Genomic DNA, 57,671 nt, shown 5'->3' with positions numbered 1-57,671 from the left:
GTGATCGTCCTGCGCAGCCTGGGCAAGAGCCTCGGCCTGCCCGGCGTCCGCCTCGGCTCCCTCGCCGCCGACCCCGCGCTGGCGGGCAGGATCCGCTCCGTGCTGCCGAGGCGGAACCTCGGCTCCCTCGCGGAGCACGTGGTGTCCCTGCTGCGCGACCACGGGCCCGCGTACGCGCGCAGCCGGGACCGGCTCCGCGAGGACCGCCGGGACATGACCGCCCGCCTGACCACGCTCCCCGGCCTCACCGTCTACCCCTCCCAGGCCGACTTCGTCCTCGTCCGCCTGCCGGTCGGCGCGGAGGGCACGGTCGTCCGGGACCGGCTGCTGACCGGACACCGGCTCCTGGTCCGCGACTGCGGCGACAAGATCGGCTCCTCCAGCCGCTTCCTGCGCCTCGCGGTACGCCCGCAGGCCGACGTACGCCGCCTGGTGCCGGCGCTGGAACAGGTGCTCTACGACTCCGTGCCCACGGCCGGCTCGGGCTACAGCTCGGGCACGCCGACGGTGGACCGCCTGATCGGGGAGACGAGCGGGGCGGGACTGCGGCTGACCGGGCCCGGGTCCGACGTGGCGGCCCCGCGCCCGGCTGTGCCCGCCCCGGCCGTCGGCACGGGCGTCCCGCTCCCCGCCGCCGTCCCTCCGATGCCGGTCCCGCCCCCGGCGCCTGTGACACCCTGGGCGCCCGCCGCGTCGACCCCGCCCGGGGTTCCGGCGCGGGGCGGGCTCACCGCGGCCCAGGTGCGCGGTACCGTCCGTCCGGTAGAGACCCGCCCCCGGAAGGAAGACCGGCCATGGCAGAACACCGGCACCTGACCGTACTGACGACCACGGACAGCGAGGAGAAGGCGAAGACACTCGCCGCCGGCGCGGTGGAGGCGCGGGTCGCCGCGTGCGCACAGATCAGCGCCCCCGTCACCAGCGTCTACCGCTGGGAGGGGGCGACACAGACCGAGCAGGAGTGGCAGATCCTGTTCAAGACCACCACGGCGCGTTACGAGGACCTGGAGGCCTACATCAAGGGAGCGCACGACTACGACACCCCCGAGATCATCGCGACCCCGATCGTGGCGGGCAGCGGGGCCTACCTGGCGTGGCTGGAGGAGGAGACCCGGCCTGCCGGGTAGGGGCCGAGAGCGGGGGTCAGTGGCGTGATTCCCGGGGCTTGAAGAGGCGGGACGGATCCCATTCGTCGGTCAGCCGGCCGACCAGCGCCTGAGCAGCCACCTGGGGCGGGTCGATGTACTGCCACTCGCACCGTCCGGGGTGGCCTCGGTAGATCGTGCATCCGGTACCGAGGGGGGTCGGCTTCTTCAGGCATACGTCGATGTCCGCGAGCCACTGCACGGGGGATCCGTCGCGCCGGCACAGGTACACGTCGGACTCGGGGGCGGCGCGGGCGCCCGTGCGGAGGAAGGCCGCGTGGAAGTCGTGGGGCACGTCTTCGACCAGGCACTGGAACACGTCGTACGGTGACCACTCGATGTCGGGACGCGGGGAGCCGATGGTCTCCGCCGCCGTCCGAACCTTGCCGTCCAGCCCGGTCCTTGCCGGGCAACGGAAGGTCATCACCGGCCTCCCGTCGCCGTCACAGCGAGCACCCACCGCAACAGCCGGGGCAGGGTAGCCGTTTTTTGTACCCACTTCTCCAACAACCCCCGAGACCCGCCGGCACCGTGCCCGCACTGCCGGATGTTCCGGGCCGCCTCGAAACGAGCGGAGGCGTTGCCGGCCTTTATCGCCTGGGCGAGCCGGGCCTTCTCGGCGGCACAGTGGGGGCAGCCCGGCTTGGGGGAGTTACACCGAACGATTTACAGTCCCGGTTACTGCAGGGCGGCGCCGGTTTTCCAGAGCCGGATCATCCCGTCATCGTCCGCGGAGACCAGGAGCAGGCCGTCGTGGCTGAAATCGAGGGAGCGTACGGGTGCGATGTGGCCGAGCAGGGGCGGGCCTGCCTCGGTGAGGCCGGTTTTCGAGTAGCGGTAGAGACGGATGTCGCTTCCGTTGGTGTCGGGGGCCGCGAGCAGCGCCTCTTTCGTCGGGTGGAAGGCTACCGCTTGTTTACCGGGGAAGGCGCAGTAAACGCGATGATGGTCGTGCTCCGGCAGCCACAACTCCGACGTCCCCGAGCCGAGTACGACGAGTTCGTCGCGGGGGGACGCGATGAGGGCATTGTCGAAGGCGTAAAGCGGATCGCTCGTTGCCTTTGTCTTTTCTCCTTTCAGTAGAGGCCGAGCGGTCGAGTCGGGCAGTCGGAATCGGCGTGGGCTGTCCGAGAAGAGTACCGCCAGGCTGCCGTCGGAAAGGAAGGTCATTCCCGAGACGGGCCCGAAGCGGTTGGCGAGACGGACCCAGTGCCCGGCGGTGGGTGCCGAGTCACCGTGGCCGTTCGCGACCTCCGACAGGAAAATTTCATAGTCCGGATCGGAATGGACGGCCAGGCGCCCCCTGCGGGAGTCGAAGGCGACCAAGTCGGGGGTTCCGGTGGGGGCATCGAGCAATTTCAGCCCGCTGCTCGTCAACTGATTCAGGTTCTGGACCGCTACACCGCCCGGAACTGGCAGAATAAGGATGTTGCCGTCCGCGGAGAATGCGAGTGACCGCGACCCCCCCTGGTCGGCAGCTCCTCGGGGAAGGCCCTGCACCCAACGCGCTTCCTGGTCGCTCGACCAGCCGCTCCACAACGCCACCTCGCCGCCGTCGAGCCGGAAGGCCACCTCCCTGTCCCCCCGGCTATCCCTTTCAGGCCTGAAGCGGACCACCTGTACGGGCTGTCGGTGGGGGACGGCGAAGTCGGCGATGCTCGCGGCGCGGGAGCGCCATGCCGCCACTCCGACCCCCGTGGCGGCGGCCCCGGCGGCCACGGCCAGAACGGTTCTGCGGCGGACTGCCGTACGTGCGCTCTCGGTCCCGTCCCTGTACAGGGGTTCTCCGGCCAGCGTCTCCTGGAGGCGGATATGGCGGAACTGGTAGGCGCCGCCGGCTTGGCGCAGGATCTCACGGCGTCGTGCGTCCGCGAGGAACGCCATCAGCCTCCAGGGGAGCTTGCCGCGGAGCGCGAGCCAGGACCTCACGATGACGAAGCGTGGCCAGGCCCGGCTCATGAGCAGGAGCAGGGCGAGGAGGACGCCGGGCAGCAGGAAGGCGACACCCAGTTTGATGCGCCAGTTGCCGAACGCACCGTTCACCAAATGCCAGTGGAAGGCGGCGAGTGTTCCCGTCATGTTCGCATGTCCCGGCCATCCCGATTCGCGGGTCAGGAGGCGAATGGACAGGTCTCCGGACAGGAGTCCGGCCCACACGGCGGGCAACCCGGCCACAGCGATAAGTGTCCCGGCCACCGTGGCACTGACGATCGACGACCGCCGGTCCTGGACGAGCGTACGGATGGGGCTCACCTGGGCCGCGCGTGACGGCGGCGCGTCGAGCCAGTCATGGGTCGCCAGGGCCAGACCGACCGCCACGCTGAGAGAGAGGCAGATGCCGATCCCCTCCAGGCACAGTTCCGTCTTCCGTGTTCCCCAGCCCGGTGTCTCCAGGTTGAGAATCTGTGCGATGGTCACCACGGTCATGATCGGTGTCACGAGGAGAGACGCCAGGCCCGTCCCGGTCGTGAATCCCCGGAACAGGCGCTCCGCCGACCCCTGCAGCGCCCAGGTGAGGCGGCCCGGCGGCCTGGAGGACGAAGCGTTCCAGACAAGGGCGTTGAGGAGCGCGAAGGCCACCCCGAGGACGAGGGGCATCATGACGGTGTTGTAGGTATCGCTCCGGTCGGCCGCCGCTGTCACCCGGACCCACGCCATGGCGGCGGACGCGACCACCGCTCCCAGACACAGACCGACCCCCAGACCCGCCCAGGACGGCAGCAGCCGTGTGCTCAACTGCCACCACGACAGGTCACGTTCGCGATGGTCGTGCAGGTGCCGGGCAAGGAATGTCAGCCAACGGCGGGCCTGTTCGGGAGTCCAGCGCTCCCGGGGCGCCGCTTCCGGGGACAGGGCCGGGTCCGGCGCGTAGGCGGCGTCGAGCATGCCGTGCAGGAGATGGTCCTCGACGGCGTACTCGCTGCCGAAGCGGGACTCGTCCAGCAGTTCGATGGGGTCGCCACCGCCCTTCTGGTAGACGAGGCGTGCCGAGGTGACCATCAGGGGGGTGGAGAGCGCCTTGGCCAGCGGGCTCTGCGGCTCGGTCCGCAGGCGGGCGAACACGGGGGACCAGTCCACTCCCGGGGGCCAGTTCACGTCCCGCAGGTACGTGATGGCGTCTTGCGGGGTGACCGGGAGGACTTCGACGACCGCCGCCTGCCGCAGGGCGGTCGCGCCCGCGCGGATCAGTTCCTCGTACTCGACCGCCCGGCAGGTCACGACGAGGGGGCGGTTCGGTTGCTCGTTGATCTTGCGGATGGCGCCGCGGCGGGCGGACTCGGGGATCTCGTCGAGGCCGTCGAGGACGGGGATCACCAGCCCGTGGGCCAGGAGCATGCGGGGGATCTCGGGGCGGCCGTTGTAGTACGGCCGGGCCATGGTGCGGACGATCCAGTCGTCGAGCGGCTCCAGGACGGGGTCCCAGGAGGAGACGGGGAGCAGGACCGGTACGGCACCGCCCGCCTCACGAGCGGCGAGGAGACCCAGGGTGATGAGTATGGCCAGGACCGTCTTGCCCGAGCCGGGCTCGCCCACGACCACCAGGCGGCGGTTCGGTACGCGCGCGAAGCCTTCGGCGAGGCGGTCGGTCACGTCCTCGAACCGTCCCTCGAGGCGGCCGTCCAGGCGCAGACGCAGCACAGGCGAGCCGGTGGGGCCTGTCCGCAGCTCGGTGTCGGTGAGGTTACCCGCCGTCGTTCTCCAGGCGAGGGGCAGCACCCGGGGGGCTTGCAGCCGGCGGGCGCGGGCCTCGTCCAGCCACTGTTCGCGGAGTTGGCGCGTGAGGTCGTCGGCGAGGGCGGCGGGGTCCGGTGGTGTCTCCGTGCCGCGGAACACGTCGACGACGGCGACCAGCAGCGAGGCCAGCGAGGCGAACAGCCCGGCGATGGTGGCCACGCTATTGGGGTCCTGCCCGGACTTCCACATCCACAGGGTGAGTCCGAGGGTCACGGTCCCCAGAGCCGTCAGGCAGAGATTACGGACGGTCCGCGTATTTAAGCGGACCGGAGTTCTCTGTAACATGCGCAGATTCTGTCGGTTGGCCGTGGCGTCCGTCGAGACGGCTTGAAGCCTTGCCTCCCGCCTCACCGTGAAAGGGGTCTTTCACAGGGGGCCGGTCGGCGCGGGTCGCCGTGTGCGCGCAGATCAGCGCCCCCGCCCAGCGTGTACCGCTGGGCGGGGGCGACACGGACCGAGCAGGACCCCGGGCGTCGCTCTTACTGGCCGTCCCAGTCGCCGGCGACGGGGATCATGCCGGTGGCGCCGTAGACGAAGCGGGTGGAGGGGTCGTTGTTGGTGTTGGAGTTGTTGATGTCGAAGTAGTGGGTCGTCGGGTTCCAGACGCTGACGGTGTCCTTGCCGTCGCCGTTGAAGTCGCCCGCCACCGCGATGTCACCCGGGGTGCCGTAGCTGATGGTGTAGTCGTTGCCGCCCGCGCTGGTGCTGTTGCGCAGGTACACCATGTGCGTGCTGTCGTCGTACATGCCGATGCCGTCCGCACCCACACCGTCCCAGTCACCCGCCAGGGGCTGCATGCCGTCACCGCCGTAGACGAACGTCTTGTCCGCCGGACCGGCCGTGTTGGAGTTGCGCAGGTAGAACGTGTGGTTCGACGGCCGCCACACACCGATGGTGTCCGTGCCATTGCCGTCCCAGTCACCCACCACCGGGATGTCACCGGCGCTGCCGAACGAGACCGTGTAGTCATTCCCGCCCGCACTCGGCGAGTTCCGCAGGTAGAACGTGTGGTTCGCCGAGTCGTACATGCCCACACCGTCACTGCCGATGCCGTCCCAGTCACCGGCGACCGGCGTCATCCCCGTCGCACCGAACACGAAGTCCTTGTCGTTCGGCCCCGCGCTCAACGAGTTCCGCAGGTGGAAGTAGTGGTCCGACGGGTTCCACACACCGATACCGGCCGCGGTGTAGGCCGGGTACGGCACGGCGTGGTCGTCGCCCAGGCCGGCCTGCGGGCCACACGTCGGCCAGGCACCCTCGCCCTGGCTGGCCAGGACCTTCTCGCCGATCAGGATCTGCTGCTTCTTGGTCGCGAGGTCGGCCCGGGAGGCGTAGGCGGTGCCGCCGTAGGCGTTCCACGTCGACTGGTTGAACTGGAGGCCGCCGTAGAAGCCGTTGCCGGTGTTGATGCTCCAGTTGCCGCCGCTCTCGCACTGGGCCACCTTGTCCCACGTCTCGACGGAGGCGGCCTGGGCCGGGGCGGACCCGAGGGTCAGGACGGCTGCGGTCAGGGCGGTGGCGAGCGCCAGCGTGCGGGAGGAACGGCGGACGGACGAGCGGAGGCGGCGGGCGGGCATGACGAGGCTCCAGAGGGCGTGGGCGGGCGGGGCACGCAGGTCCGTGCCCTGAGGGAGAAGGGGGTGGGGCGGTGGCGCCGGGCGGTGGCGGGGGCCCGGCGCCGTACCTGGGTTTCTTACTGGCCGTCCCAGTCGCCGGCGACGGGGATCATGCCGGTGGCGCCGTAGACGAAGCGGGTGGAGGGGTCGTTGTTGGTGTTGGAGTTGTTGATGTCGAAGTAGTGCGTGGTCGGGTTCCAGACGCTGACGGTGTCCTTGCCGTCGCCGTTGAAGTCGCCCGCCACCGCGATGTCACCCGGGGTGCCGTAGCTGATCGTGTAGTCGTTGCCGCCCGCGCTCGTGCTGTTGCGCAGGTACACCATGTGCGTGCTGTCGTCGTACATACCGATGCCGTCCGCACCCACACCGTCCCAGTCACCCGCCAGAGGCTGCATGCCGCCACCGCCGTAGACGAACGTCTTGTCCGCCGGACCGGCCGTGTTGGAGTTGCGCAGGTAGAACGTGTGGTTCGACGGCCGCCACACACCAATCGTGTCCGTGCCATTGCCGTCCCAGTCACCCACCACCGGGATGTCACCGGCGCTGCCGAACGAGACCGTGTAGTCGTTCCCGCCCGCACTCGGCGAGTTCCGCAGGTAGAACGTGTGATTCGCCGAGTCGTACATGCCCACACCGTCGCTGCCGACGCCGTCCCAGTCACCCGTGACCGGCGTCATCCCCGTCGCACCGAACACGAAGTCCTTGTCGTTCGGGCCCGCGCTCAACGAGTTCCGCAGGTGGAAGTAGTGGTCCGACGGGTTCCACATGCCTATGCCGGCGGTGGTGTCGTTGACGATGTGGTTGTAGCGGTACGCGCCGTAGTAACTGGTGGGCCAGCCCTCGATGCTGGCGTTGTTGATGTTGGCGGCGGTGGGCCCGTGGGTGGGGTTGTTCGGGTTGGACTCGGCGTAGTAGGTGAAGTCGCCGTTGGCCTTGTTCGTCCACTTGTTGAAGATGAAGGTGTGGGCGTCGGTGTAGTCCAGGATGTCGCCGCCCTGGAGCTGGCTGAAGCCGATCTTCGTGGAGACGTTGGGCAGGGTCCAGGTGGTGAGGCTGTCCGTCAGGTGCCAGGCCATGGAGACGTAGCCGGAACAGTCCTCGCGGTAGGTGCCGTTGGCGTCGGTCTTGTAACCGGACTGGTTGTAGGGGACCTTCTCGTCCACCCAGCTCTGGGCGCGGGCGAGGACCTCGCCACGGGTGATCGGTCCGCCGGCGGTCGACGCGGCGTGGGCGGCCGGGGCGTTGAGGAGCGGGAAGGCCAGTCCGGCGGCGACGGTGGCGATGGCGGTCAGGCGCAGGGACGTGCGGGAGCGGCTGGACATGCCGGAATCCTTTGCTGGGGGTGGGAAGAGGGCTGGAATGCTGTGGGTGGGCCCGGACGGCCGGTCGCCGGTCAGCGGGCCAGGGTCGCGAGCGTGGCGCGGTCGTCGCGGATGTCGTACGAGTGCCGGGGGCCGGACGCGGTGCGCATCTCGGTGAACTGCAGGACGGTCACCGTGGCTCCGCGGCGTACCAGGTAGACGTGGTTGGTCTGCGCGCCGGGGGCGGACATGCCGGCCACTCCGGTCCACTCCCGGCGGTAGGCGTTGCCGTCGGCGGTGGCCGCGGTGCGCTCCACGCGGGCGTCGACGGTCAGTCCGGCCTCGCGCTGGACCTCGCGTGAGGTGTCCTGGCAGCCGGCCAGGTCCGTCACGAGGTTCTGGTAGGCGCCGGTGGCGGCGGCCTCGGTGGCGAAAGTGAAGGAGTCCTCGATCGCCGGGGTCTTGAAGGCGCTGACGTAGCCCTGCTGCTGCCAGGAGGCGGCGCCGCGCACGGTGGCGCACTCGTTGAGCCGCGTCTCGGGGCCCACGGGACGGGTGTTCGTCGGTCCCATCGGCTTCCACCGGGCCGCCTCGCTGTCGGGCAGGCTCTTCGCGGGCAGCGGCTCGGGCGGCTTCGGCGCGGCCGCGTGCCGGGTGGGCCCGGTCGTACGGGGCTCGGCGGCGGGACTCGGCCGGTTGCCGGTGCGGGGCGGGGTGGTGTCGTGCGGGGTGGCGGTGGGCGCCGGGTCGGTGTGGGTGGCGCTCGGGGTGGGCGCCGGGGTGGCGGGGGTGGTGCCGGGGTTGGCCCCGGAGGGGGCGTGGGCGGAGGCCGTGGCCGGGGCGGGTGCCGCCGCGGGGGTGGCGGCCTCGGCACCGGTGGACAGGGCCACGGCCGCGCCGGCCGCCGCCACGGCGGACAGGGCGAGCGTCGTACGGACGATCAGTGCGTTCCTGCTGGGCACGGCGGGTCTCCGGGAAGTTCGGGAAGGACGGGAAGACAGGGGGCGGGGGCACCCGTAGGCATCAGAGGGCGTGTGCGGGCAGGGCGGAGCGCGCCGGCGCACAGGGGGAACGGACGAGGGTGGTGTCCGGGAAGGTCGCGCCGACGCATACGGGGGCGCGGAAAGGGGGGTGTGTCAGGCGCCGAAGTCGGCGCGGAGGTGCGCCGGTCGGGGCATGAGCACCGCGTAACCGTGGGCGGCGACCGGTTCGCGCACCCGGGCGAGCAGGTGCCGTACGCCGGTCACGGCCTCGGCGTCGGACGCGGCGCGGACGAAGAACACCGCCTCCAGGCCGGCCCGGACCGGGCGGACCCTGACGTGCTCCAGTCGGGCGGCGGGCACCGCGTGCGCCCACAGCAGATCGTGCAGGAGCGGCGCGACGCCCGTGGGCCGGGGCGATCCGTCGTCGTGCGCCCGGAAGGTGACGCTGACGATCCGCACGGGCTCAGTCCCAGCCGATGACGCCCGCGCCCGTCGCGAGCGTCGTGTGCGCCGGCTCGGTGTCCCAGCCGATGACCCCGGCCAGCGGCGTGCCGGCGGACTCGCTGTCCCAGCCGATGACGATCCCGGCGCCGGTGACGGCGGTGGCGGACAGGACGAGGGCGGCGGCGCCGGTGGCGATCAGACGGCGAACGGTGCGGAACATGGCGGATCCCCCTGGACGGCGATGGCGGAGAACAGTTGCTGTGGTGAGGGGGTCGCGGTCCGGCTGTCCGGCCCGTGTCCCTCTCGGTGAACACCATCCTGCGGGCCGTGCCACCAGCGCGGAAGCGTCTTCGACCGGCACCAAGGTGGCTGGCACGAAGGTGCCAGGGAATGTGGCCGTGCCGCGCAGGTTGCGTGGCGAAAACGCGTCCGTAGGATGATCAAATCGCGCCACTGAGGCGTCCGTACTGGGGATTTACGCACTTCCGGGGGGTTGTCGCGTGCTGGAGGCACTGGGGCTCGATCGGTCCTTGGAGTCCGTCTACCGGGCTCTGCTGATCCACGAGGACGACGGGGTGGCCGAGTTGGCCGCACGGCTGGCGCTCACCGAGACCGAGGTGCGCGAGTGCCTGGACCGGCTGGTGGACCTGGAGCTGCTCCAGCCGTCCCGGGACGCTCCCGGGATGCTGCGCGCGGTCAGCCCCGACGTGGGACTGGAGATCATCCTGCGCCGGCAGGAGGCGGAGCTGGTGCGCCGCCAGGAGGAGCTGGCCCGCAGCCGGGAGGCCGTGGCCCGTACGGTGGCCGAGTTCGCCACGCTGCGGCCGGGCACCCGGGAGGACGGCGCCGAACGGCTCGTCGGACTGGACGCCATCCAGCGGCGCCTGGAGTGCCTGGCGAAGGACCTGCGCGAGGAGTGCCGGGCCATCGAACCGGGCGGCGCCCAGTCGCAGGCCAGCCTGGACGCCTCCCGGCCGCTGGACGAACAGGCGCTGGCCCGGGGCGTGCAGCTGCTGACCGTGTACCAGGACAGCGCCCGCAACGACCCGGCCACGTTCGCCTACGCCCGCTGGCTGAGCGAGCAGGGCGGGCAGGTGCGCACCAGCCCGGTGCTGCCGCCCCGCATGCTGATCTTCGACCGGCGCACGGCGGTCGTCCCCATCGACCCGGCCAACACCCGCCTCGGCGCCCTGTGCACCAGCGCGCCCGGCATCGTGGCGTCGCTGCTGGCCCTGTTCGACCAGACCTGGGAGTCGGCGGTGCCGCTCGGCGCGGACCGGCGAAGACCGGCGGGCGAGGAGGAGGTCACCCCGGCGGAGCGGGAGCTGCTGAAGCTGCTCGCCTCCGGGATGACGGACGAGGCCGCCGGCAAGCGCCTGGGGGTCTCCCTGCGGACGGTACGGCGCCAGATGGCCGCGCTGATGGAGCGCCTGCACGCCTCGAGCCGTTTCGAGGCGGGCCTGAAGGCGGCGCAGCGCGGCTGGCTGTGAGGGTCACTGGCCGAGAGGGCGGCTGGCTGTGAGGCTCAGTAGGCCACCGGCCAGCCCGACGACCAGTTCAGCAGGTTGATGCCGAGCTTCGGGGTGCCGCCGTCGTTGCCGTCGTAGTAGTGGTAGACGATCAGGTCGCCGTCGGTGTCGTGCATGATGGACTGCCCGCCGGGTCCGATGACGTTGCCGTGGGACTCCAGGACCGGGGTGCCGCCGTTGTTCGTCATCGCCACGCCGTTCTTGTCGTAGTACGGCCCGGTGACCGAGGTCGCCCGGCCGACCTTCACCTTGTACGTCGAGCTGGTGCCCTGGCAGCAGACGTCGTAGGAGGCGAAGAGGTAGTAGTAGCCGTTGCGCTTGACGATGTACGGCGCCTCGACCGCCTTGCTGCCGGTGGGCCGGGCGGCGAGGGAGTAACGCTTGGTGTCGCCCGCGTACTGCTTCCCGGTCGCGGGGTCGATGCGGATCATCTTGATGCCGGTCCACCAACTGCCGAAGGACAGCCACCACTTGCCGTCGTCGTCCACGAAGAGGTTGGGGTCGATGGCGTTGTAGTCGCTACCGGAGGTGGAGGTGAGGACGACGCCGTAGTCGGTCCAGGAGCCGGGCAGCCCGGTCGCGGAGCCGGCCAGGCCGATCGCCGAGGTGTTCTCGCCGAACTTGGAGACGGCGTAGTACATCAGGTACTTCCCGCCGGCGTACGAGATGTCCGGCGCCCATGCCTCGCCGGCGTACGACGACCACCAGGACGGCTTGGTGGTGAACGCGTCGGCGCCGGCGGTGAAGGAGATCCGGTCCGTGGAGGTCCGGTAGCCCAGGCCGCCGCCGGTGGCGTAGAGCAGGTAACGGCCGCCGGAGGTACGGATCATCGTCGGGTCGTGCACGACGGTGCTGCCGGTGACCGTGCCGGGGTTGGGGTACGCGGAGGCCGTGCCCGGCACGAGCGCGAGCAGCAGGGCGGCGGGGACGGCGAGGAGTGCGGTGCGCTTCATTGCGGGCTCCCTCTTCCTGGCGTGTTCGTGATACCGAACAGCGATCGCCGGTTCGAACGGGACCGTAGAAGCGATTGGTTAACGAGTCAACGGTTCCGACAGCAACTCACAGGGGGCGACGCCAACTCGGCCTTCACCTCACGCCTGGCCCGGCCTGACCCAAGCCACCCGCCTCCCCTCTCGGGCGCAGGGGACCTACTTGGAAAGGCCGGACTTCTCGGCCATTTTCAACAGCTTCGGCCGAGCTCTCTGATGGAGAACGAAAAGCACCCGGATCACCTCTCTGGCCATGGGGTGCACTTCTGTCATCTGGGGAGCGATTCCGAACGCTTTCTCAAGAGCCTCTTCCGCCCCGGCGTAATCTTTGACGTCCAGCCTGGCCCTGGCTATGTCGATGAACATACGCCCCAAACGATTGGGCGTAAGGCCGGTCGGCGGCTCATTGAGCAGCGGGGTGCTCATGTCCACAGCCTTGTCCGGCTTCCCCAGCTCGATGTGGGCGGCCAGCTCGTACAGGGCAGTGTTCTCCTGCCCGAACGTGAGGTTGTGCCGCAGAATGTCCCGGGGAATACGCTCGGCGTGCCTTTTCGCCTTCTGCAGGTGATCGGCGGTGGCGGTGGCGTCCTTCGCCCGGGACGCCAGGACGACACCTCGAAGGTGAAGCGATCCCAGAGAAAGGGCGCGCTCCAGAGAATCTCCTGGGGAAACCGCCTCGTACTTCCCGATGGCCCGCTCGATGATGGCCAAGCCGTCATCGTAATGACCAGCCGACTGATAGGTGCCGGCTTCGTTCCATGCCGCCGCCACCTCGGCCTCGGGATTCCACGTCTGTTGTGCGGCCCAGGATTGCCGGGACACGATCATGTCGGCGAGATCTGGTTGCGCCAGGCGGTGAGCGACCGCGTAGGCACATCCGTATACGTCGGAGACCTGGGTCCACGCGCCCGCCTCCCCGGAGGCGGCGGTCAAGGCGGTCGCGGTGACCTGGCCCAGGAGTTTGGGGAGCATCCCGAGCAGCTCCAAATAGTTGGTTTCCGCGCGGAGTTGCATGGCCCTGCCGACGGCGTCCCGCAAAGCTGAGGGCTCGGGCACGTCTTCCTTCGGGAGCGTGTACCGCCTGACCGCGGCCCGGAGGTCGTTGAGGAGGTCGGCCTGTTCGGAGGGGCCGAGGTAGGGCTGGCCGTAGATGCGCTGGACCTGGACCCTCAAGACTTTGGCGATCGCTGCGACCACGGGAGGTGTCGCCGGTCGGAGCCCGACCTCGATCTTGCTGAGATAAGACAGCGAGATACCGGCCTCACGAGCCAGCTTGGCCTGCCCCATCCCTCGCGCCTTGCGCAGTACGGCGACGTTCTCGCCGGGTGCGGGGGTGCTCTCCATGCAACTACTGTTCCACGCCGAGGCGGCGATGTTGTGTCAGTTGCTGTTGCCGAGATGCTCGTTGTGCAAGTCCTGGGTCAACTGATCTTGATCTCTCGCAGTTGTCTAGTTACAGACAGCGAAGGGAGAACGGGATGGCGAAGGTGGCCGTCAGCCGTGGACCGGACGCCTCGGTGACCGCATCTCAGAAGTACTCAGGCGCATCATTCGCCCAGGCGATGAAGGCCGGCAACGCCTCCGCTCGTTTCGAGGCGGCCCGTACTCCGGCAGTGCGGGCATGGGGATGGCGGGTTCCGGCGGTTGCTCGAGAAGTCGCTCCGACTGCGTGGGCGGCATGGTTTTGGAATGCGGATGTCGAAACACACCTCGCGCAGGCGTTTCCCCGCCCGGATCGCGCTCACCGTCGCGGTCTGCGCCCTGCTGGGGTGGGTGCTCGCTGTGGCGGCGGGAGGCCGGTGATGACCTTCCGGTGCCCGGCAAGGACGACATCGAGTGGTCACCGTACGACGTGTTCCAGTGCCTGGTCGAAGACGTACCCCACGACTTCCACGCGGCCTTCCTCCGCACGGGCGCCCGCGCCGCCCCCGAGTCCGACGTCTACCTGTGCCGGCGCGACGGGTCCGCCGTCCAGTGGCTCGCGGACATCGACGTATGCCTGAAGAAGCCGACGCCCCTCGGTACCGGATGCACGATCCACCGAGGCCACCCCGGACGGTGCGAGTGGCAGTACATCGACCCGCCCTACGTCGCCGCCCAGGCCCTGGTCGGCCAGCCGGCCAACGCATGGGACCCGTACCGCCTGTTCAAGTCCCGCAAGTGACACTCCTGAGCCCCCGCTGCCGGCCCCCGGTGATTTGGACGGCAGTGCCCAAAACCGCACCGCGTACCCCGCACGCGCTCAGCTTGTCTTTGGACCAGTTCGACCCGGGACGGTTTCGGTGCGTCGGCCGGAGAGCCGGGCTTCGCATGCGGGTTCCTGAACCCTCTACAGAACAGCGCGGAACGGCCCGCGGAACAACTGCACTTCCGGCTCGCCGAGTTGGTCGGCAAGCTCGCACACAATGCTGCCGGACCGTATCCGCACTTCGACCACCACGCCGGTTGGCAGATCGGACCCATCGCCTACCGCCTTGCCGCCGAGGCACAGGACCCGGCACTCCGGAACCGGCTCGTTTCCGTGCTGGGAAGCTGGCCGACGATCGGGTCCGGCACCGCATCGGAGCCGGCCCGCGACGTTGAATGACAAGCTCAGCGCCTGACCGGTGGTTCAGTGTCCAGGGGCGTCAGGCCGGGGAGAACCGGGCCACGTACTCGTCGAAGGGCTCGATGCCGACTTCCGCGCGGAGTTCGTCCACGCGCTCGGGCTCTTCGCAGGGCCACGGGAGCGGCGCTCCGTCCTTCACGCCTGCGATCTGGGTGCCGTAGATCTGCTTGCGGCCCTCGTTGACCAGCGTACGGTCGCGTAGGAAGGCCAGTTCGCGCGGGCCGGCCGAGCCTGCCGACACCGCCTGCCGCATCAGCCGCAGGGCGCGGCGCTGGACGTCCAGCTGCCGGTCGGCATGCTGGGCGATGAGCCAGGCCGCGCGTGCGGCCTCCTCGCCGACCAGTTCCGCCGTCGGCCAGCCGTACTCGTCCATGATCTCGCCCAGCCGGTCACCGTGCCGGGCGGTCAGGCGCCGCCAGGCCAGCTGCTCGGCGGGGTCGTCACTGTTGGCGTGGACCGCCGACCGGTGATCGGCCGCAGCCATATCGGTGAGCTCCGCTGCCAGTGCGGCAAGATCGTGCGCCACTCTCGAACTCCCGGGTCGGAACCGTGTGTTGTATCCGCCCGCAAGCCTAGAGGCACACATCGGATATAAAGATCATTCCGAAGAACGGTGACAGGCGCCTCGCCGCACCGGGATAATGGATTCACCCCCCAGAGAGCGTTGATCGTGCGCTCGGGAAATCACGGCACCCGCCAGGTCGGCCGGACCACCCGCTTGACGGCTCCCCGCTTTGCCGAACTGACAGCTCGCCGACAGGAAGCGTCTCTACGGTGCCGTGTCCATGACAGACACCTCTGATGCCCGGAAGATCGGGCGCCGTACCGTGCTGGCCGCCGCCGGTGGTGCCGCCGCGGCCCTGACCGTGGGAGCCGCGGCTCCGCCGAGGGACGCGGACGGCACACGGAACACCGCCGCAGCGGTCTGCACGCTCACCACCGAGATGACCCAAGGCCCCTACTACCTCGACGGCGCGCTCGTCCGCGCCGACATCACCGAGGGCAAGCCCGGCATCCCCCTGAAGCTCGCCCTGACCGTCGTGGACGCCGGCTGCGCCCCGCTCCCCGGCGCCCTCGTGGAGCTGTGGCACGCCGACGCGCTCGGCGAGTACTCCGGCTTCGTGGGCGCCAACGGGCACCAGGAGCCCGACGACCGCACCTTCCTGCGCGGCGGCGTCCTCACGGACTCCGGCGGGGTCGCCAGGTTCACGACCGTCTACCCGGGGTGGTACCGGGGGCGGTGCGCGCACATCCACGTCAAGGTGCACACCGGTGTCACCGTGACAGCGGACGGCCACTTCACCGGCGGCTCGACCGTCCACACCGGCCAGCTCTTCTTCACCGAGACGGTCACGGCGGCCGTCGCCAAGGTCTCGCCGTACTCCGCCAACACGGTCCCGCGCACCACCCTCGCGCAGGACTCCATTTACGACGACCGGGGCGCCGTCTCCGGCCTGCTCGGCCTCACCGCCCTCGGCGGCTCCGCCTCGTCCGGCTACACCGGCACGCTCACGCTCGGAGTGCCGGGCTGACGGCCGGCCGGGGCGGGAGGGGGCACCTCGCCTCCACCCGCCCCGGCCGGGGGTACTCGTTCAGCGGCCCTGGATGCCCATCGGGAGCAGGGTGTTCAGGGAGGTGACCGGGTTGCCCGTCTCCAGGGAGCCGAGGAGGCCCGACAGGAGGGCGACGCCGGGGGCGCCGGCGGCGGGGAGGGGGGACCGGACGGCGTCGGCGGCCCCGGCGGCGGGGGCGGCGGTGGCCAGCAGCGCGGTGGCCAGGGCGGAGGCACAGGTGAGCTTCTTGATCATGTCCGCCCTAACGAACGGCACGGGCGCGGGGAAACGCGCCGGTCCCCCGGTCGGCCGAGTCCCGCCCGGCGGAGCCGCCCCTCACGGGTTCTCCCACGCCGCCGGTTCCGCCGCCAGTGCCCGGACGGGCTCGGGCAGGGCGTCCGCCGCGAGGTCGGCCACGGTGACGCCCTCCAGGATGCGGCGGACGTTGGCGCGCAGGGCGATCCACAGCGGCAGCAGCGGCCGGGCCGTGCCCGAGTAGGCGAGGCCCGTCGGGCGTTCGCCGCGTACCGACACGATCGGGCCGTCCACCGCCCGGATGACGTCGGCCACGGTGATCGCCGGTGCCGCCCGCGCCAGCCGGTAACCGCCGCCCCCGCCACGCCGACTGTCCACGATCCCGGACCGCCTGAGGTCGCCGAGGATACCCTCCAGGAACTTGTGCGGGATGTCCTGCACGGCGGCGATTTCCTCTGCTTTCACCGGGCCGTTACCCTGCCGTACGGCCAGCTCCAGTACCGCCCGTACCGCGTAATCCGCCCGTGCCGAGATCCTCATGGATCCATTGTGGGGCGTCCCGCCATGGAGAATGGCCGGACCCGCGCCCCCTAGGACCGCCCGGGAGGACCCACCTTGGCGCTCAGCAGACGTTCCTTCAGTGCCCTGGCCGGCTCCGCCGCGCTCGGGCTGGCCCTGGGCGGCAGCGGCGGCCCCGGGGCGCCCTCCGCGTACGCGGGCGGCAGCGCGCCGACCGGTCCGGCGCCGGCCGCGCCGCGGGCCGACGGCGCGCGGCACACCATCGGCTACGACCGCTACTCGCTGCTCGTGGACGGGCGGCGGCTGGTGGTGTGGTCCGGCGAGCTGCACCCCTTCCGGCTGCCGAGCCCCTCGCTGTGGCGGGACGTGCTGCAGAAGATGCGGGCGCACGGCTACAACGCCGTCAGTGTCTACGTGGCCTGGAACTACCACTCCCCCGCGCCCGGCCGGTACGACTTCTCCGGCGTCCGGGACCTGGACCTGTTCCTGCGCATGGCGGCGGAGACGGGGCTGTACGTCATCCTGCGGCCGGGCCCGTACATCAACGCCGAGGTCGACGGCGGCGGCTTCCCGGGCTGGCTGACCGCGACCAAGGGCACGGCCCGCACCGACGACCCCACGTATCTGTCGCACGTGGACGAGTGGCTGACGCAGGTGAACCGGATCGCCCGCCGGCATCTGTTCACCCGGGGCGCCGGCACGGTCCTGCTGTACCAGATCGAGAACGAGTACGACGCCCACCCCGCCGACGCGACCGGCCGGGCGTACATGTCGCACCTGTACAAGAAGGTCCGGGCCGACGGGATCGACGTCCCGCTGTTCCACAACGACAAGGGCAGGAACGGCTACTGGGTGCCCGGCTCCTTCGACACCGGCGGGGAGAAGGGCGGCTGGCTGTACGGCTTCGACGGCTATCCCTCGCCGTTCAGGACCCCGCCGGACTGGGGTCACTTCGGGCCCGGCGGGGACAAGGGCGGGGCCACCGCCTCGCCGAGCACACCCGGGTTCGTGCCCGAGTTCGGCGGCGGCTGGTTCGACCCGTGGGGCGGGGCCGAGTTCGACGGCAAGGGGTACGCCGAGTCGCGGCGCACCCGGGACGCGGCCTACGAGCGCCGCTTCTACCTGACCAACCTGGCCAACGGCCTCACCCTGCACAACGTGTACATGACGTTCGGCGGGACCTCGTGGGGCTGGCTGCCCGCACCGGTCGTCTACACGTCGTACGACTACGGCGCCGCCATCGACGAGGCCCGCAACGTCACCGACAAGATCGCCCCGATGCACCAGCTCGGGCATCTGCTCCAGCGCGTGCCCGACTTCGCCAAGCTGGACCGGGCGCCGGACGTGGCCGCCGAGGGGCTGAAGGTCTACCACCTCGCCAACCAGGACACCGGCGCGCAGGTGTACATCGCCCGCAACGACGGCACGGAGGAGGTCACCACCGACCTGCCGACGGACGCCGGCAAGCTGCGGATCACCGTGCCCGGCAAGGACGCCAGGCTGCTGACCACCGGGCTGCGGCTGGGCCGGCGCACGCTGAAGTACTCCACCGCCTCGCCCATGCTGTGTCTGAGCACGGGCCGGCAGGACATCGCCGTGTTCACCGGGCCCCGCGGCCAGATGGCCGAACTGGTGCTGGAGTCCCGGGCCGAACCGTCGGTGCAGCGGCTGGACCCGGAGGGCGGCTGGGCCTACGACCGGGGGGAACTGCACGTCAACGCGCCCCTCGGCGAGGAGGGGCTGACCCGGATGCTGGTGCAGAAGGGCGACAGCGACACCCCGCTGCTGCTGCTCTTCGCCGACGACGCCACCGCCGTCCGCCTGTTCCCGTACGACACCCCGTCCGGGACCCTCCTGGTGTACGGCCCGGCGCTGCTGCGCCACGCCGAGGTGCACGGCTCCGAGGTGCGCCTCACCGGCGATCTGAGGGAGCCGGCGGGCCTGGAGGTGTGGGGACCGCGCGGGATCGACACCCTGGTCTGGAACGGGCGCCGGGTGACCACCCGGGTCACCCTCTCGGGCTCCCTGATGACCAGGGGGTCGCTGCCCGGGGTGCCCGAGGTGCGGCTGCCGCGGCTGGGCGGCTGGCGGATGCGGCGGGAGAACCCGGAGGCGGGCCCCGGCTTCGACGACTCGTCGTGGAAGAAGGCCGACAAGACCTCGTCGTTCTCCACCACGGCCGTCCCCGAGGGGCAGCCGGTGCTGTTCGCCGACGACTACGGCTTCCACTACGGCGACGTCTGGTACCGGGGCACCTTCACCGACAGCACCGCCATCGAGGAGGTCTCGCTCGCCTACAGCACCGGCACCCAGGGCCTGCTGATGGCGTGGCTGGACGGCGAGCCGCTGGGCACGCACCGGATGCCCGTGCCGGACAAGAAAACGGTCCGGCAGGGGAGTTGGGCGGACACGGCCGTCTTCCCGGTGCGCGAGCGGCTGCGCTCCCCCGGCCGGCATGTGCTGTCGGTGCTGGTCCGGCGCATGCAGCACGACCAGGACGGCAAGGCGCTCGACACGCACAAGGTGGCCCGCGGGCTGACCGCGGTCACCTTCGAGGGCGGCGCGCCGAAGGTGCGCTGGCGCATCCAGGGCGAGGGTCCCGCCGACCCGGTGCGCGGACCGCTGAACAACGGCGGCCTGTACGGCGAGCGGCACGGCTGGCATCTGCCCGGTTTCCGGGACCGGGACTGGGAGAAGGCGGAGTTCCCGCGCGCGGAGCGGTACCAGGGCGTCACCTGGTACCGGACCACGTTCCGGCTGTCGGTGCCGGCCGACGTGGACGCGTCGATCGGCCTGACCCTGGACGACGACCCGTACCGGGCCTACCGCGCCCAGCTCTTCCTCAACGGCTGGAACCTGGGCCAGTACATCAACAACGTCGGTCCGCAGCACACGTTCGTGCTGCCGAACGGCGTCCTGCGCACCCGGGGCACCAACACGCTGGCGCTGGCGGTCCTGTCGGAGTTCACCACGCTGTCGGGCCCCGGGTCGGTACGGCTGACGCTGCTCGGCGCCGCGAGCGGCGGCATCCCCGTCACACCGGTGTGATCACGCCAGCCTGATCACGTTCCAGGACAGCGGCTCCAGTACGGCGGTGAGGGTGCCGTCCGCCAGGGCGGTGCCCTCGACCGCGTGCGGGGTGACGCGTTCGGGGTCGGTCAGGGTGTTGCGGGCGTCGGGGTCGGCGTCCGCGAGGGCGGTGTGCTCGATGACCGTGGTCAGCTCCAGCCCGTTCAGGGCGACTTCGAGGGGCAGCGGCTCGGTGCGGCTGCGGTTGACCGCGAACACGGTGATCGTCCCGTCGTCCGCGCGTACGGCGGTGGCGTGCAGCAGGTCCGTCTCGCCGTACTTCTTCGTCTCGTACGTCGGCGACTGCACGCGGACGTCCAGCACCTGGCCGCGGCCGTACCTGGATGCCTGCGCGAACGGGAAGAACGTGGTCTGCCGCCAGGCCGGGCCGCCCGGCTCGGTCATGATCGGGGCGATGACGTTGACGAGCTGGGCGAGGCAGGCGACGGTGACCCGGTCGGCGTGCCGGAGCAGGGCGATCAGCAGCGAGCCGAAGACGACGGCGTCGGTGACGCTGTAGTTGTCCTCCAGCAGGCGGGGCGCCTCGGGCCAGTCGGACAGGTCGCGCGTCTCGGAGAACTCCACCCACTTGGTGAGGTACCAGACGTTCCACTCGTCGAAGGAGAGGTTGATCCTCTTCTTCGACTTCAGCAGCGCGCCCACGTGGTCGGCCGTGGCGACCACGTTCTCGATGAAGGACTCCATGTCGACGGCCGAGGCGAGGAAGGAGTCCACGTCGCCGTCGACGGGCTCGTAGTAGGCGTGCACCGAGATGTAGTCGACGAGGTCGTACGTCTCCTTCAGGACGGTGGCCTCCCACTCGGCGAAGGTGGGCATGGCCTGGGTGGAGGAGCCGCAGGCGACCAGTTCCACGCGGGGGTCCTGCTGGCGCATGGCGCGGGCGGTCTCGGCGGCGAGCCTGCCGTACTCCTCGGCCGTCTTGTGGCCGGTCTGCCAGGGGCCGTCCATCTCGTTGCCGAGGCACCACAGCCGGATGCCGAAGGGGTCCTTGTCGCCGTGGGCGGCGCGCAGGTCGGACAGGGCGGTGCCGGAGGGGTGGTTGGCGTACTCCTGGAGCTCCAGGGCCTCGGCGACACCCCGGGTGCCGAGGTTCACCGCCATCATGGGCTCCGCCTGGGGGCCGACCTTCTTCAGGAACGCGATGTACTCGGACAGGCCGAAGCGGTTGGTCTCGGTGGAGTGCCAGGCCAGGTCGAGCCGGCGGGGACGGTCCTCCACCGGGCCGACGGAGTCCTCCCACTTGTAGCCGGAGACGAAGTTGCCGCCGGGGTAGCGGATGGCGGTGACGCCGAGTTCGCGGACGAGTTCCAGCACGTCGGTACGGAGGCCCTCGGCGTCGGCCGCGGGGTGGTCCGGCTCGTAGATGCCGGTGTACACGCAGCGGCCGAGGTGTTCCACGAAGGAGCCGAAGAGACGGGGGTTGACCTCGCCGACGGTGAAGGCGGGGTCGAGGGTGAAGCGGGCGGTGTGCATGGTGCCTTCCGGGGTGGGTGGTCGGGATTCGTGGGCGGGTGCGGGTGCGTGGCGGGCCGATCGCGCCGTTCCCCGCGCCCGTTGGGCCGGAGTCTCGGCGCGGGGCCCCTCGCGTCACTGGCCGGCCAGGCCGGTGTGGGCCACGCCCCGCACGATCTGGCTCTGGAAGAAGACGAAGACGATGATCAGCGGAAGTCCGGCGATCAGGCCGCCGGCCATCAGCTGGGGCCAGACGATGCCGAAGGCGTTCTGCACGGTGGCGATGCCGTTGGGCATGGTCATCAGGTCGGGGTTGTTGGTCACCATGTACGGCCACAGGAAGTTGTTCCAGGACGCGATGAAGGTGAAGATCCCGACCGCGGACAGCGAGGGCTTGGACAGGGGCAGCACGATGGTGAAGAAGATCCGCCAGCGGCCGGCGCCGTCGATGAACGCGGCCTCCTCCAGTTCCCGGGGCAGGCCCTGGAAGAACTTGTAGAGGATGTAGACCATGGCGGCCGGGGCGCACTGGGGCAGGATCATGCCCCAGTAGGTGTCGACCATGCCGAGCGACTGGACCGTGGTGAACAGCGGGACGCCGAGGATCGCCGGGGAGAACATCAGGCCGGCCATGGTCAGGCCCATCAGGGCGCCCTTGCCGCGGAACTCGGTGCGGGCGAAACCGTATCCGGCGAGGGCGGCGACCAGCAGCACGATCACCGTGACGGACACGGAGACGACGACGGAGTTCACGAACCAGTTGGGGATGTCGCCCGCCCGCAGGACCTCCTTCCAGGAGTCCAGGGTGACGTGCTCGGGTATCCAGTGCGGCGAGGTGACGGACTCCGTCGGGGTCTTCAGGGAGGTGGACAGGGCCCAGGCCAGCGGGGCGAGCCAGACCAGGGAGAGGGTCGCGGCGACGGCCGTGAGCGCGATCTGGGCGGGCGGCCAGCGGCGGGCGGAGCGGGTGGTCATCGGGTGGCCTCCTCGCGGCTCTTCACCAGCCACATCCGGGCGAGCGCCACGGCCGCGATGATGACGAACAGGACGAAGGAGATCGCGGAGGCGTAGCCCACGCGGTAGGAGGTGAAGCCCTGTTCGAGGGTGTACTGGACGAAGGTGCGCGTCGATTCCTCCGGTCCGGGGCCGAACTGGTACATGACCACGGCCTGGTCGAAGACCTGGAGGGAGGCGAGGACCTGGAGGGCGAGGACCAGGCCGGTGATGGAGCGCAGGTTGGGCACGGTGATGTACAGCATCCGCTGGAGGGCGTTCGCGCCGTCGAGTCCGGCGGCCTCGTACAGGTGCTGCGGGATGTTCTGCAGGGCGGCCAGGTAGAGCAGGAAGGAGAAGCCGACCGTCCACCACAGGGTGGCGACCACGACGGCGAGCATGGCCGTGGACTTCTGGGTGAGCCACGGGGTGTCCAGGCCGAGGACGTGGTTGACCATGCCGTTGGTGGGCTGGAACAGCCACCACCACAGGTTGCCCACGACGGCCGAGGGCAGCAGGAAGGGCACGAAGAAGCACAGCCGCCACAGCCACTTGAAGTGCGTGGTGTGGTGGGCGATCAGGGCCATCAGCAGGGCCACGAGGACGATCAGCGGGACGACGTAGAGGGTGAACTGCGTGCTGTGCCACAGGGAGTCCCATACGAGCGGGTCCCGCAGCGCCTCGCGGTAGTTGGCGAGGCCGACGAAGCCGGTGTGGTCGCCGGAGATGTTGGCGTCCGTGAAGCTGAGGTAGAGGCCGCGGACGACGGGCAGGATGACGAACAGCCCGTAGAGGACGAGGAACGGGGCGACGAACCAGCCGCCGTGCTGGAGGCGGCGGGACCAGCGCAGCCGGGCGGAGTCGGCGCCGGCGGCGGCGCGGGGGCGGGCCGTGCGGCCGGCCGTGGCGAGGGTCGTACTGCTCATGCGGCGGCTCCCTTCAGCTCCTGGGCGGCGGTGCGCCCGGTCATCGGGTTCTTCGCCGCGAGCAGCTGCTCCAGCAGGGACTTCATGCGGCGGGCCGCCTTGTCGGGGGCGGTGGAGCCGAGGTTGGAGGAGGCGATGACCGGGCCGAGGCGCTGGGCGAGGATGCCGGTGGAGCCGGCGAACCAGATGTGCGGTTCGTTGGCCTGGTGGTCCATGGCGGGCCGGGAGTACTCGTTCTGCGGGGTCAGGGCGCGGTAGCCGGGGTCCTCGAAGGTGGGCAGATGGGCGGGGATGTGACCGCCGAGGGCCCAGGTGGTGGCGTGGGTGACCATGTAGGCGGCGAGCCGGTAGGCGCCCTCGTCGGCGGCGCCGCCGCGGCCGGCCTGGTGGGGCAGGACGAAGGAGTGGGACTCGGCGTGGGTGGCCGGGGTGCCGAAGACCGGGGGGAGCGGCTGGGCGCCGTAGTCGACCTTCTCGTCGTTGAAGTAGGGCACCGACCAGTTGCCCTCCCAGGTGAAGGGTGAGCCGGCGAGGAACGCCTCGGCGTCGGTCTCGCCCGGGGTGACGTAGCCGTCGGTGACGTGCTTGCGGAAGAACTCCAGGACCTCGGTGGCCTTGCCGGTGTCGAAGGTCAGGTCCGACCGGTCGGCGTCGAAGTAGGTGCCGTGGAGCTGCTGGTAGAAGGCGACGAAGAACCACCAGCAGAAGTTCTGGTCGTTGGCGTGCAGGCCGAGGGTCTGCTGGCCCTTCCTCAGCTGCTTCCTGGCCTGCTTCAGAACGGCGAACCAGTCGTCGGTGGAGGTGGCGGCGGGCAGCCGGCCGGCGGAGTCCAGCAGTCCGGCCCTGCGGCACACGTCCTTGCGGTAGAAGCAGAGCTGGACGTGGATGTCGAGGGGCAGGGCGTACAGCTCGCCGTCGACGACGCCGCGCTTCCACAGCACCGGGTTGAAGTCGGCCTCGCGCACGCCGTACTCGGCCAGCAGACCGGTGTCCCAGGGGTCGAGGAGGCGGCCGGGGGCGAAGCCGGGGACGCGGCCCTGGTGCATGACGGCGAGGTCGGGGGCGCGGTTGCCGGCGGCGGCCATGGCGAGCTTGGTGTAGTAGGGGCCGCCCCAGGTGAGGGTGGAGTCCTTGACCGCGGTGCCGGGGTGCGTCCTGCGGAACGCGTCGACCATGGCGACCTGGTTGGCACCGTCACCGCCCTGGAAGAGGTTCCAGTAGCGCACCCGGGTGCGGGTGCCGCTCGCCAGCGCGTCGGCCCCGCTGCCGAGGGCGGCGAAACCGAGGCTCGCGGCCGTCACCAAGCCGCCCGCGGCGCCGAGGAAGTGCCTGCGGTTCAGGCCAGGTTGTCCCATACCTTGCCCCTACGTTCGATATGCCGAATGGTGCCCGTAACTTCGAACGGGACCGTAGATTCCCCGCGCGTGCGCGTCAATGGGTTGGACAAAGGTCATAGGTTGTTTCGCGTTGAACCATGTTCGGGGGGAACGCATGACGCGGGCACATCCCTGCGCGTACCCTCGGACCAGCCATGACCGGGCCGGACACGGTACGAAGGGGGGCCGATGGGCATCGCGGGCGCGCGACAGCGGCTGACCGGACTCGCCTCCCGGCTGCTCCGCCCGCGCACCGGTCCGGCGATGCGCACCCTGGCCGGCGACCTCGCCGCCGCCGTCCGCGCCCGGCCCGAGGCGCCGCGGGACATACGGCAGTTGTGCCACGCGCTGTGCGAGGAGATGACCGCGCTGCGCGCCGGACGCCCGGTCGAGCTGCGGTTCGAACGGTTCCCGGACGAGATCGAAGTGACCGGGCTGTGGGTCGAGTTCGCCGACTTCGACCTGATCATCGTGGAGGAGCGGGCGGAGGACGTGCAGCAACTGGTCATCCTGGGGCACGAACTGTGGCATCTGCACGCCGGCCACCGCCACCACCACCTGGCCGGGGCGGCCGCGGCCCGCGCCCTCGCCGACGCCCCCGGCTGGCGGGAGGCGGCCCTGACGGTGGCCGCCCGCAACGGCTCCCGGGAGACCGACGAGGCCGAGGCGGACCACTTCGGGCACCGCCTGGCCACCCTGTTCCGCGGCCACCTGTCCGGGATTCGGCCCGCCCCGCCGGACCCCCTCCAGCGCTCCCTCGGCTATCGCGGACGCGAACGGGCGGGCGGCCCCGAAGGGCGCGCCGCACCGGCGGCGGACCGGCGGTCCGGGAAGGGGGGAGCCGCGCGGTGAGACCGCCGGGCTTCCTCTGCGAGTTCGCCGCCCCCTTCTGGACCCCCGCGGCCGTGCTCGTCACCGCCCTGGCGATCAAACTGCCGACGATCATCCGGCTGTGGCGGGACCCGCTGCTGCGCGCGGTTGGCACGCTGCTGCTGCTCGCCTGCGCGGTGTTCGTCTTCAGCGCCCCCTCCACCGTCGCCCTGGTCAACCGGCTGACCGGCGTGCCCAACATCTCGGCGCCCTGGTGCTACTCGCTGATCACCGCGCTGTGCGCCAACGGCCTGCTGCTGCTCATCACCTGGCGCAACGGCCCCTGCGGCCGCTCGGCCGGCACCCGCCGCGCGCGGCGCTGGGTGCTCTCGGTGTACTCCGGCGTGATCGTCGCCCTGTGGGTGCTGTTCCCGCTCGCCGACGCGCCCGTGGAGCGGCTGCGGGACCTGGACACCTACTACGCGACCACGCCGTTCATCCGCGAGGGCATCCTGCTCTACCTCCTCGCGCACGCCGTGGCCTGCCTGGTCAGCTCCCGGCTCATCCGGGCCTGGGGGCGCGTCGCGGGCCTGGACGCCTGGCTGCGCCGGGGCCTCAGGCTGCTGGGCGCCGGGTACGCGCTGGACCTGGTGTACAGCGCGGCCAAGCTGACCGCCGTCGGGGCGCGCTGGGCCGGGCGGAACGCGGACTGGCTGAGCACCGACCTGGCGCCGGCCGTGGCCGCCGTCGCCGCGATCCTCGTGGCCGCCGGGTTCGTCCTGCCGCACGCCGGACAGTATCTGCGCGACCGCTGGCGGGTCCGGCTCGCGCACTGCGAACTACGGCCGCTGTACCGGCTGTTGCGCTCGGTGAGCGGGACGGGGCTGCCGTTAGTCCTGCGCGCCACGCCCGAACTGCGGCTCACCCGGCGCGAGACGTTCATCCGGGACGTGCTGCTGCCGCTGGCCCGGCGCATCGACACCGGGCTGTGCGGGCGCGCCTACGACGCGGCGCTCGGGCTCGGCCATCCGCCCGAGCGGGCCCGGGCGCTGGCGGCGGCGGTGTGCGTGCTGGACGCCGTCGAGACGGGTTCGCGGGCACGGCCCGGCCCGGGGGGCGGCGGGGCCGACACGGCCGGTCTGCTGCGGGAGATCGGGGCCGTGTCGCGTGCGCTGCGGAGACCGGCCGACATCGAGGCGGTGCGGGCCCGGGTGGCGGGGGGCCGGGTGGAGACGCGGGTGTGAAGGCAGGTGTGCCGCCGGCCGGCGAACCTCAGCCCTCGAAAGCCGGCTGGGGCAGGCCCTTGCCCGCGTTCGGGATCACCAGCAGGGAGCCCGACAGGGGGTGTGGGGCGTCCAGGCCCGTGCGGGCCGTGGTGATGTAGAGGTCGGTCAGGGTGGGGCCGCCGAACGCGCAGGCCGTCGTACGGGGGGCCGGCAGGGAGATGACCCGGTCCAGCGTGCCGTCGGGCGTGTAGCGGCGGACCGCTCCGCCGTCCCACAGGGCCACCCATACGCAGCCGTCGGCGTCGACCGCGAGGCCGTCCGGGTAGCCCGCGCCCTCCTCGACCTCGGCCAGCGGGCGGCGGTTGCGGATGCCCTCGGCGTCGTAGTCGAACACGTCCACGCGGCGCGTCGGGGTGTCGACGTAGTACATGAGGCGGCCGTCGGGGCTCCAGCCGGTGCCGTTGCTGACCGTGACGTCGTCCAGCACCGTCCGCGCGGTGCCGTCGCCGGTGATCCGGGACAGCGTGCCGCCGCCGGCCGCCTCGTCGTAGCGCATGGTGCCCGCCCACAGGGAGCCGTCCGGGGCCACCGCCGCGTCGTTCGCGCGGCGGCCCGGGACCGGCTCGTGGTGCAGCCAGCGGAACGTGTCGTCGGGGTCCAGCAGGCCGACGCCGTCCCGCAGGTTGAGCACCAGGCCGCCGCCCGCGCGCGGCTTGGCGGCGCCGATGTGCTGGGGCGTCGTACGGACCGTGCGGCGGCCGGTCACCGGGTCGTAGGTGTGCAGCCGCATGCCCAGGATGTCCAGCCAGAGGAGCCTGCCGGTCGCCGGGTCCCAGGTCGGGCCCTCGCCGAGCGTCGCCTCCGCCGCCACCGCCACCTCGTACGCCGTCATGCCGCGCTCCTGTGTCCCAGCCGCTCCGACAGTTCCGCCGCGCCCTTGGCGGCCAGCTGCTCCAGCTCGGCCCGGCGCTCGTCGCTCCAGCGAATCATAGGGACGGAGATGGACAGCGCGGCGACAACCTGGCCGGTGCGGTCGCGGACCGGCGCGGCGACGCAGGAGACGTCGGGGTTGGACTCGCGGCTCTCCACCGCGATCCCACGCTCCCGGATCTCCGCCAGGGCCGCCCGCAGCGCGGCCGGTTCGGTGATGCTGTTCGGCGTCATCGCGGCCAGCTCGGCATCGTCGGGGATCCGCGCGGTCAGCTCCGGCCCGGGCAGCGAGGCCAGCAGCATCTTGCCGACCGAGGTGCAGTGGGCGGGCAGCCGGCGGCCGGCGGCGGAGACCATGCGGACGGCGTGGGTGGAGTCGACCTTGGCGATGTAGATGACGTCGGTGCCCTCCAGGATGGCCACGTGCACCGTCTCGTCACAGGTCTCGGCGACCGAGCGGGCCACCTGCTGGCCCTCGGCGGCGAGGTCGAGCTGCTCGGCGTAGCGGCTGCCGAGCTGGTACGGGCGCACGCCGAGCCGGTACCGTCCGGGCTGGCCGGGCAACGGCACGATGTACGACCGTGCGGCGAGCGTGGTGACCAGCTCGTGCACGGTGGTGCGCGGCAGTTGGAGCCTGCGCACGATGTCGGGGGCGGAGAGCGTCCCGTCCCCGTCGAGGAACAGCTCAAGAATGTCGAGAGCCCGGGTCACGGCAGGCACGAGGCGTCCCACGTCCGGCCCCCTCCCTTGGTGGTGTTGGCGCCCGTCGCGATATCCGGGACGAGATGTTCGAGATATCAACAGGCGATCGGCATGACGAACACAGGCTAGTCAGGGAAGGTTGCGCGGGCAATGGGCAGGGGCCGGGCCGGGCACGATGGACTTCATGGAACTCGACTTCCAACTGGTGCTGCTGCGCCGCATGGCCGACCACAACCCGGACCTCGTGGATCAGGCGCGGCGGCGGCTCGGCGCGTCGGCGGCGGACATGCGGGAGGCCAACAAGCGGTGGCAGGCGATGGTCCGCTCGCCGCGCGGCCGGGGCGCCGCCGCCCGGTACCGGGCCGTCCTCGGCGCCCCCGGGTCCGTGGCGCCGCGCCGGATCGGCGACCTGGACTGCGAGGCCCGGCGGTGGGCCCTGCCGCTCTGGCCGGACCTGCGGTTCGAGGTGCTGGTCGGGCCGGACGGCGGGGTGTGGCACGAGTGGCTGGTGCGGGCGCCGGACGCGCCGGGCCCGCGCCTTCGCACCCTGGAGGACCTGACGCCGTGGTCGTGCACGGTGGACGAGGCCGCCCGCGCCTTCGCCCCCGCCCGGCCGCTCCAGGGCACGGCCCCCACCCGGTCGGGGCTGGCCCTCACCGCCCCGGACCGCGACGGCGTACGGCACGAGCTCGTCGCCGAGTTCACCTGGGGGCTGCTCCAGCGAACGGCCGTCCTCGGCTAGCCGGCACGGAGTCCGGTCGCCGGGTTGACGGAGGGCCGCCCCCGGCCAGGCGATGCAGGGCCAGCCCCGGGTTCACGCACGGCCACCCTCGGCCAGGCGATGCAGGGCCAGCCGCCGGAGTCACGCACGGCCAACCCGGCCAGGCGGCACGGAGTCCGGGCGCCGGATCGACGGACGGCCACCCTCGGCCAAGCGCTGCCGGGGCCAGCCGCCGGAGTCACGCACGGCCAACCCCGGCCAGGCGGCACCGGAGCCGGCCGCCAGAGTCACGCACGACCGACCCCGGCCAGGCGGCACGCACTCCGGGCGCCGGATCGACGGACGGCCACCCTCGGCCAAGCGCTGCCGGGGCCGACCGCCGGAGTCACGCACGGCCACCCTCGGCCAGGCGGCGCAGGGCCGACCGCCGGAGTCACGCACAGCCGACCCCGGCCAGGCGGCGCAGGGCCGACCGCCGGAGTCACGCACAGCCGACCCCGGCCAGGCGGCGCAGGGCCGACCGCCGGAGTCACGCACGACCGACCCCGGCCAGGCGGCACCGGAGCCGGCCGCCGGGGGCTGTGTCGACCCGGCGGTCGGCCCTCGTGGGTGGGCTAGGCGTCGAAGCCGGTCGCCCGGGTCTGCTTCTCCCACTCGGTGATCTCGGCGCGGACCTGGTCGAGGTGGCCCAGGACCGCGTTCACGCCGTCGTCGCCCAGCGGCAGCCGCAGCGGGGTCCGCTCGGCCTCCAGCGCGGCCAGGATGACGGCCGCCGCCTTCGCCGGGTCGCCGGGCTGGGTGCCGTCGGTGCCGGAGATGAACCCGCGGGTCTCGCTGACCTTGGTGTACACCCCGCTGTCGGGGCTGGCCCCGGCCCGTCCGTTGTCGAACAGGGAGGTCCGGAACGCGCCGGGCTCCACGATCAGCACCTTGATGCCGAAGTCCGCCACCTCGTCGGCGAGCGCCTCGGAGATACCCTCCAGCGCGAACTTGGTGCCGGAGTACGCCCCGAAGCCCGCGAAGGACATCTGCCCGCCCATGCTGCTCATCTGCACGATCGCGCCCGAGCGCCGCTCGCGCATGTGCGGCAGCACCGCCCGCACCAGGGCGGTCGGCCCGAAGACGTGCAGTTCGAACAGGTCCCGCAGTTCCTGCTCCGTGGTCTCCTCGACCGCGCCGACGTGCGTGCGGCCCGCGTTGTTGACCAGCACGTCGATCCGGCCGTGCCGGGCCACGACGTCCGCGACCACCGCCTCGATCGCGGCACCGTCCGTCACGTCGAGGCGCAGCGCCTCCACCTTGCCCGGGTGGGCGGCGACCAGGTCCTGAAGCGCCTCCGGGCGGCGGGCCGCGCCGACCACCAGGTCACCGGCGGCGACGGCGGCCTCGGTGATCGCCCGGCCGAATCCGCTGCTCGCCCCGGTCACCAGCCATACCTTGGACATGTAACTCCCCCATCGCTAAGTGATCTTGACGGGCACAGCCTGCGGTACGGGACCCTTTCGCGTCCAGCCTCGGCGGCCAACCGTCCATCACCCGGACGGAGTTCAGCCCTCCCGGGCCGCCCGGAGGATCGTCTCCGCCACGCGGGGCAGGGACTCCGGGTGCAGCCCCAGGAACAGGTTCGGTTCGACCAGCTCCAGTTCCATCAGGCGGGGTTCGCCGTCGTCGCCGTCGACCAGGTCCACGCGCGCGTACAGCAGCTCGGGCGTGCCGGGGACGGCGGCCAGGGCCTGCCGAGCCACCGCGAGTTCGGCGGGCGTGGGCTGCCAGCGCTCCAGGCCGGGGTGGGCGACCTTGTCGGCGTCGTAGGGGGTGCCGGGGGACAGCACGGCGCCCTTGCGGCTGGCGTGCAGCAGCCGTCCGCCGAAGAACTGCAGGGCCCGCTCCCCGCGTACGTCGATGCCCGGCATGTACGGCTGCACCATCGCGGTGAAGCCCTCGGCGTGCATCCGGGCGAGCTGCCGCAGCGCGGTGTCGTGCTCGGCGGGGGTGTAGCGGGCGGCGAACCGGGCGCCCGCGCCCGAGGTCGGCTTGACGACGAACTCCTGGCCCGCAGGCAGGTCGGCCGCTTCACCGGGGGCTATGTAGCGGGTGGGGACGGTCGGCACCCCGGCCGCCGCCAGCTCGCCGAGGTAGCGTTTGTCGGTGTTCCAGCGCACGACGGGGGCCGGGTTGGCCAGCCGGGTCAGGGCCGCGGTGCGCTCCACCCACGCGGCGAACTCGGCGGCCCGCCAGCTGTAGTCCCAGGTGGAGCGGATGACCACGAGGTCGTATCCGGCCCAGTCGGCCGCCGGGTCGTCCCAGTGCCGGGCCTCCGCGTCGGCGCCGGCGTCCCTCAGCGCCCGTACCAGTACCGGCAGATCGGTGTCCTTGCTGGGTCCGGGGCCGGGGTCGTAGGTGGCGAGGGCGATGCGGGGCACGGCGGGACTCCCTGTCGTACGCGGGTTCGATGGGGTGCGGTGGCGAGGCTAACAAGGCCCGCCACGAGGCGTTCCGCTGGTGTAGGAAGGGTGCTGTCGTCCCCGGCAGCCGGCCGTCGCCGGCAGTAAGGAGTGCGCCGCGTGTCCTCTCTCTTCCCCGCCCTGGCGGACGGTCCCCGCGAGGGCGTCGCCCTGCGGTTCGGGCCCCGGACCCTGACGTACGGCTCGCTCGCGGGCGCCGCGGGTGCCCTCGCCGCCCGGCTGGCGGGGGCGGGCCGGGTCGCGGTGTGGGCCGTGCCGGAGCTGGAGACCGCCGTCGCGGTGACCGGCGCGCTGCTCGCCGGTGCGGCCGCGGTGCCGCTCAACCCGAAGTCGGGCGAGAGGGAACTCGGGCACATCCTCACCGACAGCGCGCCGGCCCTGGTCCTCGCCCCGCCGGGCGCCGAGCTGCCGCCGGTGGTGGGCGGGCTGCCCCGGATCGACGTGGACGCCTTCGCCGCCGGCCCGCTCCCCGAGGAACGGGCGGCGGACGGCGATCCGGCGCTGATCGTGTACACCTCCGGCACCACCGGCCCGCCCAAGGGCGCCGTGCTGCCCCGCCGGGCCCTGGCCACCACCCTGGACGCGCTCGCCGACGCCTGGCAGTGGACCGGGGACGACGTGCTGGTGCACGGCCTGCCGCTGTTCCATGTGCACGGGCTGGTGCTGGGCGTCCTGGGCCCGCTGCGGCGCGGCGGCGAGGTACGGCACCTGGGCCGGTTCTCCCCCGAGGGCGTGGCCCGCGAGCTGAACGACGGCGCGACCATGCTGTTCGGGGTGCCGACGATGTACCACCGCCTCGCCGAGGCGCTGCCCGGTGATCCGGAGCTGGCCGGGGCGCTGGCGCGGGCCCGGCTGCTGGTCTCGGGCTCGGCCGCGCTGCCGGTGCACGACCACGAGCGGATCGCGGCGGCCACCGGCCGGCGGGTGATCGAGCGGTACGGCATGACCGAGACGCTGATGAACACCAGCGTGCGGGCCGACGGCGAGGCCCGGGCCGGCACGGTCGGGGTTCCGCTGCCGGGCGTGGAGCTGCGGCTGGTGGAGGAGGACGGCACGGAGCTGACCGCCTGGGACGGGGAGAGCGTCGGCGAGATCCAGGTGCGCGGCCCGAACCTGTTCACCGAGTATCTGAACCGGCCCGACGCCACCGCCGCCGCGTTCACCGCCGACGGCTTCTTCCGCACCGGGGACATGGCCGTACGGGAGAGCGACGGGTATGTCCGCATCGTCGGGCGCAAGGCCACCGACCTGATCAAGAGCGGCGGTTACAAGATCGGGGCCGGGGAGATCGAGAACGCGCTGCTGGAGCATCCGGGGGTGCGGGAGGCGGCGGTCACCGGAGAGCCGGACGCCGACCTGGGCGAGCGGATCGTGGCCTGGATCGTCCCGGCGGACCCCGAGTCACCGCCCGGCGCCGAGGAGCTGGCGGACCATGTGGCCCGGCGGCTGGCCCCGCACAAGCGCCCCCGTGTCGTCCGCCACCTGGACGCGCTGCCCCGCAACGACATGGGCAAGATCATGAAGCGGGCCCTGGCCGATGTCTGAGCGGCGCTCGGCGCGAGAGGTGCTGGCGCTGCTGGCCGACCCCGGCAGCTTCCGCGAACTCCCCGCGTCCGCCGGGGCGTCGGCGCCGGACGGCCCGCTGGGCTGGCAGGGCTACGACGCCTCGCGGGCCCGCGCCGCCGAGCGCACCGGCGAGGCCGAGTCGGTCGTCTGCGGCACCGCGCGCGTCGCGGGCACCGACGCCGTGCTGATCGCCTTCGAGTTCGGCTTCCTCGGCGGCTCGCTGGGCGAACGCACCGGGGACCGGCTGGTGGCGGCCCACGCCCACGCCCGCGCGCACCGGCTGCCGGTGGTGCCGCTGATCGCGACCGGCGGCAGCCGTATGCAGGAGGGCATGCTCGCGCTCACCCAGCTCCAGCGGGTGGCCCGCGCGTCCGCGCTGACCCGGCGGGCCGGGCTGCCGCAGATCGCGGTGGTCCGGGACCCGACGACCGGCGGCGGCTGGGCCACGCTCGGCGCGGGCGCGGACGTGGTGCTGGCCCTGCCCGGCGCCCAGGTGGGCTTCGCCGGCTCCCGGGTCCGCCCGCCGGACGCCGACCCGGCCGCGTACACGGCCGAGGCGCAGGTGGCGGCGGGCTCGGCGGACGCGGTGGTGGCACCGGACCGGCTGAAGGAGGTGCTCGGCACCTGGCTGCGGCTGCTGACGGCCCCGGCCGCCGAGGCACCCGTGCCACCGGCCCTGGGCACGGCCGGTTTGCCCGCCACCGGGTGGGAGGCCGTCACGAACGCCCGGGACCCGCGGCGGCCACGCGCCGCCGCCTATCTGGACGGCCTTTTTGACCGCCGGGTGCTGATCAGCGGCGACCGGTGCGGCGGCACGGACCCCGACGGGATGCTGTGCGGGTTCGGCGAACGGGACGGCCGCGGTGTGGCGTTCGCCGCGCAGACCGGGACGGCGACCCGGCCCGCCGGGTACCGCACCGCCGCCCGGCTGATCCGGCTCGCGGACCGGCTCGGCGTCCCGGTGCTGACGCTGGTGGACACCCCGGGCGCCGCCAACGGCGCGGACGCGGAACGGCAGGGGGCCGGGGCCGCGATCGCCGAGGTGTTCCAGGCGGTGGCCGACGCCCGGGTGCCCCTGGCGACCCTGGTGATCGGCGAGGGCGGCTCCGGCGGGGCGCTGGCGCTGGCCGCGCCGGGCAACACCTGGGCCACCCCGGACAGTTACTTCTCGGTGATCGCGCCCGAACTCGCGGCGGCCATCCTCAAGCGCCCGCCGGAGCAGGTGGAGGCGACCGCCGGCCAGTTGCGCATCCGGCCGCAGGACCTGGTGAAGCTGGGGGTGGTCCGGGGCATCGTGGAACCCGGGAACCACCCCCGCTCCCCCGCTACTTGACGGCCGCCGCCCGGATGATCTCCTGGGTGACCGAGCCGCCCCGGTCGTCGTGGGCGAAGGCGCGCAGGGAGAGGTGGGCGGTGCCGCGCGGCACGGTGAGCGTGCCGTGCCAGGAGGCGCCCCCGCCGGCGGTCAGCGGGACCGTGCGCCAGGTGGTGCCGTCGTCGTACGACACCTCCAGCCGGCCGCCGCCGAGCCGGCCGGTGCCGGTCGCGCCCGCCACGTACTCGGCGGCGATCCCGACCGGCAGGCGCCGGCCCGCGGGCACCCGGCCGGCCAGGTCGGTGCCGAGGTCGAAGGCGAGGTTGACCAGCGGCAGATACGTCCAGCGGTCCGCAGGGGTGGCCGCCGACCGGAAGGTCCACTCGGTGTGGCCGCGGGTGGCGACAGGCCACCGGCCGGCGTCCAGGGCGGTGTCGGTGACGACCTTGTAGGTGTGCTCGTCGGCGGGCGCGCCGGAGACGTAGACGGCGGAACTGGTGCTCTCGTCCACGAGGGTGCCGTCCAGGTAGACGGCGGTGGTCTGGCGCAGTCCGCTGTCCTCGCTCCACACATCGCCGAAGCCGGTGTGGTCGGGCCCGGAGTCGCCCCAGCCGGGCGTGTTGAACTGGAGCCGGTCACCGGCGCGTTGCTGTCCCCAGCCGAGTCCGGTGCCCAGCCAGGGGTGCCACACCGGGCGGAACCAGTCCAGCTGCGGCCGGGTGCCGCCGGTGTAGCGGACCAGCCCGCCGCGCTCCTCCAGCGCGCCGTCGCGGACGGTGACCGACTCGTGCCACAGCTGGCCGGGGCCGGTGGAGACGTAGTCGGTGCGCTCGGCGGGCAGCGAGACGTGCTCCTGGAAGCCGATGCCGATCGGGAAGGTGCCGGTGAGGGAGTAGCGGAACTCGCCGTCGGCGGTCGGTGCGGCCGCGTGGAACCTCACGCGCACGGCCGCGAGCCGAGGCGTGTAGGTGAGGTCCCGGTCGGGGATGGCGCCCGGGTGGCCCTCGGACAGGTCGTAGACGTACGGTGAGTCGGCCGTGCCGGTCATGTCGACCCGGCCCGCGGCGCGCAGCCGGGCGGCGTCGGCGCGGCTCACGGTGGCGATCGTCAGCGGCCGGCCGGTGTTGTCGTCCGTGCCCCACCAGGCCATCAGCCGGCCGGGCGTGTCGTCCGTGACGAACAGGGCCTTGGCGCCCGCGTCCTGGGCGGCCCGGGCGAGCGCGGCCGGGTCGGCGCCGGCGGCGAGGCGGGCGAGGACGGCCTTGCCGGACACGCCGGTCAGGGGGCCGTCGCCGACGTCGGCCAGCGGCAGCCGGGTGCGGCCCTCGGCGAGGGTTCCGCCGGGCTGGACGGTGGCCTCGCCGACGCCCTTCACCTCCAGCCGGGGCTTGGCCAGCCGCCACACGGTGCGGTACTCGAAGGTGCCCTGGGTGACCTTCGGGGTGGGTGCGGCGAAGACGCTGTCGTAGGCGAGGGGGACCTGGACCGCTTCGAACAGGTCGGCGCCGCCCGCCTGCCGGTCGTACTCCATCAGCAGCTGGCGGGTCTCGGTGCGGCGGTCCACGGCGGCCCTGACCTCGCGCAGCGTCCGGCCGTCCAGGGTGACGTCCTGGTCGTGGTCCAGGCGGATCTCGGGGGCCGCGAGGAAGCCGAGGCCGAGGGAGTCGGCGCCGTGGCTCCCGCGTACGTCGAGGAAGGTGGCGAGGGTGTAGGTGCCCGGCGTCAGGCGCAGTCGGAGGGTGCCGGAGTCGCCGACGTGGGCGGGCCGGGCGTCCTCGCCCTCGGCGAGCCGACGGACGGTGAGGTCGGCGGGCGCGGGGGCGCCGTCGCGGTCCTTGACGTGGACGGTGAGCGTGTACCGCTCCTCCTCCTTGACCAGGCCGAACGCGGTGTGCGCGAGGGGTGTGCCGTCCTCGGCGGCGGCCACGACCTGTCCGCTGGTCTCGCCGACGGGCGCCCGGGTGGCGTCGCCGGTGACGGTGGTGGACGCGGTGGAGTGCGCGGGCACGGTGAGGGTGTCCCGGGCGAGGGTGACGACGCCGTCGGGTGCGCCCGTCACGGACAGCCTCAGCCGCATCTCGGCGTCGGAGGTGTTGCGGTAGGTGAGGGTGCGGGTGACGGGCCGGCCGGTGTCGTAGGGCCAGCGGTGGAAGCCCAGGTCGGCGCTGCCGGTGGCGGTGAGGTCCGCCCGTACCGCGTCCGGCACGCTGACCCGGCCCGCGCCCAGGACGTAGGCGGAGGTGCCGAGTTGCCGGGAGGTGGACAGCAGCGCGTCCTTCAGTTCGGCGCCGCTCCAGTCGGGGTGCCGCTCCGCGAGCAGCGCGGCCACCCCGGCGACCTGCGGGGTCGCCATCGACGTGCCGCTCATGGAGGTGTAGTCGCCGGTGCCGGGGGCGAGCCGGGAGCGGGCGGCGAGGATGTCGACGCCGGGCGCGGCCAGGTCCGGTTTGAGGGCGTTGTCGCCGAGGCGGGGTCCGGCGGAGGTGAAGTAGGCGGGCCGGTCGGCGGAGTCGACCGCGCCGACGGTCAGCGCGGCGTCGGCGGCGCCGGGCGAGCCGATGGCGGAGGGCGCGCCGGTGTTGCCGGCGGCGACCACGAACAGGGCGCCGGTCTCCTTCGTCAGGGTGTTCACCGCCTGGGCCATCGGGTCGGTGCCGTCGCTCGGTTCCTGGGACCCCAGGCTCATGGAGACGATGCGGGCCCGCACGTCCCGGGCCGCCCACTCCATCCCGGCGATGATCTGCGACTCGCTGCCGGAGCCCTGGTCGCTCAGCACCTTGCCGACGGCGAGGGCGGCGCCCGGCGCGACCCCCTTCTCCGTGCCGTCGGAGGCGGCGCCGCTGCCGCCGACGGTGGAGGTGACATGGGTGCCGTGCCCGTTGCGGTCGGCGACCTCCTCCCCCTCGACGAAGCTCCGGCTGGTGCCCACCCGGCCGGCCAGGTCCGGATGGCCGAGGTCGGCGCCGGTGTCCAGCACGGCCACGGTGACGCCCTTGCCGGTCAGCCCCGCGTCCCAGGCCGCCGCCGTGCCGATCTGGGCGTTGCTGTCGGCCAGTTCGGCCGTCACCCGCCCGTCCAGCCACACCTTGCCGATGCCCGCGCCCCGGGTGAACGACCGCCAGAAGGTACGGTCCCTGCCCGCGGCCAGCGCGGCCCCGCGCAGGCTGGGCAGCTCCCGGGTCCGCCGCGCCCCGGCGGGGGTGGCGGCCCTGGCGCCCTGGCCGTAGGTCACGATCAGCGGCAGCGCGTCCGCCCGGGCGTCGGTGAGCCCCTGCCGGATCAGCCCGGTGACGTCGAACAGCCGCCGGTCCAGGGTGCCGGCCCGCAGGTACGGCAGCGCCTCGTCCGGTACGACGGTCAGGTGCCCGTCGGTGCGCTGGGTGCGGACGGCGCCGGTGGCGCCCTGGGGCCGCCGTACGGTGACGGTCTGCCGGCCGTGTCCGAGGTCGGTGACGGTCACCCGGTCGCCGGTGACCAGGGTGACGGTCGCGGGGGCGGCGGCGCCCCTGGCGGGCGCGGCGGCGGGGGCCGCCCTGGCGACCGCGGGGCCGGCCGGGAGCAGGGCGCTCACCAGCGTCGCCGCCAGCAGTGCCGTGCCGCGTCTGACGGGTCCTGTGCTCATCCACGCCTCATCTCGTATGGGTCGCGCGTGACATGTGCCGGGACGAGTGTGAGGTGAGCACGGCGGCACGGGAGCGGGTCCCCGCTGACGGGAAGCTGCCCTGGCGGGTTCTCGCCAGTGCGGCCCGGCCGCTCACCGCCCACCAGCCGCGCCGGCCGCGTGTGTCGAGCCGTCCGCCGCGCGCGTCAACCGGCGTGACTCGCCAAGCACCGTCCGTACCATGGGGCTTGCACGAGCCACGCACGGAACAAGGGGGAGCGAGCGGCGCCATGGACGACGGACTGCTGGAGTTCAGGACCGAGGACGGCGCGCTCGTCGTGGTGGACGGTGTCAACGCCAGATCGGGCGCCCGCCTCGTCTCGCGCGGCGACGGCCCGGCGCAGGCCGCGCGCACCTTCGAGGGCGCGCTGGACGGCGTACGGGCGGCGGCAGCGGCGGCGCTGCGGGTCTTCCGGGACGGCAGCCTGCGCCCCGACGCGGTGGAGATCGAGTTCGGCGTACGGCTGTCCGCCGAGGCCGGCGCGGTCATCGCCAAGGGGTCGGCCGAGGGCCATCTGGTGGTCAAGCTCAGCTGGTCCCCGGAGCGGGCGGGAACGGAGCGGGCCGAGCCGGCGCCCGCCGTGCCGGCGCCCGCCGTGCCGGGGCAGAGCGCGTCGGGCCCGGAGTCCGGGAGCCGGTGATGCGCGGCGCCGCCTGGCACGCCCGGATCGCCTGCGGCGACGTGGTGGGGTCCGGCTTCCTGGTGACCGGCCGCCTGCTGCTCACCTGCGCCCACGTCGTCCGCGAGCGCGGCCGGTACCCGGTGACGGTCAGCTTCCCGCACGCCCGGGAACTGGGCGAGGTGTCCGCCACGGTCGTCTTCCACGGCGGCTGGGCGGGCGCGGACACCGACCCCGGCGACGTGGCCGTACTCGAACTCGCGGTGGACGAGGACGTCCCGCTCGCCCCGGCCCGGTTCGCCCCGCACGACACCGCGTACACCGAGCCGTACCCGAAACTGGTCTCCTACGGCTTCCCCGAGCACTACGACGAGGGCACCCTCGCCGAATTCCAGGCCGTCTCGGCGCAGTTGATCGCGGGCGAGTGGCTGGAGCTGGTGACGTGGCACGGCCACGGACAGCCGATCGTGGACGGCTTCAGCGGGGCGGCGGCGACGCTGCCGGACGGCAGGGTGGTGGGCATGGTCACCGCCGCCCTGGGCACGTCGCCGGAGGTGCGCAAGGGCCGGATGCTCCCGCTGGACGTGCTGGCCCGGTACTGGCCCGGCCTGGCCGAGCTGGTGCCCGTGGCGGGCCTCGGGGACGACGACCTGCGGCGGCTGTACGACCTGCTGCGCCGGGCCGCCGCCGACCCCGGCGCGGGCCACGACCCGAACCGGCTGTACCTGGACGCGGTGGGCCCCTTCGGGCCGCCCCTGCCCCCGGGCGGCTTCCCCTCCCTGCGGGCCGCGGCCGACTATGTGCGCTGGGAGGTCCCGGACCCGGACGCGCTGCCGAGGTTCACCGACCGGCTCGCCGGACTCCTCGGCGGACGGCCGGCGTTACCGGACCGGGCGGCACCGGACGCGGCGACCGAGCAGGCCGGGCCCGCGTGGTCGCCGGTCGTCGTGGAGATCGACCACAGCGGCGCCGGCCCCGACCAGGTGACCGTGGAGGTGTCCGCGTACCGCGACGGCCGGCGCCGTCCGGTGGGCGCCCGCCGGCTGCCCCGCACCGGGGTACGCGCCTACGTCCAGGGCCGCATCGACGAGGCCGTCGCCCATCTCGCCCCGGACGCGGACGAGTTGGTGACGTTCGTGCTGCCGCGCGAGTGGCTCAACGAGGCGGTGGCGCACTGGGAGTGCGGCGCGGACGACAGTACGCCGCTGGGCTGCGCCTATCCCCTGGTGGTGACCGACCGCGCCCGTCATCACAGCGGGCGGCTGCGCCACCAGCTGCGCAAGAAGTGGCAGAAGCTGGACACCGGCGGCGGGGTCGAGGTGCACCGCGTGGAGTGCGGCACCCGGGAGCGCCCGCCGAGCCTGCGCAAGAGGCTGTGGGACGGCGACGCCCGGCTGGCGGGCTTCGCCGCCCCGCCCACGGCGGCCCGCCCGCTGTTCGAGGTCGGCCTCAACGTGCCCGTACCGGTCCTGCTGTGGCCCCGCACGGGGACACCCTGCGCCGTGCACGAGGACGCGCACCGCGCCGAGACCCCACGCACGGACACACCGGGTGCCGGGAGCCCTGCAAACCCCGGGAGCCCTGAGAGCCCTGAGAGCCCCGGGAGCCCTGAGAGCCCCGGGAGCCCTGGAAGCCCGCACGCGGACGCGTCCTGCCCCGGCACCGCGTTCCTGGACCGGCTCACCGCCGCCGTCGCCGACGTGCCGCCCGCCGAACTCCCCCGGCACGTCATGTCGTTGCGGCTCACGGCGGAGGCCGCCGACGAGCCCGAGCGGCACTGGGCGCGCCACCTCCAGCTGCTCTGGGACGACCCGCGCTGCTTCCCCGAGACCGGTGCGAGCCTGCACTCGCCCGTCGCCTGACCGACCGCACACCCGACCGCCCCCACGGAGAAGAAGAGCCCATGCCCCTGTGGCCCGTCTACACCGGTACGAACGAGCCGCACGACGGCATCAGCGAGCTGCCCGCGCCGCCGCCCTGGCGTGCCTTCGACGGCGGGCCGGTGCTCCCGGCGCCGGACGCCGCCGCCGACACCGCCGCCCACTCCCCCGACCGCACCCACCGCGCCGAGACCTACCAGGCCACCGAGGAGACCGTCGAGCTGGTCAACGCGGCCCTGTACCTGCGCCGTCCGCTGCTGGTCACCGGGCCGCCCGGCACCGGAAAGTCCTCGCTGGTGTACGCGGTCGCCCGGGAGCTGAGGCTCGGCCCGGTGCTGCGCTGGAACATCACCAGCCGCAGCACCCTGCACGACGGCCTCTACCAGTACGACCCGCTCTCCCGGCTGTACGCGGCCCGGCAGGAGGCGGCCCGGCCGGGACGGACGGGCGGTACGCAGGACACGGGCGGCGCGGGCGGTGTGGACGGCGCCGGCGGTGTGGTCGACGGGTCGGGCATCGAGCACCATCTGCGGCTCGGCCCGCTCGGCACCGCGCTGCTGCCCTACGCCCGGCCCCGCGCGCTGCTCATCGACGAGATCGACAAGAGCGACCTCGACCTGCCCAACGACCTGCTGAACGTGCTGGAGGAGGGGCAGTACGAGATCCCCGAGCTGGTGCGCGCCTCCCGGCTGACCCCGGACGGCGTCGCCGAAGTGCTGGCCGACGGCACCGACGAGCGGGTCCCGGTGGTGCGCGGCCGGGTCCGCTGCCGGGCCTTCCCGTTCGTCGTCCTCACCAGCAACGGCGAACGCGAGTTCCCGCCCGCCTTCCTGCGCCGCTGTGTCACGCTGCACCTCAGGCAGCCGGACGACCGGCACCTCGCCGAGATCGTCCGCGCCCACCTGGGAGAGCCCGACACCTACGCCCGGACCCTGATCGACCGCTTCCTGTCCCGGTCGGGCGCCGGCGACCTGGCCACCGACCAGCTGCTGAACGCGATCTACCTGGCCCGCTCCGCCGACCTGGACGCCGAGTCCCTGGACCGGCTGGCCGAACAGCTGATGCCCTACCTGGGGCAGAGCGCGCAGTCCGATGTCTTCTGAGCCGGCCGGTCCCCCGGATCCCGTGGTGCGCCTGGCCGACATACTGGCCCGGGCGTCCGACGGGGTGCGCCCGACCCCGCTGGAACTGGCCGAAGTGCTGTGGCTGGCCCGGCACATGAGACCGGGGGCCGACACCACCGGGCGAGAGGACGACCCCACCGGGCGGGAGACCGGGGAGCGGGCGGCCGAGGGCCAGGAGCCGGCGGAGCGGACACCGCCGTCCCCGCCCCCGCCCTCGCCCGCGCAACCGCCACCGGCCCCCGAGCCGTCGGCCCCGGCCGGGCCGCCGCCCGCGCACGAGCCGCCGCCGGCACCCGCCCGGGTGCCCCTGCACCTGCCCGCCCGCCGGCCCGCCCAGGCGGCGGTCCGGCCGCACGCCACGCTCCTCGCCCCGGCGCCCCCGATGCTGCGCCACCGCCTCGCCCTGCACCGCGCGCTGCGTCCGCTGGCCCGCCGCACCGACGCGCCCGTCGGCCGGGAGCTGGACGAGCGGGCGACCGCCGACCGCATCGCCCGGCTGGGCGCCGACCCCGCGAGGTGGCTGCCGGTGCTGCGCCCCGCCCGGGAGCGCTGGCTGCGGCTGAACCTGGTGTACGACGCCGGGCCGACCATGCCGGTCTGGCGTCCCCTGGTGCGCGAACTGCACGCGGTGCTGGGCGAGTCGGGCGCGTTCCGCACCATCGGCCTGTACCGCGCGGACGCCGACGGCCGGGTGCGCGGCCCCGGCGTGCCCGCCCCCGCCGACGGCCGTACCGTCACCCTCCTGATCAGCGACTGCATGGGTCCGCAGTGGCGGGAGGGCCCCGCCGGAAAGCGCTGGTACGCCACCCTGCACCGCTGGGCACGCCGGATGCCGCTGGCCGTGGTGAATCCGCTGCCGGAACACCTGTGGCGGGACACGGCCCTGCCCGCCGAGCCCGGCACCCTGTCGGCCGCGCACCCCGCGGCCCCCTCGGCGGCGCTCACGTTCACGCCGTACGACCGGTCCGCCGGGCCCGGTCCGGACGAGCGGGACCGGCCGGGCGGCACCGTGCCGCTGCCCGTGCTGGAGCCGGAGCCGCGGTGGCTGGCGCACTGGGCCGGGCTGCTGGCCACGCCGGGCGGCGCGGAGTTCCCCGCCGCGGTCGCCGAGCTGGGCCGTCCGCTGCCGGCGGACGCCGAGGACCGGACCGACGTCGGGCGGCTCACCGCCGAGGAGCTGGTGCTGCGGTTCCGGGCGACCGCCTCGCCGGAGGCGGTACGGCTGGCCGGGCACCTCGCGGTGGGGCGCCCCGATCTGCCGGTGATGCGCCTGGTCCAGGCCGCCGTCGAACCGGACCCACGGCCCCGGCACCTGGCCGAGGTCATCCTCAGCGGCATGCTCACCAGCGTGCCCGGCGGCCCGGCCGGCTGCTACGCGTTCCGGGACGGCGTCCGCGAGCTGCTGCTGCTCGGCCTGCCCCGCACCGAACGCCACCGCACCACCGAACTCCTGGACCGGATCGGCGAGTTCATCGACCGCAGGGCGGGCCGGGCACCGGGTGAGTTCCGGGCGTCGGTGCCGTCCGCCGAGGGCGCGGGGACGGCCGTGGAGGACGATCCGTTCGCCATGGTCCGCGAGGACAGCGCGCGGCGCCTGTCGGCGGACGGCACCAGGGACCTGTCGGCGGACGGCACCCGGGCGCCGTCGGCGGAGGACACCCAGGGCCTGCCGGCGGACGGCACCGGGGGGCTGTTCGCGGGGCGGTACCGGCTGCTGCGGCCGGCCGGGGGCACGGGCTGGTCGGCGGCGGACACCCGGGATGGGGGCGCCCCCGTCGTCGTGAACAGGTATCCGGGCAGGCGGGACCCGGCCGGTTTCCTGGACCTGGGCCGGGCCCTCGGCGCGCTGCGCCACCCCGGGATCGCGCCGGTCCTGGACCACGGCGTCGAGGACGGGGTGCCGTACCTGGTACGGGAGTCCGTCTTCAGTCCGACGCTCGAGAAGCACCTGGAGAACTCCTCCCGCCGGCTGTCCGCCGACGAGATCCGCGCCCTGCTGGCCCGGCTCGCCGACGCGGTGCTCGCCCTGCACGCGCAGGACGGCCCACGCGGCAGGCTGGAGGCCTCCGCGGTGGCCCTCACCCCGGACGGACCGGTGCTGACCTGCACGGACACCGCGCCGGTCGCCGAGGAGGGCCGCGCGGACAACCTGCGGGCGCTCGGGCACCTCGTGCGCGATCTGTACCGCCATCATGCCGAAGCGCTCACCGCGGAGCTGGACGCGGCCGTGTCCGCGCTTCTGTCCGACGACCCGGAGCGGCAGCTGCGCGGCGCCGACGACCTCCGCTACCCGAGAACCGCCGGCTTCTCCCTGCTCGGCCCGCTCCGGGTGACGCTCAACGGCCACACGCGCCCGCTGGAGGACCCGTACGAGCAGGCCGTCCTGTGCATGCTGCTGCTGCGCGTCGAACGGCACGTCACCCGGGACGAACTGGCCGCCGGGGTCTTCGACGGTCCCCTCACCCTGGAGACCTTCAACCGGCTGACCACGTACCTCCACCACCTCGGGCTCTTCCTCGGTCCCGGCTCCCTCACCACCGAGTACGCCGCCTATGTGCTGAGCCTCCCGCACGTGTCCGCCCGTGACGACATCGACGTCTTCCGTGCCCGCCGGCTGGCCGCCGAGGCCGAGCGTGCCCGGGCCGCCGGCGACCCGGAGCGCGGTCGGCAACTGGCCCGCCGGGCACTTGCGTTGTGGCGGGGCGAGCCGTTGCAGGGCGTCCCGGGCCCGGCCGCCGAGGCCGCCCGGGCCGACCTGGAGGCACTGCGCCGCACCCTCACGGCCCTGGCCGAGGAGGAACCCCCCGCCGACCCCCCCGGCATCCACTTCACGGCCGACGATCTGACCGGGCGCCCGGAGGCCCGGGTCACCCTCGAAGCGGCGGTGCACGAGATCCTCGCGCGTGGTTCCGTCAGCCCCCGCCAGTACGAGGTGACCGTCCGCCCGGACGGCTACCTGGTGCGCACCGGACCCGGCGCCTATCTGCTGCCCGTCCTCGTCGCCGTGCTGCGCGAACTCCCGTACGCGCTCACCCGGCTGAGCGATCCGCCCCGGCTCACGGTGACGTTCGGTCAGCCGCCCGTCCCCCCGCCGCGGACCGCCGCGGACGTGACGGTCGTCGTACCGCCCGCGCTGTACGACGAGTTCGCCGCCAGCTCCGCCGCCCAGCGCGCCCGCCCCTTCCGGCCGCTGTTCGCCGACGGCGACCCGGACAGCCCGCCGGCCGCCTGGTACTGCCCGCTCGGGCCGAAGGCCGCCGAACCCGTTGAACGCGACCTGGTACAGGGCCCGTTCATCACGGCCGACCTGCGCGAGCTGGGCGTCCCCACCCCGGGCCGCACGGCCGTCGTGCACACCCGGCCCGACGGCCCGCTGACCCTGCTCGACCCGATCCAGCCCTACGGCACGCGTCCGCCCCGCCCGGAGACGTACTACTCGGTCGACCTCACCCCGCACGAGATCCGCCGGATCGTGTCCCTGCCCAGCTCCGGCAAGGGCGCGTTCCAGGCCGCGGTGCTGCTGACCTGGCGGGTGGCCGACCCGGTCGCCTTCGTCCGCGCCGAGGCCACCGGCATCCCCGAACTGCTGCTGCGGCACCTGTGCGCCGCGGCGGCCCCGATCACCCGCCGTCATCCGCCGCGCCGGGCGGGCGCGGCCCAGCGGGCGGTGAACACGGGGGTGGCCGACTGGCCGGTGCCGGGGCTGGCGGTGTCGTGCACCGTGCAGCTGGTGCCCGAGTGGGCGCCGGCCCCGGCGGAGGAGCCGCCCGTGCCGTCCCGGCGGCGGCTGTCCACGCTCCTCGGTGACGCCGAGACGGTGCTGGTCGGCTTCGAGGGCCCGCTGACGCGGCTGTTCACGACGCACTCGGCGCGGGAGGCGGTGCTCGACCTGCTGTCGGTGGTGGCCGACCACCGCGACCCGCAGGACGCGCTGTCGGGCCGGCCGCTGCCCGCCGCGAGCGCCGCCGGCCGGGAGGCGTTCACCCATCCGCTGGACCTGCTGCGGGCCTTCGCGCACGACCGGCTCGGCCCGCTGCTGGGGGCCCGCCTCGGCGAGCTGGAACTGGCCGCCGTACCCGACGCCCCCATGACGCACCGCTCCCTGGCCCTGGTCCGCGCCCTGCACCGGTCCGGGCGCCGGGTCAGCGTGGTGACGGACGTGTCCACCGCCGCCGTCCACCACTGTCTGCTGCCCTACCGGCTGCCGCTGGCCGGCGTCCACGGCCGCCGCGACGATCTGGGCCTGCTCACCCCGCACCCCGACTGCCTGCTGCGCGCCCTGGACTCCGTCCGTACTCCGCCCAGGGGCGGGGTGCTGATCAGCTCCTCGGTAGCCGAACTCACCGCCGCCCAGCAGCTCGGCGTCCGCTTCATCGGTTTCGCGCCCACCGCGGCCGGACGCCGGCGGTTGCGCGGGGAGGGCAGCGAGGTCACCGTCTCCTCCCTGGAGCCGCTGCTGGAGGCCGCCCGGGCGCTGTGACCCGCCGACAGGACTGTGAACCGACAGGTCTTGTGGCCCACTGACAGGCCCGTGGCCCGCCGACACACCGGTGCGGCCGGGAATTACGCCCGTTCGGCGGCACCCCGCCCGGCGGTGCCCAGCGGGCGCCCGCTCCCGGCCGCGCGTCAGGATGCCAGTGGGCCCGCCGACCAGTCGGGCACCCCAAGGCCCGCGTACTCGGGAGGATCCGCCGTGACCGTCAGCCTGGAGCAGTTGCGCCGCTGCCACTTCGCCGTCGACCTGGGCGCGGCGCGTACCCGGGTGTATGTGAAGGGCGCCGGTCTGGTCGTGGACCAGCCCTCGGCCGCCGCCGTGAACACCCGCACCGGCGCGCTCATCGCCGTCGGCGAGTTCGCGGAGCAGATGACGGGCCGCACCCCCGACTACATCAAGGTCGTCCGGCCCGTCTCCGGCGGCACGGTGGTCGACATCGAGATGGCCCAGCGCATGCTGCGGCACCTGCTGGGCGACAAGATGCGCCGCATGCTGCGCCGCAAGCCCCGGCTGCGGGCGGCGGCCTGCGCCCCGCACGGCGCCGACCCGCTGGCGCAGCGGGCAACCGTCGAGACGCTGGTCGGGCTGGGGGCGCGCCGGGTGGAGCTGGTGGACACGCTGATCGCCGCGGCGGTGGGGTGCGGACTGCCGGTGGAGCGGCCCGAGGCCACCATGGTCATGGTGTGCGGGGCGGCGGCGACCCAGGTCGCGGTGCTCTCGCTGGGCTCCATCGTCGCCGCCGAGCGGATCCCGGTGGGCGGCGAGGCCGTGGACCACGCGATCGTGCAGCACCTGCGGCACGCGCACGAACTGGTGCTGCCCACCCAGTCGGTACGGCCGCTGCACCTGGCGCTGTCCGGCAACGGCCTGACCCCGCACGGCCCGGCGTCGGCCGAGATCCACGGCCGGGACGTGGTCACGGGGCTGGCCCGCAGCGTGCGCGTGGACACCGCGGCCGTACGGAACGCGATCCAGACGCCGCTGACGGCCGTCCTGGACGGCATCGGGAAGGTGCTGCGCAACTGCCCGCCCGACCTGGTGGCCGACCTCGCCGACCGGGGGATCGTGATGGTCGGCGGCTCGGCCCTGCTGCCCGGCCTCGACCAGATGCTGCGGCGGGCCACGAGGATGCCGGTGTACATCGCCGAGCGCCCGGACGTGTGCGCGGCACAGGGGCTGGGGGCGATGCTGGAGGGGCGGATCGAGCCACTCCGGTTGCATCCGCTGGCGGCGTGAGCGCACGGCGGCCGGACGGCGCCACGCCCCGGCCCCGTCACCGCCCCACGCCCCTTCGACGGCCCGGGTACGAGCCCCTCAACGACCCAGGTACGAGCGGATGGTCGTGCCCTCCGGTCCGGTGTGGACGCGCACCAGGTCGGACAGCAGGTTGACCAGCAGCAGCCCGCGTCCGCCGCGCTGCTCGCGGGCGGGCGGGCGGCGGCCGGCCAGCGGGTCGGCGAGGCGGCCCTTGTCACGGACCTCGCACAGCACGTACCCGTCCTGCGGCCACACCGTCAGCGTGCCGGCACCTCCGCCGTGCACCACGCTGTTCGTGGTCAGCTCGGCGGTGATCAGCGCCAGGTTCTCCAGGGCCGTCCCGGTCAGCCCCAGCCGGGCACCGTGGTCGGTGGCCAGGCGCCGGACGGCGGAGAGGGAGTCCTCGGCGAAGGCGGTGCCGAACACCTCCGGACCGGCGCCGGGGGCGGGCGGCAACGGCAGGTTGTAGCGGTCCACGACGCCGTCGGGGTCGTACGCCGCGCTGACCACCTCGGCGGCGGAGCCCGCCGGGATGACGACCGGGTGGGTGGCGTGGGCGTCGGCGAGCACCCGTTCGTCCAGGCGGGAAGTGTCGTAGGGACACAGGATGGTGACCTCGCGGCCCTGGAACGCCGCGTTGATCAGCGCCTCGTGCTGGGCGCAGGCCGGGTACTCGTCCGGACTGCGGCCGGCCCAGATCGGTTCACCGATGATGCGGACCCGCCGGCCCGGGGCCTGCTGGTCGGCGAAGGCACGCAGCACGCCGGGGATGATCCGGCCGGGGTTGCGGCCGGCGTCGCGCATGTCCAGGAACCGTACGGAGTCGCCGTCGGCGCCCAGGGCGTCCTGGATCAGCGCCAGGTTCTCCCCCGGCACGGCTACCGCGACCGGCTCGCCCGCCGCCAGCCCCGCGCGGATGAAGGACACGGTCCCGGCCAGGTACTGGTCGATGTCGGCGTAGAACAGCGCGGGGTGCACGAACGGTTCCACGGGGTGGGTCGCCGTGCTCATGACGCCGACACCTCGATCCCCGAGAGGCCGGGCCAGAGCAGCCCCAGTATCCGCGACAGGGAATCCGGTGGCCGGTCCAGCACAAGCCGGCGGCGGCCCTCCAGACTCTTGGCGGTGTCGGCCAGCGCGCCGGCTCCCGCCACGTCGACGAAGGTCACCGCGGAAAGCTCCAAGTAGTACACGTCCTCGCCCCCGACGTCCTCGGCCTCACGCACGACCCGCTCCAACGCGCGCTCCCATGTGTCCCGCGTGGGCAGGATCACTTCGCCCACCGCGCGGAATCCGCTCCGCCCGGTCAGCGGGTACACGTCGAGCCGCGGCGCCGCCTGCTTCGGCACGACGGCCGCCCGCAGCAGCCGGGCCGGCTCGGGTGCGCTCATGCCATCTCCCACTCGCACGGATACACAGCTGCCCAGTATGCGCCCTCCACCGCCCCACCGAGCACGGATCACGTTCGGCGGGTGGGGGTGGGGGCGGCGGAGCGGATCGAGTCCGGCCGGCCGACGGGCGCGGGTCGGGGCAGGGACCGGTGGACGCTGGTCGGGCCCGGCGGAGCGGATCGGGCTCGCTGGGCGTGGGTGGGCCGGCGGACGGCGGTCGCCACGACGGGCGCGGCTGTCACCCGGCGAACACGGGCCGGGCCCTGCGGGTGCCGCTGACACCGGATGACGCGACCAACACCCGGCAGACGCGGCCGCCCCGGCAGACGCGGACCAAGACCCGGCGAACACGGCCGGCACCCGGCAGGAGTGGCCGGCACCCGGCAGGAGTGGCCGGCACCCGGCAGGAGTGGCCGGCACCCGGCAGGTCTGTCACCCCCGACGAAGCGGTTCAGGCCCGACAGCGCGGACCACGCCCGGCGCACACGGGCCGGACCCGGCGGGGGCCGCTGACACCGGATGACGCGACCAACACCCGGCAGCCGCGGCCGCCCCGGCAGACGCGGACCAAGACCCGGCGAACACGGCCGGCACCCGGCAGGAGTGGCCGGCACCCGGCAGGTCTGTCACCCCCGGCGAAGCGGTTCAGGCCCGACAGCGCGGACCACGCCCGGCGCACACGGGCCGGACCCGGCGGAACGGATCGGGCTGGCTGGGCGCGGAGTGGGCTCGGCAGGGCGCGCCCCCACACGGCACGCACAGCCGACACCCGCAGACACGGAGCGGACCCGATCGGCACGGGCCGGACCCGGCAAGCTCGGCCGACGTCGGCGGACGCCGATCCGGTCCGGCGCACGCGGCCGGCACCCGGCGGGCACGGTCGACACCGGCGCACGCGGTCGGCACCCGGCGGGCACAGTCGACACCGGCGCACGCGGTCGGCACCCGGCGGGCACGCATGCGCGACGGACGCCGGCGGACGCGGCCGGCACCCGGGGGCGGGCGGGACGCCCCGGTGGGCGCACGGGACGCGCCGGTGGGTGTAGGCCCGCGTACGGAGGGCAGGCGAGGTGCGATGGAGGATCGGTGGAACGGGAGGGGAGACATGACCACGGCGGCACGCGCACCGCGGGGCGGGCGAGCGGTGCCCCTGACCGTCGGCGTCCGCGTGGAGGGCGGCCGGGCGGTGCTCCACGCCCGCGGCGAGCTGATCCACGGCTGCGCGGACACCCTCGCCGAGGCCCTGGCCGCGCTGCCGCCGGGCATCACCCGGGTCGAGCTGGACGCCGGCGAGGTGGTCTTCCTGGACACGGCCGGGCTGACAGCCCTGGACGCGCTGCGCGAGTACGGCCGCCGGCGGAACGTACCGGTCGGTGCCACCGGCTGGCGCGGGCAGCCCCGCCGGGTGCTGGAGCTGACCGGCCTGGACCCCGTGGATCCGCTCGGCGGCACCCCGCCCGCCGGTCTCCGCGAACGCGCGGCCTCGGCGGTGGCCCGGGAACGCGCCGAGCAACTGGACGTACTGCGGCTGGAGATAGCGCAGCTGCGGCACGCGATCGACTCCCGCCCGGTCATCGACCAGGCCCGGGGCATCCTGATGGCGGCCCACGCCTGCACGCCCGACCAGGCGTGGGACATCCTGCGGGAGGCGTCCCAGCGGACCAACACCAAGCTGCGGCAGGTCGCGGCGGCGGTCACGGCGAGCGCCGCGCCGGACGGCACGCCGCCGCCGGAGCCGCTGCGCTCCGCGCTGGCCGACGCGGTCCGCCGGGTCAGTACGGCAGCACGCGCCCCGAAGGAGTCCTGCGGTCGATCTCCTGCCCACGCGGCGCGGCGGGCCGCCGGCTGACACGTACCCGGATCCGACGGTCCATGACGCCCTCCTCCTGCCGGCACCGCCCGGTTCGGCGCACCGGTAGGGGGTCCGTGCCCAGGACGCGACCGGTTCACGCCTGAACGAGCCCATTTCATGGCATCGTTACGGCGGTGCGCGCCCGTTCGGTCACCGGGTCGGGCAGCGTGCGAGGCCGGGGCGAGCCGGGACGGCCGTTCGATGAGGTCCCCTCTCCGATGCTTACCGTGCGGGCGGTACGACCCGCCGCCGGACCGGTTCCAGGCCGGCTCCGGGCCGGTTCCGGCCGCCGTCCGGGTCAGTCGCCGCGGGCGCGCACGGCGAGGGCGGCGACCAGCAGGGGCGGCAGGAGCAGCAGCGCGAAGGCGGCGCGGTAGCCGCCGAGCGGGCCGGCGCCGGCGGCGAGACAGGCGTTGAGGACGGCGGAGGCCAGCGCCAGTACGACGACCTGACCGAGGTTCATGTTGGTCTGGAGGGCGCTGGTGGTGTGGCCCTGCCGGTGCGGGGGGCTGTGCTTGAGGGAGAGCACGGTGACGCAGGGGTCGAGCAGCCCCATGCCGACGGCGGACAGCGGCATGGCCGCCGCGGCCGTGACCGGCGGCGCGCCGCCGGAGCAGCCGGCCACCGCGAGGGCCACGGCGGCGGCCATGACCAGGGCGCCGGCCGTGACCAGGCGGTGCCGGGCCACGTGCTGGAGCACCCTGCCCTGCACCCAGGAGGCGGCGGCCCACAGCACGGCGGAGGCGGTGAACGCCGCGCCGACCAGGACCGCGTCGACCCGCCGCTCGGTGATCAGCATCAGCGGCACCAGTGCCTCCACGGCGAAGTAGGTGCCGGAGGTCAGCCCGCGCAGCAACACCGTGACGGGCAGGCCCCGGGCTCCGCGCCAGGTACCACGCGGCAGCAGCCGGGGCGCGAGGACGACGAGCAGGACGACACCGGCGGCGACCGCGGCGAGATGGCGCGGATCCCACGCGGACGCCCCGTACTGCCCGAGCGCCGCCCCCGTACTGAGCAGGGCCGCGACCACCAACGGGGGCCGCTCGGCGGGGACTTCGCCGGCCCCTTTGGCCGCCGGGTGGGGAGCGGGCCGGCGCAGGACGAGGACCAGGGCGACGGCGGGCAGGGCGGTCAGCGCGGCCAGGCCGTAGAAGACCGCGCGCCAGGACCACCACTGGACGACCAGGCCGGCCAGCGGCGGGCCGAGCAGGGACGGCAGGACCCAGCCGGCGCTCAGCAGCGCGAGCATCCGGGGCCGCAGGTGCTCGGGGTAGGCCTGGCCGACGGCGGTGGTCACCGACACCGCGACCAGGCCCGCGGCGAGACCGTCCACGAACCGGCCGGCGGCGAGCTGCCAGACGGAGACGCTGGAGGCGGACACCAGCAGGGTGAGCACCGACAGGACCATGCCGAGCGCGAGGGGCCGCCGGGCGCCCGACCGGTCCGCCCAGTGCCCGCCGAGCACCCCGCCGAACAGACCGGCGGCGACGAAGCAGCCGGCCACGACGGGGAACAGCGACACGCCGTCCAGGTCGCGGGCCGCCGTCGGCAGGGTGGGCACCACGGCCAGGGCGGCGAACCCGGTCAGGAACATCACCACCGTGAAGGTCAGGGTGGCGGCGAGGTACGGCGGCGAGAAGATCCCGCCGGACCCGGACCCGGACGCGGAGCCGGACCCGGACGCGGCCGGGGGGTCCGTGGCGCCCGCCGGGCCGGGTGTCACCGGTGACACGGGTTCGCGCACGCCGATCCCCCGAACCTGGTCTGGACCATTGAGCAGGACGGCACGGGAATCTACGGGTCGCCCGCCCCGGGGTCAACCGTCCAGGCGTCCGCCGCCGGCCAGGAAGGCGAGGGCCACCGCGGCCTCGCAGGCGATGCCGGTGGCGATCACGTCCTCGTCGACGGTCATGCGGGGCGAGTGCAGCGACGGGGCCTCGTGCGGGGCGACGCCGGGCGGGCAGGCGCCGAGGAAGGCCATGGCGCCGGGGACGGCCCGCAGCACGTAGGAGAAGTCCTCCGCCGTCATCTGCGGGGCGGGCAGCTCGCGCACCGCCCCGGCGCCGAGCGCGCCGGCGGCGGCGCGCCGGACCAGGGCGGTCATGCCGGGGTCGTTGACGGAGACCGGATAGCCGGTGACGACGGTCGGCTCCGCCGTGGCCCCGTGCGCGGCGGCCACCCCGTGGGCGACCCGGGCGATCGCCTCGTGCAGCCGTCGCCGGGTCGGCTCGGCCAGCGTGCGCAGGGTGCCGGAGAGTTCGGCGGTGTCGGGGATGACGCCGGTCGCGGTGCCCGCGGTCAGCCGGGTCACGCTGAGCACGGCGCTGTCGTCGGCGGCGACGCCCCGGGTGACCGCGCTCTGCAGGGCGAGCACGATCTCGCAGGCCACCGGCACCGGGTCGCAGGTGGTGTGCGGGGCCGAGGCGTGCCCGCCGCGGCCCCGGACCACGATCCGGAACCGGTCGGAGGCCGCCATCTGCGGTCCCGGCCGCAGCAGCACCTCACCGGCCGGCATGTTCGGGTTCACATGCAGGGCGAACGCGGCGTCGGCCCGGCTGCCGGACGCCTCCAGCACCCCTTCCTCGATCATGAGGCGGGCCCCGTGATGGCCCTCCTCGCCGGGCTGGAACATGAACACCACGCGCCCGGGGAGCGTCGCGCGCCGCCCGGCGAGCAGCCGGGCCGCGCCCACCAGCATCGCCATGTGGACGTCGTGCCCGCAGGCGTGCATCAGCCCGGGGCCGCGCGAGGCGAACGGCAGCCCGGTGTCCTCGGTGACCGGCAGCGCGTCCATGTCGGAGCGCAGCAGGATCGTCGGGCCGTCGGCCGCGCCGGTGAGGGTCGCGGTCACGGAGGACAGGGCGCGCCCGGTACGGATGTCGAGGCCGAGGCCGTCGAGCGCGTCCAGGATCAGACGCTGGGTGGCCGGCAGGTCCAGGGCCGTTTCCGGGCCCCGGTGCAGGGCGCGGCGCAGGGCGATCGCCTCGGGGGCCAGCCGGCGCGCCGCGTCGAGCACGTCCGCTCCGGCGGCAGCCCCGGCAGCGAGGTCCTCCGGCGCACCGTCGGCGGCCCTGGAAGCAGGTGTTGTCATAAGGACGTTCTCCTTCCCGGGACCGGGACCGGGACCGGTCGGCCCACGGCACGGCGGCGGGTGCTTCCCCACCGTAGGGACCGCGGCGCCGCCCGGACAGTCCCCGACGGCCCCGGCGCTCCGGATCCGGACAGGTCCGCGTGCCGACAGGATGGCGGAAACACCGTCAAACGCCCTGGTGAGCCACGCCGTGACGGGCGTCGGCCACATGGCGCCGGCCGGACCGCACCGCCCAGGCGAACACCGCCGCGGCGAACAGCAGCACGGCGAGGGTGTCGTAGGGCCCCCGGAGCAGTCCCAGGCCGCCGGAGGAGCCGAGCGCGGAGCAGCACAGCAGTCCGGTCAGCCACACCGGCAGCCAGGCCCCGTCGCGCAGTTCCCGGCGTAGTCCCCGGCGCGAGGGGAAGCCGTCCCGGCCGGAGCGGAGCAGCCAGGACAGCGGTACTCCGGCCAGCGCGAGCGGCAGGGTCAGGTGCAGCCGGTGCCAGGTGGACCAGTACACGAACAGGGTGGCCACGAGGAAGCTCAGCGGCGGGATCCAGCGCATCGCGCCGGCCGGCTCCCCCGCCGGGCGCAGGGTGGCGGCGGCGACGGCGGAGGTGGCGTACACGAGCAGGAAGAGGTTGCCGAGGGTGCCGACGACGTCCTGCCAGGTGCCGAAGGGCAGCAGATAGACCGCCATCACCGAGGCGTTCAGGGCGAGGGCGCGGCGCGGGATGCCGGAGCCGGTGTGCACGCCGAGGAACCAGCGGGGCAGCAGGCCGTTCTTGGCCAGGGCGTAGGTGCGCCGGGCGCTGATCCCGAGCCCGATGAAGGTGGCGCCGCCGGGCGAGACGACGGCGTCGGCGTACAGCAGCAGGGCCAGCCAGTGCAGGTTGACGAGCAGGGCCAGCTGGCCGAACGGCGAGGTGAAGTCGACGCCCCGCCAGCCGTGGGTGAGGGCGCTGTCCGGGACGGCGAAGAGGAAGGCGAGCTGGAGGCCCACGTAGAGCAGGACGGCCAGGGCGATGGCGGTCAGCACGGCGGGCCGCAGGTGCCGGCGCGGATCGCGGGCCTCGCCGGCCAGGTCGACCGGTGACTGGAAGCCGTTGACGGCGTAGACGAGCCCGCCCGCGGACAGCGCGGCCAGGCCCGCGGACCAGCCGTAGGGGGCGAAGCCGCCGTGGTCGGTGAGCCGGTGCGGGTGGAAGCCGGAGGCCAGCAGCAGGACGACGGTGAGGACGGGGATGGCCGTCTTGACCACGGTGAGCGCGTAGTTCACCCGGGTGAAGAGCCGTACCCCGAACCAGTTGAGCGCCGCGAACACCCCGGTGAGGACGATCGCGACGGCCACCCCGGGCAGGCTCAGCCGGCCGTCCGTGTGCAGTGCGGGGAACCAGCGGGTCAGGTACTGCACGGTCGCGGTGACCTCGGCCGCGCCCGCGCCCACGGACAGCAGCACCGCCCAGCCGATCACCCCGGCGACCAGCGGGCCGTTGGCGTACAGCGGCCAGCGCACCGTACCGCCCGCCTCCGGCATCCGGGCCGCGAGGTCCACCAGGACCAGCGCGACGAGCATGGCCAGCGCCCCGGCGGCCAGCCAGGACAGCACGGACAGCGGGCCGGCGGTCTGGGCCGCGTACATCGCGCCGAACAGCCAGCCGGAGCCGACGATGTCGCTGAAGCCCACCGCCGTCAGGGCCGCGAACCCCAGGTGCCGGCGGAGTTTGCCCTCCTCGCGGAGTACGGCGTCGGGGGCGGCCGGTACGGGCCGGGCAGGCGGCTGCCGCGGTCCGGACCCTTGCTGCGAGGGGGTGCGTGCCACCCTCCGTCGCTTCCCTCACCCGCGCCGGACGACGCGCGGACCCCGTCGGATTCACCTCGACGCCACACATGCGTCAACCCGGCGCCATCCACCCTGACGGCCACTCAAGTGACTGGTGTGTGCAACTTTTTCACGGTGCGGGAGGTCACGTAGGAGCACGGATGTGCGCGTACGGGCCTGGTCCGCGTGCGCGCCGACGCGCTCCACGGGTCACGCACGGCCCGTACCGACGCACGCCAACCGGTGCCGCTCAGGCGGCACTTGGGAACCGAAAGGTCTGCCGGATGAAGATCCGCCGCGCCCTGACGGCCGCCGCAGCGGCCGCCGTGATAGCGCCCGCCGCCGTACTGGCCGCCCCCACCGCCGCGTTCGCCACGGATCCGGTACCGGACACCAGTCCCCGCACGCCCGCGACTCCCGGCACCCCTGATACCGCCGATACCGCGAAACCGGCCCAGCCGCCGACGGACGCCCCGGCGACCGGTAGCGGAACGGCCGCCCCGGACGACACCGAGACCGGCGGCCCGGGCTCCCAGGACGGCGCTGGGGACACCTCGGGGAGCCGGCGGAAGGCCGACGGGACCACCGAGGAGAAGCCCGGCGGGACCGGGGCCCCCGACGACCCCCATGGCCGTCCCTGCGCATTCGAGTCCGACCAGGTACGCGTGGCCCTCCACGGGCTGCCGACCCAGCTGGTCGCGGACGGCCCCTGGTCCCCCTTCTCGATGACGCTCACCAACACCACCGGGAAGACCTTGAACGAGGTCAAGCCGTTCCTGTACATGACGTACGCCGCGGAAGTCGACTTCCCGAACTGGTACCTGGAAACCGAGTACCGCGACCCCAAGTCGGGGCGGTGGAAGTCGTACAACGATCTAAGGCCCGCCCGCCTGATGGACGTCGTCACCGTCGGTCCGCACAGCACCTTGACGTTCCAGCTGCGCACCCACGCGGTCAAGAACGCCAAGCCCACCGACGGGTACATTTTCGCCGCCGCCGACTACCGCAACCGCGACGGTTCCTGTGGTTCGTCCAAGGAAGGCTGGTACGACTTCACCATCCTCCCGGTGGGCGCCAAGCCGACGCAGTCCCCGACCGCCCGGCCGGGTGAGCCGAGCGGCACGGCGTCGCCCGGCCAGAGCTCCGCACCCGGCGGCGGCACGGGGGGCTCCGCCTCCACCGGCGGCCCCGGCCCGCAGGGCGGCAACCTCGCCGAGACCGGTTCCTCGTCCGCGCTCCCGGCGATCGGCCTCGCCGCGGGCGCCGCGGTGGTGGTCGGCGCGGGCGCGGTCTTCGTCGTACGGCGCCGCAAGGCCATGGCCGGTGCGGGCGGCGGCGACACGGACGCCACCGCGTAAGCACAGCCCTTCCCTTGAGACTCCACAGAACCGGAAGAGAGATCACCATGAAACTGCGCCGCGCCCTGTCCCTCACGGCCGCGACGGCCGCCTTGCTCCCCTTGGCGATGGCAGCCGCCCCCGCCTCCCAGGCGGCCCCCGCCGGGGAGGTCCACTCGTGCCACGACATCGACACCTATCACCAGTACAACGACAACACCTTCGTGACCCGCTCGTTCGGCGTACCCGCGAGAGTGAAGGTCGGCGGTCAGTGGACGGCCTTCACCGCCACGCTCACCAACGCCTCGGCGAAGGAGCTGAAGTCGTTCAAGCTCTCCGCCGTGGTGTCCGACTTCGGCTACGTCGAGGGCCAGCCCCCTCTCCTCCCGTACTCCTATCTGCAGTACTGGGACGACTCTCGGCGCCTCTGGACGACGCCCCCTCGCGATGACGATTCCCGCGGCATCCTCCCCGGTCCGAACACGCTGAAGCCCCACGAGTCCGTCCACGTCCAAGTGCGTTTCAGGGTGAGGGAAGACCTGCCCCTGAAGCCCGGCGAGCGGTACGACGCCGGCGTCAGGGTGACCGGTACCTTCATCGACCGCTTCCGCGACGCGAACTGCCTGGCCTTCGACGACGCCGGCGGCGAATTCCTCGTCCAGAAGGACTGAACCCATGCCGGGGGCTGCCGCCGTCGCGACGCGGCGGCGGCAGCCGACCTCCGACAACTCCGACAACTCCGACAACAGGGAGCTGTATCCTCCGATGACCGTACAGCCCGCACGCCCCGAGCGCGGTGGCCGCGAGACCGCCTCGGGCATGGATGTCCCGCCGTTCAAGCCCTCTCTCGTCAAAGCGGTGTTCAGGGACGTGACCCCGCTGCACGTCTCCCGGTCGGCCGCGTGGGCCG

Annotated in this window: 45 protein-coding genes and 1 pseudogene (1 of these 46 running past the window's edge); 20 read left to right on the top strand and 26 right to left on the bottom strand. The window is 73.5% G+C overall.

Annotation, left to right across the window (positions count from 1 at the left end; all coding sequences use genetic code 11):
* A protein-coding gene (locus tag IE251_RS32670; protein WP_229897032.1) for a pyridoxal phosphate-dependent aminotransferase crosses the window boundary here: on the top strand, window positions 1-816 show its 3' portion. 603 nt of this gene lie to the left of the window's left edge; only the last 816 of its 1,419 coding nucleotides appear in the window; the start codon falls outside the window, past its left edge; its stop codon occupies window positions 814-816.
* Entirely contained in the window at window positions 795-1,127 is a 333-nt protein-coding gene (cutA, locus tag IE251_RS32665) for a divalent-cation tolerance protein CutA (protein WP_189756561.1), read from the top strand. Before IE251_RS32670 ends, cutA begins: the two co-directional genes overlap by 22 nt.
* A gap of 16 nt (window positions 1,128-1,143) precedes the next feature.
* Here the strand turns inward: cutA and IE251_RS32660 are convergent, their stop codons facing one another.
* From IE251_RS32660 to IE251_RS32630, 7 genes are all read right to left on the bottom strand, one after another.
* Window positions 1,144-1,569, bottom strand: coding sequence for a hypothetical protein (locus IE251_RS32660; RefSeq protein ID WP_189756560.1), 426 nt, complete (start codon window positions 1,567-1,569; stop codon window positions 1,144-1,146).
* Window positions 1,570-1,823: 254 nt separating this feature from the next.
* On the bottom strand, window positions 1,824-5,039 hold the full coding sequence (locus IE251_RS32655) for an NACHT and WD40 repeat domain-containing protein (protein ID WP_189756559.1): 3,216 nt from the start codon (window positions 5,037-5,039) through the stop codon (window positions 1,824-1,826).
* 320 nt (window positions 5,040-5,359) lie between these two features.
* A complete protein-coding gene (locus IE251_RS41935; RefSeq protein WP_189756558.1) occupies window positions 5,360-6,457 on the bottom strand; it encodes a transglycosylase family protein in 1,098 nt (365 codons plus the stop codon).
* A gap of 116 nt (window positions 6,458-6,573) precedes the next feature.
* Window positions 6,574-7,818: a hypothetical protein gene (locus IE251_RS32645; RefSeq protein WP_189756557.1), complete on the bottom strand. Its 1,245-nt coding sequence runs from the start codon at window positions 7,816-7,818 to the stop codon at window positions 6,574-6,576.
* Between the two features lie 71 nt (window positions 7,819-7,889).
* Window positions 7,890-8,759, bottom strand: a complete 870-nt coding sequence (locus IE251_RS32640) for a hypothetical protein (RefSeq protein ID WP_189756556.1) — start codon at window positions 8,757-8,759, stop codon at window positions 7,890-7,892.
* 174 nt (window positions 8,760-8,933) lie between these two features.
* Entirely contained in the window at window positions 8,934-9,239 is a 306-nt protein-coding gene (locus tag IE251_RS32635) for a hypothetical protein (RefSeq protein ID WP_189756555.1), read from the bottom strand.
* 4 nt (window positions 9,240-9,243) lie between these two features.
* Entirely contained in the window at window positions 9,244-9,444 is a 201-nt protein-coding gene (locus tag IE251_RS32630) for a hypothetical protein (protein WP_189756554.1), read from the bottom strand.
* Between the two features lie 280 nt (window positions 9,445-9,724).
* Between IE251_RS32630 and IE251_RS32625 the strand changes: the two genes are divergently transcribed.
* Window positions 9,725-10,714 carry a helix-turn-helix transcriptional regulator gene (locus IE251_RS32625; protein WP_189756553.1) on the top strand — a complete coding sequence of 330 codons (990 nt, stop codon included), beginning with the start codon at window positions 9,725-9,727 and terminating at the stop codon, window positions 10,712-10,714.
* Window positions 10,715-10,749: 35 nt separating this feature from the next.
* Here the strand turns inward: IE251_RS32625 and IE251_RS32620 are convergent, their stop codons facing one another.
* A complete protein-coding gene (locus IE251_RS32620) occupies window positions 10,750-11,706 on the bottom strand; it encodes an arabinan endo-1,5-alpha-L-arabinosidase (RefSeq protein WP_189756552.1) in 957 nt (318 codons plus the stop codon).
* A 195-nt stretch (window positions 11,707-11,901) separates the two neighbouring features.
* A complete protein-coding gene (locus tag IE251_RS32615; RefSeq protein WP_189756551.1) occupies window positions 11,902-13,086 on the bottom strand; it encodes a helix-turn-helix domain-containing protein in 1,185 nt (394 codons plus the stop codon).
* Window positions 13,087-13,555: 469 nt separating this feature from the next.
* On the opposite strand from IE251_RS32615, the gene IE251_RS32610 reads away from it, so the two are divergent.
* Entirely contained in the window at window positions 13,556-13,906 is a 351-nt protein-coding gene (locus IE251_RS32610; protein ID WP_189756550.1) for a hypothetical protein, read from the top strand.
* A gap of 463 nt (window positions 13,907-14,369) precedes the next feature.
* Here IE251_RS32610 and IE251_RS32605 read toward each other — a convergent pair whose 3' ends face one another.
* On the bottom strand, window positions 14,370-14,876 hold the full coding sequence (locus tag IE251_RS32605; protein ID WP_189756549.1) for a DUF6624 domain-containing protein: 507 nt from the start codon (window positions 14,874-14,876) through the stop codon (window positions 14,370-14,372).
* Window positions 14,877-15,135: 259 nt separating this feature from the next.
* On the opposite strand from IE251_RS32605, the gene IE251_RS32600 reads away from it, so the two are divergent.
* Window positions 15,136-15,882 (top strand): intradiol ring-cleavage dioxygenase, encoded by a 747-nt coding sequence (locus tag IE251_RS32600; protein ID WP_189756548.1) that lies wholly within the window; start codon window positions 15,136-15,138, stop codon window positions 15,880-15,882.
* Window positions 15,883-15,942: 60 nt separating this feature from the next.
* Here the strand turns inward: IE251_RS32600 and IE251_RS32595 are convergent, their stop codons facing one another.
* Both IE251_RS32595 and IE251_RS32590 read right to left on the bottom strand, forming a co-directional pair.
* Entirely contained in the window at window positions 15,943-16,179 is a 237-nt protein-coding gene (locus IE251_RS32595; protein WP_229897031.1) for a hypothetical protein, read from the bottom strand.
* 60 nt (window positions 16,180-16,239) lie between these two features.
* Window positions 16,240-16,698: an RrF2 family transcriptional regulator gene (locus IE251_RS32590; protein WP_189756547.1), complete on the bottom strand. Its 459-nt coding sequence runs from the start codon at window positions 16,696-16,698 to the stop codon at window positions 16,240-16,242.
* 75 nt (window positions 16,699-16,773) lie between these two features.
* On the opposite strand from IE251_RS32590, the gene IE251_RS32585 reads away from it, so the two are divergent.
* Window positions 16,774-19,725, top strand: coding sequence for a beta-galactosidase (locus tag IE251_RS32585; RefSeq protein ID WP_189756546.1), 2,952 nt, complete (start codon window positions 16,774-16,776; stop codon window positions 19,723-19,725).
* On the opposite strand, the gene arfA is transcribed toward IE251_RS32585, so the two are convergent.
* The 4 genes from arfA to IE251_RS32565 all read right to left on the bottom strand — a co-directional run bounded on the left by arfA (window position 19,726) and on the right by IE251_RS32565 (window position 24,493).
* The gene (arfA, locus tag IE251_RS32580; protein WP_189756545.1) at window positions 19,726-21,240 is read right to left on the bottom strand and encodes an arabinosylfuranosidase ArfA; all 1,515 of its coding nucleotides are present in this window, start codon (window positions 21,238-21,240) and stop codon (window positions 19,726-19,728) included. It abuts the gene before it with no gap.
* A 114-nt stretch (window positions 21,241-21,354) separates the two neighbouring features.
* On the bottom strand, window positions 21,355-22,194 hold the full coding sequence (locus IE251_RS32575) for a carbohydrate ABC transporter permease (protein WP_189756544.1): 840 nt from the start codon (window positions 22,192-22,194) through the stop codon (window positions 21,355-21,357).
* Window positions 22,191-23,138, bottom strand: coding sequence for a carbohydrate ABC transporter permease (locus IE251_RS32570; protein ID WP_189756543.1), 948 nt, complete (start codon window positions 23,136-23,138; stop codon window positions 22,191-22,193). Before IE251_RS32570 ends, IE251_RS32575 begins: the two co-directional genes overlap by 4 nt.
* Window positions 23,135-24,493, bottom strand: coding sequence for an extracellular solute-binding protein (locus tag IE251_RS32565; protein ID WP_189756542.1), 1,359 nt, complete (start codon window positions 24,491-24,493; stop codon window positions 23,135-23,137). The genes IE251_RS32570 and IE251_RS32565 overlap by 4 nt, the downstream gene beginning before the upstream one ends.
* A 210-nt stretch (window positions 24,494-24,703) precedes the next feature.
* Between IE251_RS32565 and IE251_RS32560 the strand changes: the two genes are divergently transcribed.
* Together IE251_RS32560 and IE251_RS32555 are read left to right on the top strand one after the other, a co-directional pair.
* Window positions 24,704-25,366, top strand: a complete 663-nt coding sequence (locus tag IE251_RS32560; protein ID WP_189756541.1) for a toxin-antitoxin system, toxin component family protein — start codon at window positions 24,704-24,706, stop codon at window positions 25,364-25,366.
* A complete protein-coding gene (locus IE251_RS32555; protein WP_189756540.1) occupies window positions 25,363-26,568 on the top strand; it encodes an MAB_1171c family putative transporter in 1,206 nt (401 codons plus the stop codon). The genes IE251_RS32560 and IE251_RS32555 overlap by 4 nt, the downstream gene beginning before the upstream one ends.
* Before the next feature lie 28 nt (window positions 26,569-26,596).
* Here IE251_RS32555 and IE251_RS32550 read toward each other — a convergent pair whose 3' ends face one another.
* Both IE251_RS32550 and IE251_RS32545 read right to left on the bottom strand, forming a co-directional pair.
* Window positions 26,597-27,442 (bottom strand): SMP-30/gluconolactonase/LRE family protein, encoded by an 846-nt coding sequence (locus IE251_RS32550; RefSeq protein ID WP_189756539.1) that lies wholly within the window; start codon window positions 27,440-27,442, stop codon window positions 26,597-26,599.
* Window positions 27,439-28,212: an IclR family transcriptional regulator gene (locus IE251_RS32545; RefSeq protein ID WP_189756538.1), complete on the bottom strand. Its 774-nt coding sequence runs from the start codon at window positions 28,210-28,212 to the stop codon at window positions 27,439-27,441. The genes IE251_RS32550 and IE251_RS32545 overlap by 4 nt, the downstream gene beginning before the upstream one ends.
* Before the next feature lie 145 nt (window positions 28,213-28,357).
* On the opposite strand from IE251_RS32545, the gene IE251_RS32540 reads away from it, so the two are divergent.
* Window positions 28,358-28,924: a hypothetical protein gene (locus IE251_RS32540; protein WP_189756537.1), complete on the top strand. Its 567-nt coding sequence runs from the start codon at window positions 28,358-28,360 to the stop codon at window positions 28,922-28,924.
* 593 nt (window positions 28,925-29,517) lie between these two features.
* On the opposite strand, the gene IE251_RS32535 is transcribed toward IE251_RS32540, so the two are convergent.
* Window positions 29,518-30,348 (bottom strand): oxidoreductase, encoded by an 831-nt coding sequence (locus IE251_RS32535; RefSeq protein ID WP_189756536.1) that lies wholly within the window; start codon window positions 30,346-30,348, stop codon window positions 29,518-29,520.
* A 102-nt stretch (window positions 30,349-30,450) separates the two neighbouring features.
* The gene (locus IE251_RS32530) at window positions 30,451-31,326 is read right to left on the bottom strand and encodes an ATP-grasp domain-containing protein (protein WP_189756535.1); all 876 of its coding nucleotides are present in this window, start codon (window positions 31,324-31,326) and stop codon (window positions 30,451-30,453) included.
* Window positions 31,327-31,467: 141 nt separating this feature from the next.
* On the opposite strand from IE251_RS32530, the gene IE251_RS32525 reads away from it, so the two are divergent.
* Both IE251_RS32525 and IE251_RS32520 read left to right on the top strand, forming a co-directional pair.
* Entirely contained in the window at window positions 31,468-32,913 is a 1,446-nt protein-coding gene (locus IE251_RS32525) for an acyl-CoA synthetase (RefSeq protein WP_189756534.1), read from the top strand.
* Complete coding sequence (locus tag IE251_RS32520; protein WP_189756533.1) at window positions 32,906-34,267, top strand: carboxyl transferase domain-containing protein; 1,362 nt, start codon at window positions 32,906-32,908, stop codon at window positions 34,265-34,267. The genes IE251_RS32525 and IE251_RS32520 overlap by 8 nt, the downstream gene beginning before the upstream one ends.
* Here IE251_RS32520 and IE251_RS32515 read toward each other — a convergent pair.
* Window positions 34,260-37,871, bottom strand: coding sequence for a S8 family serine peptidase (locus IE251_RS32515; RefSeq protein ID WP_189756532.1), 3,612 nt, complete (start codon window positions 37,869-37,871; stop codon window positions 34,260-34,262). The two genes, IE251_RS32520 and IE251_RS32515, sit on opposite strands and share 8 nt — an antisense overlap.
* Before the next feature lie 269 nt (window positions 37,872-38,140).
* On the opposite strand from IE251_RS32515, the gene IE251_RS32510 reads away from it, so the two are divergent.
* The 5 genes from IE251_RS32510 to IE251_RS32490 all read left to right on the top strand — a co-directional run bounded on the left by IE251_RS32510 (window position 38,141) and on the right by IE251_RS32490 (window position 47,265).
* Window positions 38,141-38,551 (top strand): CU044_2847 family protein, encoded by a 411-nt coding sequence (locus IE251_RS32510; RefSeq protein WP_189756531.1) that lies wholly within the window; start codon window positions 38,141-38,143, stop codon window positions 38,549-38,551.
* Window positions 38,551-40,392, top strand: coding sequence for a VMAP-C domain-containing protein (locus IE251_RS32505; protein WP_229897029.1), 1,842 nt, complete (start codon window positions 38,551-38,553; stop codon window positions 40,390-40,392). Before IE251_RS32510 ends, IE251_RS32505 begins: the two co-directional genes overlap by 1 nt.
* A gap of 41 nt (window positions 40,393-40,433) precedes the next feature.
* Entirely contained in the window at window positions 40,434-41,513 is a 1,080-nt protein-coding gene (locus IE251_RS32500) for an AAA family ATPase (protein WP_189756529.1), read from the top strand.
* Window positions 41,503-46,014: an SAV_2336 N-terminal domain-related protein gene (locus IE251_RS32495; protein ID WP_189756528.1), complete on the top strand. Its 4,512-nt coding sequence runs from the start codon at window positions 41,503-41,505 to the stop codon at window positions 46,012-46,014. The genes IE251_RS32500 and IE251_RS32495 overlap by 11 nt, the downstream gene beginning before the upstream one ends.
* 213 nt (window positions 46,015-46,227) lie before the next feature.
* Entirely contained in the window at window positions 46,228-47,265 is a 1,038-nt protein-coding gene (locus IE251_RS32490; protein WP_189756527.1) for a rod shape-determining protein, read from the top strand.
* Window positions 47,266-47,343: 78 nt separating this feature from the next.
* Here the strand turns inward: IE251_RS32490 and IE251_RS32485 are convergent, their stop codons facing one another.
* Window positions 47,344-48,297 (bottom strand): anti-sigma factor RsbA family regulatory protein, encoded by a 954-nt coding sequence (locus IE251_RS32485; protein WP_189756526.1) that lies wholly within the window; start codon window positions 48,295-48,297, stop codon window positions 47,344-47,346.
* On the bottom strand, window positions 48,294-48,677 hold the full coding sequence (locus IE251_RS32480) for an STAS domain-containing protein (protein WP_189756525.1): 384 nt from the start codon (window positions 48,675-48,677) through the stop codon (window positions 48,294-48,296). Before IE251_RS32480 ends, IE251_RS32485 begins: the two co-directional genes overlap by 4 nt.
* A gap of 1,105 nt (window positions 48,678-49,782) precedes the next feature.
* Here IE251_RS32480 and IE251_RS32475 point away from each other — a divergent pair.
* Window positions 49,783-50,526: an ANTAR domain-containing response regulator gene (locus tag IE251_RS32475; RefSeq protein ID WP_189756524.1), complete on the top strand. Its 744-nt coding sequence runs from the start codon at window positions 49,783-49,785 to the stop codon at window positions 50,524-50,526.
* Window positions 50,527-50,827: 301 nt separating this feature from the next.
* On the opposite strand, the gene IE251_RS32470 is transcribed toward IE251_RS32475, so the two are convergent.
* From IE251_RS32470 to IE251_RS32460, 3 genes are all read right to left on the bottom strand, one after another.
* Window positions 50,828-52,171, bottom strand: coding sequence for an MFS transporter (locus IE251_RS32470; RefSeq protein WP_229897035.1), 1,344 nt, complete (start codon window positions 52,169-52,171; stop codon window positions 50,828-50,830).
* A 174-nt stretch (window positions 52,172-52,345) separates the two neighbouring features.
* Entirely contained in the window at window positions 52,346-53,620 is a 1,275-nt protein-coding gene (locus IE251_RS32465; protein ID WP_189756523.1) for a M20 metallopeptidase family protein, read from the bottom strand.
* 166 nt (window positions 53,621-53,786) lie between these two features.
* Window positions 53,787-55,424 (bottom strand): APC family permease, encoded by a 1,638-nt coding sequence (locus IE251_RS32460; RefSeq protein ID WP_189756522.1) that lies wholly within the window; start codon window positions 55,422-55,424, stop codon window positions 53,787-53,789.
* A gap of 284 nt (window positions 55,425-55,708) precedes the next feature.
* Between IE251_RS32460 and IE251_RS32455 the strand changes: the two genes are divergently transcribed.
* The 3 genes and pseudogenes from IE251_RS32455 to IE251_RS41345 form a co-directional block, all read left to right on the top strand.
* Window positions 55,709-56,782, top strand: a complete 1,074-nt coding sequence (locus IE251_RS32455) for an LAETG motif-containing sortase-dependent surface protein (RefSeq protein ID WP_189756521.1) — start codon at window positions 55,709-55,711, stop codon at window positions 56,780-56,782.
* A gap of 47 nt (window positions 56,783-56,829) precedes the next feature.
* Window positions 56,830-57,432 carry a hypothetical protein gene (locus IE251_RS32450; protein ID WP_189756627.1) on the top strand — a complete coding sequence of 201 codons (603 nt, stop codon included), beginning with the start codon at window positions 56,830-56,832 and terminating at the stop codon, window positions 57,430-57,432.
* Between the two features lie 4 nt (window positions 57,433-57,436).
* Window positions 57,437-57,671: pseudogene (locus tag IE251_RS41345) on the top strand (hypothetical protein); the annotation flags it as partial.

The organism is Streptomyces eurythermus (assembly GCF_014649115.1).
In the GTDB taxonomy this organism is placed as follows: Bacteria; Actinomycetota; Actinomycetes; order Streptomycetales; family Streptomycetaceae; genus Streptomyces; species Streptomyces eurythermus.
This window is presented reverse-complemented; position numbering and strand designations above follow the sequence as displayed.

Bases quoted from the DNA above. Each gene is read 5' to 3' on its own strand.
- IE251_RS32505 (WP_229897029.1), top strand. From the start codon at position 38,551: ATGCGCGGCGCCGCCTGGCACGCCCGGATCGCCTGCGGCGACGTGGTG.
- IE251_RS32485 (WP_189756526.1), bottom strand. From the start codon at position 48,297: ATGAGCACGGCGACCCACCCCGTGGAACCGTTCGTGCACCCCGCGCTG.
- IE251_RS32550 (WP_189756539.1), bottom strand. From the start codon at position 27,442: ATGACGGCGTACGAGGTGGCGGTGGCGGCGGAGGCGACGCTCGGCGAG.
- IE251_RS32500 (WP_189756529.1), top strand. From the start codon at position 40,434: ATGCCCCTGTGGCCCGTCTACACCGGTACGAACGAGCCGCACGACGGC.
- IE251_RS32560 (WP_189756541.1), top strand. From the start codon at position 24,704: ATGGGCATCGCGGGCGCGCGACAGCGGCTGACCGGACTCGCCTCCCGG.
- IE251_RS32615 (WP_189756551.1), bottom strand. From the start codon at position 13,086: ATGGAGAGCACCCCCGCACCCGGCGAGAACGTCGCCGTACTGCGCAAG.
- IE251_RS32565 (WP_189756542.1), bottom strand. From the start codon at position 24,493: ATGGGACAACCTGGCCTGAACCGCAGGCACTTCCTCGGCGCCGCGGGC.
- IE251_RS32495 (WP_189756528.1), top strand. From the start codon at position 41,503: ATGTCTTCTGAGCCGGCCGGTCCCCCGGATCCCGTGGTGCGCCTGGCC.
- IE251_RS32535 (WP_189756536.1), bottom strand. From the start codon at position 30,348: ATGTCCAAGGTATGGCTGGTGACCGGGGCGAGCAGCGGATTCGGCCGG.
- IE251_RS32475 (WP_189756524.1), top strand. From the start codon at position 49,783: ATGACCACGGCGGCACGCGCACCGCGGGGCGGGCGAGCGGTGCCCCTG.
- IE251_RS32630 (WP_189756554.1), bottom strand. From the start codon at position 9,444: ATGTTCCGCACCGTTCGCCGTCTGATCGCCACCGGCGCCGCCGCCCTC.
- IE251_RS32450 (WP_189756627.1), top strand. From the start codon at position 56,830: ATGAAACTGCGCCGCGCCCTGTCCCTCACGGCCGCGACGGCCGCCTTG.
- IE251_RS32515 (WP_189756532.1), bottom strand. From the start codon at position 37,871: ATGAGCACAGGACCCGTCAGACGCGGCACGGCACTGCTGGCGGCGACG.
- IE251_RS32575 (WP_189756544.1), bottom strand. From the start codon at position 22,194: ATGACCACCCGCTCCGCCCGCCGCTGGCCGCCCGCCCAGATCGCGCTC.
- IE251_RS32600 (WP_189756548.1), top strand. From the start codon at position 15,136: ATGACAGACACCTCTGATGCCCGGAAGATCGGGCGCCGTACCGTGCTG.
- IE251_RS32465 (WP_189756523.1), bottom strand. From the start codon at position 53,620: ATGACAACACCTGCTTCCAGGGCCGCCGACGGTGCGCCGGAGGACCTC.
- IE251_RS32570 (WP_189756543.1), bottom strand. From the start codon at position 23,138: ATGAGCAGTACGACCCTCGCCACGGCCGGCCGCACGGCCCGCCCCCGC.
- IE251_RS32620 (WP_189756552.1), bottom strand. From the start codon at position 11,706: ATGAAGCGCACCGCACTCCTCGCCGTCCCCGCCGCCCTGCTGCTCGCG.
- IE251_RS32455 (WP_189756521.1), top strand. From the start codon at position 55,709: ATGAAGATCCGCCGCGCCCTGACGGCCGCCGCAGCGGCCGCCGTGATA.
- IE251_RS32520 (WP_189756533.1), top strand. From the start codon at position 32,906: ATGTCTGAGCGGCGCTCGGCGCGAGAGGTGCTGGCGCTGCTGGCCGAC.
- arfA (WP_189756545.1), bottom strand. From the start codon at position 21,240: ATGCACACCGCCCGCTTCACCCTCGACCCCGCCTTCACCGTCGGCGAG.
- IE251_RS32480 (WP_189756525.1), bottom strand. From the start codon at position 48,677: ATGAGCGCACCCGAGCCGGCCCGGCTGCTGCGGGCGGCCGTCGTGCCG.
- IE251_RS32590 (WP_189756547.1), bottom strand. From the start codon at position 16,698: ATGAGGATCTCGGCACGGGCGGATTACGCGGTACGGGCGGTACTGGAG.
- cutA (WP_189756561.1), top strand. From the start codon at position 795: ATGGCAGAACACCGGCACCTGACCGTACTGACGACCACGGACAGCGAG.
- IE251_RS32540 (WP_189756537.1), top strand. From the start codon at position 28,358: ATGGACTTCATGGAACTCGACTTCCAACTGGTGCTGCTGCGCCGCATG.
- IE251_RS32645 (WP_189756557.1), bottom strand. From the start codon at position 7,818: ATGTCCAGCCGCTCCCGCACGTCCCTGCGCCTGACCGCCATCGCCACC.
- IE251_RS32660 (WP_189756560.1), bottom strand. From the start codon at position 1,569: ATGACCTTCCGTTGCCCGGCAAGGACCGGGCTGGACGGCAAGGTTCGG.
- IE251_RS32510 (WP_189756531.1), top strand. From the start codon at position 38,141: ATGGACGACGGACTGCTGGAGTTCAGGACCGAGGACGGCGCGCTCGTC.
- IE251_RS41935 (WP_189756558.1), bottom strand. From the start codon at position 6,457: ATGCCCGCCCGCCGCCTCCGCTCGTCCGTCCGCCGTTCCTCCCGCACG.